The following is a 57671-nucleotide window of genomic DNA, read 5'->3' on the forward strand; positions in this document are numbered from 1 at the left end:
TCCTCTATACCTCCGGCTCGACCGGGAAGCCGAAGGGGATCAAGCATACGACCGCCGGGTACAACCTGTTCGCGAAGAAGACGACCGAGTGGGTCTTCGACCTTCGCGAAGAAGATATGTACTGGTGCACGGCCGATTGCGGTTGGATCACGGGGCACACCTACGTCGTCTACGGCCCCCTTTCGGCGGGGGCGACGGTGCTGATGTACGAGGGGGCGCCCGACTTCCCCGCGTACGACCGGTTCTGGGACATCGTCGAACGGCACAAGGTCACGATCCTCTACACGGCCCCGACGGCGATTCGCGCCTTCATGAAGTGGGGCGACGAACACGTCGAAAAGCACGACCTGTCGAGCCTGCGGCTGCTCGGTTCCGTCGGCGAAGGGATCAATCCCGAAGCCTGGATGTGGTACCGCGAGAAGATCGGCGGCGGCGACGCCCCGATCGTCGATACGTGGTGGCAGACCGAGACGGGCGGCATCATGATGTCCCCGCTGCCCGGAGCGATCGCGACCAAGCCGGGAAGCTGCACCAAGCCGCTGCCCGGGATCATTCCGAAGATCGTGGATCATTCGGGCGAAGAGGTCGGACCCAACGAAGGGGGCTGGCTCGTGATCGCTCACCCCTGGCCCGGCATGCTCCGCGGCATCTGGAAGGACGACGAACGCTACCGCGAGCAGTACTGGTCCAAGGTTCCCGGCGCCTATCTCTGCGGCGACAACGCCCGGATCGACGACGACGGTTACTACTGGATCATGGGACGCATCGACGACGTGATCAATGTCTCCGGCCACCGCCTGAGCACGATCGAAGTCGAGAGCGCGCTCGTCAGTCATCCGAAGGTGGCCGAGGCCGCCGCGGTCGGTCGCCCGCACGATCTGAAGGGCCAGGCGGTCTCCGTCTTCGTGACCCTTCGCGGCGCCGAGGCGAGCGATCAGCTTCGCGACGAACTGAAGAAGCACGTCCGCGAAAAGATCGGCGCGCTGGCCGTGCCCGACGACGTCCGCTTCACGCAGTCCCTGCCGAAGACCCGCTCCGGCAAGATCATGCGGCGTCTCCTCCGCGACATCGCCGCCGGCAAGGAGACGATCGGCGACACGACGACGCTGGAGGATTACTCGATCCTGGCGAAACTGCGCGGGGACGAGGAATAAGCGACGAGCGTCTTCCTGCTCAGATCAGGCGGTCGGCATCTGACTTCGCATGCGATATAAAGGACGCTGCTTCGCGCTGGACCGCGAGGCGCCCTTCGCCGCTCATGATTCTGCCGCCATGAAGATCACTCGCCTCCGCGTTTACCGCGTCGATCTGCCGCTCGTCGAGGGTCGTTACGCCTGGGCGGACGGCAAGGCGGTCGAGTCGTTCGACAGCACGATCGTCCGGATCGACACCGATGAGGGCCTGACCGGCTGGGGCGAGGTCTGCCCGCTCGGGCCGTCCTACCTGCCGGCGTTCCCTGAAGGAGCTCGCGCGGGCATCGCGCGTCTCGCGCCCGTTCTGCTGGGCGAGGATCCGCGGGAGACGCTGCGGCTCAACCGGATCATGGACTTCGCGATGAAGGGGCACCCCTACGCGAAGTCGGCGATCGACATGGCGCTGTGGGACATCGCCGGCAAGGCGGCTGGCGTGCCGATCGCGACCCTCTTCGGTGGTCGCTACGGCGACTCCTATGCGCTCTACCGCGCCGTCTCGCAGGGAACGCCGGAGGAGATGGCCGAGGCGGTCGAGGGTTATAAGGCAGAGGGTTACACCAAGTTCCAGCTCAAGGTCGGCGGTCACGCGGAGACCGACATCGACCGGACGCTGGCCGTCTCGGAGATCCTGTCGACCGACGACGTGCTGGTCGCCGACGCCAACTGCGGCTGGAACCGGATCGAGGCCATGCGCGTCGTGCAGGGCCTCTCCGGCGTCGCGGTCGCGATCGAGCAGCCCTGCCCCACGTACGAGGAATGCCTCTCCGTTCGCCGGCTGTCGCATCTGCCGATGATCCTGGACGAGGTCATCGACGGGCTCGGTCCGCTGCTTCGCGCTCAGGCCGATCTCGCCTGCGACGCAGTCAATCTGAAGATCAGCAAGCTCGGCGGCCTCACCCGTGCGAAGCAGGCCCGCGACCTGTGCGTCGAACTCGGCCTGGCCATGACGCTCGAGGATAGCTGGGGCGGCGACCTGGTCACCGCCGCCATCTCGCACCTCGCCCACAGTTGCCCGCCCGACCTGCTGTTCAGTTCGACCGACTTCAACAGCTACGTCACGGTCTCCATCTGCCCCGACGCCCCCCGTCGCGAGAAGGGACGCCTCTCGGCGCCGACGGCTCCCGGGTTAGGCGTGACGGTGCAGGAAGAAGCCCTCGGCGAAGTCCTGCTGGACTTCGCCTGCTGAGGCTTCCACGTCCCGATCGAAGGCGCCTCGAATTGAAGCGTCACTCGACCAGATCGAGATCGAGGCGAATCCTCGCGATCGAATCGGCCGCGAGCGTCTGGCCGTTTCTCAGCGTCACCCGGGCACGATAGCCTCTGCCCGGCTCGTCGGGATCCGAAGGCGGGTCGGCCGGCGGATCGGGTTTCGGCTCGGCCCGCCGGTACCCGCGGGAGAGCAGGTTCTCGACGTCCCGCGGCGTCATGCCCGTCAGCGACGAAACGATCGACGGGTTCATGACGTACGGTCCCGGCGTATGAGGGCATCCTGCCGCGTGCAGGCACTCATGCACCGCGACCAGGAAGAGATAATCCTCCTTCCAGTTCCGGACCGTATAGCGCTGCTCCTTGTCGCCGCACGAATCGTTCGCGAGGTGCGACCAGGCCAGGGTCGATCCGCCAAGCCGCTCGAAGCCGACGTACATCCGGGCCGACCCGCGATCTTCGGCGACATGGAACCCGATCTCGGCGAAGCTCCGGATGTGGTCGAGCGCCCGGGAGAAGACCGATCGGAACCGCTCGAACGTCAGGCCCATCGCGCTCGCGAAGGTCGCGTATCGTGCCTGGTCGAGAAAGAACCCGACGTCCGTCAGGCAGGCGTCCGGCCAGCGGGCCTCCATCGTCACGAGCGTCCCGTCCTCCGCGTACAGGCGATCGGGCACGCCGCACGTGCGCTCGAAGAGATGCTGCAGCGTCACCTGGCCCGCTTCGCCGTCGACGGACAGTTCGCGTCCGTACGTGCGAAGCGCCAGCGCGTCGAGATCGTCCTTCCACGTTCGCTGATAGTCGGCGATCGCATCGGAGAGCGAACGGCTCTCCTCGGCCCCGGTCGCGCCGTCGGCCATGGCGGCGAGAGCGCGCGGTTCGTCGCTGCGATATCCGAGCCGATAAAGTTCCTCCGCGAGATACTCTCGCAGATCGCGTTTCGCGGACCGTCGCATCAGTTCGTCTAACCTGGACATCATCGCCTCCAACGGATCACGCCGAGCGGGCCGGTCGTGTAAGAGGATCGCGGCGACGTCGGACAGACGCCGCCCGGACATTCGTTCGCCAGCGGAACGACGTATCGCTGCGCTGGCGACGGACTTATCGAGGTCGCGTGTCCCTCGTGAGCGTCGTCGTGCAGCGTCAGGATCTCGTCGATCGAGAGCGCTTCGAGAGGTTCATGCCGACGGGCCGTCGCCGCGTGCGCCTGACGCAGGTGAGCCATCGCCTCGATCTTCGTCGGCCTCCAGACGTTCGCCGCCGTCGCGACGGACCAGTGGCCAGGATTCGCGTCCGCGGCGGGAGCCAGCGGCGCAGGTGCGACGTTCGCGATCGGGGTCGCTCGCTTCGCGGGAATCGACGTGCGCTGTTCCAGCGCTTCCAGACGATCGACCACGTCGCCGAGGATCCGCACGATCTTGTCCAGGTTCTCATCCGGCGGCACGTTCGGCGATCCGTCGCTCGGCAGAGGCACACGGGGGCCGAAATCGTCGTCATCGGTCGGCGGTGGAGGGGGCAGCTCTTCCGGCGGATTTCTCTTCGGCGGCTCAGGAACTTCGACGGCCTTCACCCGGATCCGATGCCGCAGCGAGTGAATCCGCGGCACGCCGTCGACGCTGGCGAACGCCGTCGCGACGACTGTCAGGCCGCGCTCGCCCTGACAGCGGGCCGAGAACGTGCAGACGCGTCCCGTCACGACCGGAACCAGCCTTCCGTCGACGATCGTTTCGAGCACGATCGGATGCACGCCGAAGCGATCTTCTTCGACAGGAACGAAGCTGACGTCGGACTGGACGCCTTGGGGAAAATCGACTCGCAGTTCGACGTACTCGCCCTCGTCGACCTCGGTCGGACCGTCGATCCGAAAGTCGAGCGACTGGGAATAGGCGACCGAGCAACTCGTCACGCCGACGCCGAAGAACGCCAGAAACACGAAACCTGTTCGAACCATGGGCATCGACCCTCGCGGAAGAAACGGAATTCTCGGGGCGAGGCGACGGCGAATCTGCGGCTTGCCGTCATGCCTCGACCCATATTCCCGGCGCTACCGTCACGTTCGGACCGGGACGGAAGGGTTCCGAGAAATGCCGAGATTCCCCGTCGTTCCTGCGACCTAAACTTCTCGGCAGCAGGTCCGGACACGTCGGAACGACGTCGGTGAAAAGCGCGGCTTCGGAAACGCGATGGCAGGCAAACGTCTCGAAGAACTCGACGTGCTGAGAGGGCTGGCGGCGCTGGCTGTCTGCGGCACGCACTATACGACGATGTGCCAGAGCGTCGGTCTCATGGACTGGACGTTCCACTGGGGCATGTACGGGCCGCCGTTCTTCTTCGTCATCAGCGGCTTCGTAATCCTGATGACGGTCCGCAAACGCCCCCAAGCGCTCGACTTCCTCGTCGCGCGCGCGTCGCGGATCTATCCCGCGTACTGGCTGGCGATCCCGATCGCTTACGTCGCCTTCGCGTACTTTCCGCTGCCGGGCGACTCGGTCACGCTGTCGCAGGCGCTGATCAACCTGACCATGCTGCAGACCTGGCTGAAGGTCGACGACCTCGACGGCGTCTACTGGACGCTGGCGGTCGAACTGAAGTTCTACGCCCTGGCGTTCGCCGTGATCCTGTTTCGGGGCGTGAAGCGATTCGAGCTGATCGCCGCGGCGTGGCTCTGCGTGCTGGCGCTTTACTGGAATCTGACGCTGCTCGGCGTCGACGTCCCGGGCTTCGTCCGGACGCCGCTGAACGTCGACTACGGCGCGCTCTTCGTGGGCGGCGTCTTCTTCTACCTGCTCAAGGCCGACGGCGAGAGCCTGTTCCGCCACTTCTGCATCGCGGCGTCCGTCTGCGTGCAGGGCTTCGCCCAGGGTCTCGAAGCGGCGGCGATGGCCTGCCTGTTCTACGCCATCTTCTACCTGTTCCTGTACGGTCGGCTCGGCTTCCTGGCGATCCGTCCGCTCGTCTGGCTGGGGGCGGTTTCGTACGCCTTCTACCTGCTGCAGTGTCCGATGGGGAACATCGTGATGACCCTGCTGCGACCGTTCAGCGATTCGCCCCTCCTCCTGTCGCTCGCCTCGCTCGCGGCGTCGCTGCTGGCGGCATGGGGAGCGACGGTCCTGGTGGAGCAGCCGGCCCTGCACCTGGTTCGCCGGAAGTACGAAGCCTGGAAGGCGAAGCGGGAGTCCTCCGCCGCGACCGTCGCAACCGCCTGAGCCGGGCGCAACGAAAAACGGCGCCCTCGTATAAGTGCGCCGTTTCGCGAAGGTGAATGCGAGTCGCGGTCGTCAGCCCTTGAAGTGCAGCTCGCAGGAGCCGTTGTCGCACTTCGCCGCGCCGCCCATCCGCTTGCTGATCTCGTAGCGACGCTTGGCGACCTGGCGATAGGCCCAGCGCCAGACGGGCATCATGAACGGGAAGTGCAGGATCGGCGCCGCCCAGTAGAGCTGCGGCAGCCGTCGCGTCAGGTAGCGGATCGCGTCAGCGCCGCCGTGAGCGCGACCCCGTCCGTCGACGACGTACATCTGGTCCATGAGCTGCTCGAACGTCAGCTCCGGGTACCGTTCCAGCGTCAGCGGATCGTGGACCGACAGGTAAGCCAGGCGGTGACCGCCGTCCCAGCGACTGAGCCGCCGGACCTGCTCGCGGCAGAAGCCGCACTTGCCGTCGAAGATTACGACATCCGCGGCGGGACGATCGTGCGGCGTCGGAAGCCCCAGTTCCTTGGCAGCGAATGCCTCAGCTCGGAGGGGTTCCGAGAGAGTCGCGACAGGAGGCATGCTCATTCTCGCGGAAGTCCGGTTCGCCGCTCCTGCGGAGCGACGTGCGAAAACAGCGACCGAATCACAGGATCAGCGCCGTTCCGCACCGTAATAGTATCCGACGTTCGGCCCGAGCGATCACCCTCTTTCGCGAGATACGCCCGCTCTAGCGCCGGATCACGCGGCATCAGCGGAGGAATCCGCTCCGCAGGCCTGGAACGCGCCATCGCATCGCGGTCTCCCGCTCCGTCCCGCAGCGGGCGGTCGCTGGTACGAAATCCTGTAGCTAGGGAGACTTCTTTTCCCGCGCAGGCTCGTTCGTGCGCTAACCAGCCGACGGCGCCAGCGCCGAGACCGCGACGCCGTTGACGACGTTGCGGATACGTTCGCCCAATAACGCCCGGCGACAATTTTCGCTCCCTTTGGTCCGCATTTCGAGCAGTCCCTCCTCGCAATAGAACGCCGAGTGCGGATTCAGGATCAGCCGATCATGCGCGACATGCGCCGGATCGCGCCAGGCGACGAGCAGCGGATCCCCCTCCAGAGGGGGTTCCGTCGCGAGAACGTCCAGAGCGGCGCCTGCCAAGTGGCCGCTCTCCAGCGCCGCGAGCACGGCTCCTGCATCGACGACCGCGCCGCGAGCCGTATTGACCAGGTAGCTTCCCGGGTGCATCAGCCCCAGCAGTCGCGCATCGACCAGACCCTCCGTCTCCGGCGTCGCGGGACAGTGCAGGCTGATCGCGTGCGACTGCGAAAAGAGCTCTTCAAGCGATTCGACCCGCGTGACGCCGAGCGCCTTGTCGACGCCGTCGGGCAGGTAGGGATCGTAGAAGAGGACCTGCATGCCCAGAGGCTTCGCCCGCAGCGCCGTCGCGATGCCGATCCGCCCGAGGCCGACGATCCCCAGCTTCCGCCTGCGGAGCCGCACGAGCGGACGTCCCGTTTCGTAGGTCCACCGCGACCCGTCGAGTCGCATGCGGGAGTTGAAGAAGTTGATCCCCCGCGTCAGCGACAGGAGCATGCCGATCGCGGAGTCCGCCACCTCTTCGGCGCCGTAGTCGGGCACGTTCGCCACGGGAATGCCGCGTCGGGCGGCGGCTTCCCGGTCGACGTTATCGACGCCCACGCCGCAGCGCACGATCAGCCGGCAGCGCTCCAGCCGCGAGATGACCGCTTCGCCCAGCGTGACGAAGTGGTAGAGCATGATCGCGTCGGCTCGCTCGATACGGCCGAAGAGATCTTCCTGGCACATCGCGTCGAGCGCCTCGACGCAGGCGATATCGCCCAGAATGCGACGCTCCTCGACGAGCGGCTCGCGCAGAAAGTCAGCGACCGCGACGTTGAAGAGTTGCGTCACGAAGGAAGACCTTAGAAGGACGATCGGACGAAGCCCTGCGCGTCCGTGTGCCATGGCTGGCTTGTCCAGCCGTGCGAATCCTCGAACGGAGACTCTACACGAGATAGATCCGGGACGACATGATTCCCTTCTCCATGAAACCTGCTTTGCAGTTGACCGCGTCTTCCCTCATCGGCACGGCTGGACAAGCCCGCCATGGCACACCGGCCTGATTGCCATGTCGCTCAGTCACCTGCACGATTCGTCGCTACGCCAGAATGTCCTGGACGACGTGGCCGAAGACGTCGGTCAGGCGGAAGTCGCGGCCCTGCACGCGATAGGTCAGGCGTTCATGGTCGACGCCGAGCAGGTGCAGCATCGTGGCGTGCAGGTCGTGGACATGCACCACGTTCTCGACGGCGCTGTAGCCGAGTTCGTCGGTCGCGCCGTAGGTGATGCCCCCCTTGATGCCGCCGCCGGCGAGGAAGCAGGAGAAGCCCTTGATGTGGTGGTCGCGGCCTGACCCCTGGCCCATCGGCGTGCGACCGAATTCGCCGCACCAGACGACCAGCGTCTCGTCGAGCATCCCCCGCTGCTTGAGATCCTTGATCAGCGCGGCGGTTCCGCGATCGACCTCCGCGGCGGTGACCTCCATGTTCTGCTTGATGCCGCCGTGATGGTCCCAGTCGCGATGGTAGAGCTGAATGAACCGCGTACCGCGTTCCGCCAGCCGGCGCGCGAGGAGACAGTTCGACGCGAACGATCCGTCGCCCGGCTTCGCGCCGTAGGCGTCGAGCGTCTCCTGCGTCTCGCCTGACAGGTCCATCAGTTCGGGCACGCTCGCCTGCATGCGGAACGCCAGTTCGTACTGTGCGACCCGGGCGGCGATCTCCGGATCCTGATGCTCGGCGTCGAGCATGCGGTTGAGCGAGTTGACCGCGTCGATGACGTCCCGCTGTTCGCCCTCGTCGATGCCGGGCGGACGGGTGACGTACATCACCGGGTCGCCCGTGCCGCGGAACTGCACCCCCTGGTACTTGCTGGGGAGGAAGCCGGAGTGCCACTGGCGGGAGGCGATCGGCTGCATCTGCCCCCCCTTGCCGGTGGAGACCATGACCACGAACCCGGGCAGATCCTGCGTCTCGGCGCCGAGGCCGTAGGTGATCCACGACCCCATCGACGGTCGCCCGCCGACGGAGGAGCCGGTGTTCATGAACGAGTGGGCCGGGTCGTGGTTGATCGCCTCGGTCTTGAGCGAGTTGACGATGCAGAGCTCGTCGGCGACCGTCCCGATCTCAGGAAACAGTTCGCAGAGCCGGTTGCCCGACTGGCCATGCTGCTTGAAAGCGAACTGCGGCCCGTAGCACTTCAGTTCCTGTCCCTGAAGCTGGGCGATCGGCATGCCAGCGGTATACGACTCCGGCATCTTCTGGCCATGCATCTCCAGCAGCTTGGGCTTCCAGTCGAGCGTCTCCAGGTGACTCGGCCCGCCTGCCATGCAGAGCCAGATCACGCGCTTGATCCGGGGCGGAACGTGGTACGCCGCCAGTTCGCCCAGCGGCTTCTTCTCCGGCGAAGCGCCCGATTCGTTCGCGTGCAGCGCAGAAAGGCCGAGCCCCTGCGGACCCAGCAGCGAGGCGAACGCCGCGAGACCCAGCCCCAGCGAGCCCTGCCGCAGAAACGTTCGACGAGCGACGTTGAGGGGAAGCGTGTTCATGGCAATAGTTCCGAATAGCTGATGCTCGAAACGCGTTACGAGGGGACGCCGTTCGTCAGTCGGACTTGACGTCTCCCGATCTGAGTCTCGATTGACGTGAGCGTGGCGGCGATATTGAAGAGGACGATCAGCGACTCAAGAAGGACGCGAACCCACAATACCGTCGCGACCACGCCTATCGCGGCAGTGACACCTTTCAACACCGCCCATACTCTCGGTTCTGCTTCGTCCGAAAGCCAGCGGGAAACGGTTGAGGTCCGCGACGACTTTCTCGGTACCTCGAATCTCAGCGTGTCGGACACCGCGGAAGGGGGTTCGGGCGCAATAGCGGCAGCGGTGGATACGGCGATTCCAACGAGCCACAGCGTCGCGAGAGCCAAACAGAGGATCCACATCGCGCGGACGATGTAGGGCGTCAAGTACTTCTTGAACTGCCAATCGAAGATGTCGAGCAGTCCGGTCGCTGGCTCGAATGAACGCGTCGCCGCTCGCGCGTAAGCACGCCGAACGGAAGAGGTTGCCGGTCGAAGGCGAGCGTGCCGAGTCGATGCAGCGCCGCTGCGGAGACGGGGCGAGGGCGGAGACACAGGTCGAGGAGCCGATCTCGGCGTGGCGTCGAACGGCTTCATCGTCTCCGACTCGGGCAGCTGCGGCGGCGGCGGCGCATTCGCCGCCGTCCCGCTCGCTCCGCTTGCTCCGCTTGCACGTTCGTGCGGACTGTCGACTCGCACCTTGCACCGCGGGCAGATCGCGGGAGCGGTCAGCGGCAACCTCGCCACCGGGACTCGGCAGGTCTTGCAATACAAAACGGCAGCACGCATCGAGACGCATCCAGCGCGGGTTTCGGGTGAAAAGCGGGCGGGCTCTCATCGTACTGCACAGGCGATTAGATGAAACGCGGAATTCCGAGGACGATGCGTCAGATGATGATCAATACCGCGTCAACGTCTCGTGCAGGTTCAACACCACGCGCGCGACTTCGCTCCAGGCGGCGAGTTCCGCCGGATCGAAGTCCGCGGGACGCTGGAACTGACCGACCTTGAGATACTCTTCCGCCGACGCCGGCGCGGCAGCGAAGCGAGCCTTCGACTTGGCGAGAAGCTGCGTCAGAACCTCGCGTTCGGCGTCGGTCGGCTGGCGCTGCAACGTCCGTTTGAACGTCACGTCGAGCCGATCGGCGTCGTCGACCGCGGACTGCATCGCCGTGGCCGCGAGAGCTCGCGACGCCTCGACGTAGGTCGGGTCGTTCAGCAGCGTCAGCGCCTGCTGGGGCGTGTTCGACCGGACGCGACGTGCGGCGCACTCCTCGCGCGGCGGAGCGTCGAAGGCGACCATCGCCGGATGGAGGAACGTGCGGCACCAGTAGGTGTACATGCTCCGGCGATAGAGATCGGCGCCCGTCGAGTTCTCCCACTCCCGCTGCGGAAAATTGAGATAGGCCCAGTACCCTCGCGGCTGATACGGCTTCACGCTCTCCCCGCCGACCTGCCGAACGAGGAGGCCGCTGGCGAAGAGCGCCTGATCGCGCACGAATTCCGCGTCGAGACGGTAACGACTCTGCCGCGCAAAGGCGTCGTTGTTCGGATCCTGCTCCAGCAGTTCCGCCGTCGGCGTCGAGGAGCGGCGATAGGCCTCGCTCAGAACCAGCTTGCGAATCAGCGGCTTGATCCGGCGGTCCCCGGCGCGGAACTCCTGAACGAGCCAGTCGAGCAGTTCTTCGTCGAGCGGCGGCGTCCCCTGCGATCCGAAGTCCTCGCTCGATTCGACGAGCCCCTTGCCGAAGAGCAGTTCCCAGACCCGGTTCGCCGCGACCCGATCGACCAGCGGATTCGCCTCGTCGGCGAGCCAGTCGGCCAGATCCAGCCGCGTCGGGCGCACGTCCGGCTGCGGAGTTTCGAAGCTGGTCAGAAACTCCGGCGGCGCGGGAACGACGACCTCGCCGGTCTCGTTCAGCCAGTCGCCGCGGGGCAATACGCGGACGGTCCGCGGACTGATCGACTTCGTGACCAGCACCTTCGGATAGCCGGCGACGTGATTCTTCAGCGTCGCTTCGAGTTGCTGAATCTGCTGATGGACGTCCTTCAGCGAATCCGCCGTCGTGACGAAGTGACGCCAGACCTTCTCGCGTTGTTCGTCGGTCCGCTGGTCGTGCGGCAGCCGGGCGATGGTTTCGACCTCCGACATCGTCGCAAGCGACGCGACGTCGAACTTGCCGTCGTGCTGGGCGACGAACAGGTTCAAGGCGCCGATCGCGTGACTGCTGCCGTAGTCGAAGATCAGGCGCACGCGGACGTCCTGCGCGTCCGCAGGAACCGGCTCCTTCAGCGTGAGAACCATCACGTGATTCTCGCCCGTCTTGGGCAGGATGGCCCAGCCCGTGCCGCGATTGCCGTCGATGGTTCCGCCGACGTCGAAGCCGTTCTGCGAATGGGTCGCCGTGGCGGCGGAGAAGGGTTGCCCCTTGCCGTCGACGAGCAGTTCGACCTCGTTCAAGACGAAGTTGCCGTTCTGTGCTCGGCCGGGACCCTTGGCCGGAAGGTCGGCGTGAGAGTCGACGTTCATGCGAAGCAGATTGAACGACGCCGCTTCGGGCTTCAGGCGAATCTCGTAAACGTCCTTTTCCGGACTCTTGCCCGATGCGCGAATGCCGTCGGCGGAGGCTTTCAGTTCGGCGCCCCCTTCGCTGACAGCCGACTCGACGCCAGGCTGCCGCCAGAAGGAAGTCCCTTCCGCAAGCTGCTTCTGCCAGGCGTCGTACGCGGCGAGTTTCTCCGGCGTCTTGGCGTCGCGCTGCTGCGTCAGCTCGGCGACCTGCTCGCGCAGGCGCTGTTCTTCGGCGACCTGCGCGTCGGTCGGCATGGCGGTCGGCGCCTGATCGCCGACCGGGGTCTCTTCGACGTCGGCGAAGAAGGCCGCCATTTCGTAGAACTGCTTCGCGCTGAAGGGGTCGTACTTATGGTCGTGGCACTCGCAGCAGCCCATCGTCGAGCCGAGCCAGACCGAGCTGACGTTGCGGACGCGGTCGGCCTGGTACTTGGCGATGTACTCCTTCGCCTGGGCCCCCCCCTCCTGCGTGGTCAGGTTCAGGCGGTTGTAGCCCGAGGCGATCCGCTGGTCCCGCGTGGCGCCGGGCAACAGATCCCCGGCAAGCTGCCAGCGCGTGAATTCGTCGTAAGGCAGATCCTGCTCGAAGGCCTGGATCACCCAGTCGCGATAGAGCGAGTGCTCGCGATGGTTGTCGCCGTGGATACCGTTGGTATCGGCGTAGCGAACCAGGTCGAGCCAGCGCTGGGCCATCCGCTCGGCGTACTCCGGCGAAGCGAGGTACCGGTCGACGATCGCCTCGAACTTCGCCAGGCTCGGGTCGGCCTCGAACGCCTGCACCTCTTCGGCGGTCGGGGGCAGACCGAGCAAGTCGAAGGAAAGCCGGCGGAGCAGCGTTCTGGGATCGGCAGGATCGACCGGCGTGACGCCCCGCTCGGCGTGGATCTTCTTGAGAAACGCGTCGACCGGATGGGGCGCCTCGGCGGCGAACTCTGCCGGGACCTGCGGCTCGGCGATCGGACGGTAGGCCCAATGCTCTTCGTAGGGCGCGCCGGCGGCGATCCAGCGGACGAGGATGTCCCGCTCCTCCGGCGTGAGCGCCGGCTTATGCGACGCGGGCGGGGGCATCCGCAGATCGGCGTCGTCCGTGGAGATCCTCTCGATCAGCGGGCTCGCGTCGGGATCGCCCGGCACGATGGCGGATTCCTTGGCCCAGATCTCGCCGTCGAGTCGGAGTTCGGCCTGACGCTGCCCCGCGTCGGGTCCGTGGCAGGCGAAGCAGCGGTCCGACAGGATCGGCTTCACTTCGCGAGTGAAATCGGGAGTTGCCGCCCGATCAGGGGAGGCCGTCTCGGCTCCCTTCGCGGCGAAAGGGCCGAAAGCCGCGACCGACAGCACGATCGCCGCGCTCGCGAACGTTCGCGAAGCGACGGGGGAGAAAGCGAGCGCGAGGAGAAAGCGACTCACGCGGGAACTCCGGAAGAGGAGACGATCAGGCGGCGGGCGGGGCGGACGAGGCGAGGAGCAGGACCGTTCATGGTACGGCAGGAGCGCCCGCCGATCAATTTTCGTTTGCCCCGACCCGCCTCGAATGTCGTCCTTCCCCGGTTAAGCGCCGGATGTCGGGTTCTAGGGGCGCCGGGGCTTCCGTTAAAGTGAAGCGACGCTGCCTACGGAGGAGAGAATGCGAGGACGGATCATCGCGCACGCCATGGCGTGCGCCATCGTCGGCTGTTCGCTGACGCTGGCGACGAGCCTGCGCGCACAACCGCTTCAGCCACTTTACCAGCCCCCCGGTCAGCCGCCGGCTGCGCAGGAGCCGACCGGCTCGGCAGCCATCGGAACCATCAATCCGCTGCGCGCGGAGGCGTCCACCCTTCCGGCCGGCGGGATGCCGTCGGAGGGCGTCGGCCAGGCGAACGGTGCGAACGGCACGCCCGGAACTGCGCCGCCTGCGGGCGGACAACCTGCCGCCCCCGCCGGCGAGGGGGGAGCCGATCCGGCCGCACCGGCAGTGCGGGCCATCCCGTCGCTCACGCCGCTCGACGTGCAGCAGCGTCGCGAGGAAGTCTCGAAGCTCGAAGGACTCGACGCGGCGCTGAAAACGCGCGCCGACGAGTTCTTCGCCCAGGCGGCGAAAGACGTCGAAGCCGCGACCCAGGATGCGGGACTGGCGGCCAGCTACGACCAGGAAGTCGCCTCCGTCGCGGCGAAACGAACGGCCCTGCAGAGCGAGGCGGAGACCCTCTCGACGGCTCCTTCCGGCCCGAACGTGCCGCCGGAGGCGAGCCAGGGCGACCTGGAAGCGCTTCTCGAAAAGGCGAAGCAGGATCTCGCGGCGTCGAACGCGAAGCTGGCCGAACTCCAGACCGAGCCGACGCGACGCGCGACCCGCCGCACCGAGATTCCGAAGGAGCAGGCGGAAACCACGACGAAGCTTGAACAGGCGAGGGCGAAACTCGCCGCCTATAGCGGCGAAGGCGAAGCGCCGGAGATCGCCGCGGCCCAGCGGATGTCTCTGCAGGCGCACGTACAGCGACTCGAAGCTGCGCTGAACCGGCTCGGGCGAGAGACGGCGTTCTATTCCTCCACGTCGGATCTGCTCCCGCTGCAGCAGGATGTGGCGCTCAAACGCTCCGCGAACGCGGAGAAGCAGGTCAAGGCCCTGAGCGAGATGCTGACCCAGCGGATGCACAAGGAAGTGCGCCAGCTGGCGGACAAAGCGGAGGAGAGCTCGCTCACGCTGCCCGCGGAATTGCAGCCGATCGTCGAACGGTTGAAAGCCCGGGCCGACCGGAGCGCCGAGCTCGTCAACCGGATCGACGCGGTCCGCGCGCTGCAGGACGAAATCGAAGCGAACACCGAACAGTGGCGCCGCGATTTTCAGCGAGTGAAGGAGAAGCTCAGCCTCGTCGGCATGTCGCAGGGCATGGGCATTCTGCTGCAGCGGAATCGACGGCGGATGGACGTCGAGACGTCGCAGTTCATCCAGCCGGCGGGAGACGAGCCGGACGCCATCGAGGCCGTCATTCAGGAGACCGCGCCGGCGACGAACGCCGACGGGAAGGCGTCGAATGTCGCCGTCGTCGGAAATCCGGGGCCGGAGGTCCTCGACGATTCGTCCGAGATCCTGCGGAACCTCTCGCAGTCGATCCTCGACGCGCGGCTGGAACTGATGAACCTGGAGGACGAACGGTCGGCGCTGCGCGACCCGCGAGCGCGTGCGGCGGAGCTGGTCGACCGCATCCACAACGCCCGGCAAGGCGATCTGGGGATGCCGGAGGATGCGCTGCTGGCGAAGACCGAGGAACTGCTCGTCCAGGATCGGGACCAGCTCAATCTGCTCATCAAGTACCAGGCGAATTACTTCGAGGAGCTGATCGATCTCGACACGCTCGAACGTTCCAACCAGCAATTGCTGGCCGAGTACCGCGCGTTCATCGACGAGCGGATCCTCTGGACGCCGAGCGCGACGCCCGGCACGCTGATCGATCCCCGCGGCTACCTGAGCGCGATCGCGTGGCTGGGGGATCCGGACGAATGGCGGACCGCCTATGACCTGTGGATCCGGGAAGCCTCCGAAGGCCCCTGGCTGGAACTGATCTTCCTGGCCACCCTCATCCCGTTTCTTCTCTACCAGCGGCGTCTGCGACGTTACCTGGCTGGCTGGGCGGAGACGGCGGTCCGGCCCACCTGCCAGACGATTCGCCCGACGCTGCTCGCGATCCTCGTGACCGGCCTGCTGGCGCTCCCGTGGGCGTGGTTCCCGCTGTTCGCGGCGATCCGGTTAGTGACGCTGCCCCTGCAGAGCGAACTCACTTACGCGCTCGGTCGGGCGTTTCTGGTCCTCGCGTGGTGGTCGTTCTATATCCAGTTTTTGCGGCACCTGCTGAGGACGAAGGGTCTGGCCGACTCGCACTTCTTCTGGAGCGGTCCTTCGCGAAAGCGCCTGCGAAGTTACGTCCTGGCGTTCTACCCGATGACGGCGCCGCTGGCGTTCCTGATCGTGCTGCTGCACGTCAAGAACGACGAGGCGATCCAGAACGGTCCGGGACGCGCGCTGGCGATCGTGTTGCTCGCGATCCTGGCGGCGAACGCCTACCTGATCTTTCGACCGAGCGGTCCCTGGGCGAACCGGTCCCCCGCCGTCACGGGCGGGATCTGGGAATACCGCATGCGCTGGCTGATCTGGGCGATCACGACGCTGTCGCCGATCGCGCTGGCGATTCTCTCGATCGTCGGCTACCACTACACCGCGATGCGGCTGTCATCGGGCTTCATCCAGTCGTCGATTCTGTTCACCGGCCTGCTGCTGCTTCGGGCCACGATCGCCCGCTGGATGCTCCTGCATCGACGCAGGCTGGCCTTCCAGCAGGCGCGGGCCCGACTGCAGAATGCCGGCGCCGACGGAGAGACCGAATCGAGAACGCTCGATCAGCTCGGCGTATCGCCTGCCGAACGCCAGACGCTCGATCTCAACCAGCTCAGCGAACAGGGCCGCCGGCTCGTCAGCCTGCTGATCGTCCTGTTGGCCTGTGCGGGACTGGTCGTGATCTGGCAGGACGTGCTCCCGGCGTTCAACCTGCTCGACCGGGCGGTGCTGTTCGAGGACGAATCGGGCATCGCGGCGCGCGACATCACGCTGCTCTCCGTCGCGCTCGCGCTGGGCGCGATCGTGCTCACGACGGCTGCAACCCGAAACGTGCCGGGCCTGCTGGAACTTTTCCTGCTTCCGCGATTGCCCCTGGATGCCGGAGCGCGCTACGCGGTCATCACGATCGCACGCTACCTGATCCTGCTGGTCGGCATCGTCAGCACGGCCCGGTTCGTGGGCATCGAGTGGTCGCAGTACCAGTGGCTCATCGGCGCCGCGGCGGTCGGTCTCGGCTTCGGCTTGCAGGAGATCCTCGCCAACTTCGTCTCGGGGCTGATTCTGCTGTTCGAGCGTCCGATCCGAGTCGGCGACGTCGTGACCGTCGAAGGGGTCACCGGCGTCGTCTCCAAGATCCGCATGCGGGCGACGACCGTCGTGAACTGGGACAACCAGGAATACATCGTTCCCAACAAGGACTTCGTGACCGGCAAGCTGCTGAACTGGACGCTCACGAATTCTCGCAACCGCATCACGATCACCGTCGGCATCTCCTACGACGACGATCCCGACCTCGCTCGGCAGGTGCTGCTGGAAACAGCGCGGGAGATGGAATTCGTGATGAAGGATCCCGGCCCCTCGGCCACGATGGAAGGGTTCGACGACAGTTCGCTGCGACTCGTCCTGCGGTGTCATCTCGATTCGCTCGAACACCGCATGGATACGACGCACGAGCTGCATGCCGCGATCAACCGCAAGTTCCGGGAAGCGAAGCTCTCGATCCCGTTCCCGCAGCGGGACCTTAATTTCCGAACTCCGATGACCGTTCTCTCCAGCGAGAACGGACAGGCTTCGGCCCTGAGCGGGGGGCGTAAACCCCCCGAGTCCCAACCGTAGCGCTCGAAGCTCGGGGGGTTCACACCCCCCGCTCAGAACGCCGGACGACGAACTTCGCGAGAAAAAATCCCCGCAGCTTCCGGATTCGTTAAAGTCCGCCGACGAATCCGCCTTGACCCTTGCGAGCGGCGTCCGGTATTGACCTTTCGACGGTCGCTCCTCCTGGGAGAAGACCGCGCAGAAAGGCCCGGCCGCGTCGATCGACCGGGCTCCGCAGACTACAGGCGCAGGGGCGCGTCGCTTGAACGTCGGAAGCCGAATCGGAACGCTCGTCCTCGCGACGCTGGTCGCGTGGGCGGCATCGTCGACCGGCGCCGGCACGGCGCTCGCGCAGGTTCGCGTCCAGCCGACGGCGCCGGGCTTCGTCGGGGGCGTGCCTGCAGCGTCGATTCCCCCCTCGCTGAACACGACGATCCCGCAGGGAAGCTACGGCGCTCCTGCCGCGACGCTCGGCACGCCCGGGTTCGACCCCTACGGATCGGGCTACGCCGCGCCGGGCAGCTTCGCGACGCCGCCTCCGATCGGAGCCACGCCCGGCAGCACGATTCCCGGCGGCGGAACGATCTTCGGCAATCCCAACGCCTTCCAGACGCCGGGCCCCGCCCCCGGTACGGGAGCGTTCATCGACTCCGGCTTTCCGACGAGTCCGCCGGTGCTTTTCCCCACTCCGTCAGGCGGCACGGACGGCGCCGTCGGCTGGGGACCGTCCGGCATGTTCCCCTACCCCGCGCAGGGCCCGTACCTGAAGGTCTTTCAGGACGCGCGAATCACCTACGAATGGCTCGGCGGCGGCAGCGGGGCGACCGACTTCGACGTGCAGAACATCGAGGTCGCTACCACGATCAACTTCCCGAACTTCCTGTGGACGACCGAACCGCTGCAAGTGACGCCCGGCTTCATCTTCATGTTCTTCGACGGCCCCGACTCCTCCACGGGCGCTGATATGCCGGCCCGCGCGTACGCCTCCTACGTCGATTTCGGATACCAGACGAACCCCAACTACCAGGTCGGTATCGACGTCAACTTTCGCATGGGCCTGTACTCCGACTTCAACACGGTCACGACCGACTCCATCCGCACGATGGGGACCGGCACGTTCTGGCTGCGGGCGACGCCTAACCTGACCCTGGTCGGCGGCGTGACCTATCTCGACCGCGTCGACATCAAGATCCTGCCCGTCGCGGGCGTGATCTGGCGCCCGAACCAGTTCACGAACCTGGAACTGGTGTTCCCGTATCCGCGACTGTCGGTCTACGCCGCGACGATCGGCAACACCGACGTCTGGTGGACGGCAGGCGCCGAATACGGCGGAACGTCGCTCACCGTCGAACGGGTCAGCGGCCTGTCGGAGCGCGTCGACTACAACGACTACCGCATCTTCGGCGGCATCCAGTGGTACAACCGCGCGACCACGCTCAAGGGCTTCGTCGAAGCGGGCTGGGCCTTCGATCGCCAACTCGTCTACGCCAAGTCCAACGACGACATCAGCGTCACCGATACCTACATGCTTCGCGCGGGCATCGCGTATTGACCCCGCTCTCGCGACGCGACGACGCATCCCCGGGAACGCCCGACGACGACATCATGAAGACGCGCCTCACGCATTCCGACGCGACGCCTGCGAGAAGGATCCTTCTCGCCGCGCTCGGGGCGTGCGCGCTCGCGACGGTCGCGCTTTCCGCGAAGAACCTTTCCGCTCAACAGCCCCGCGCGCCGATGCCGGCGATCGACGCGACCGGCATGATGAACGCGGGAGGCTCCGTCTTCGTGCGGCAGGCGAGCATGCTCGACGGCGGCCCGCGAGACGAACTGGCCCGGCATCCGGACGACCGGGGCGTGCGCACCGCCGCGCTGCCGCAGGAAGGAACTCGCGTCGCGCAGTTCACCGACCGCGAGCCGTTCCTGCTGCCGCCCGGCGACGGCAACCCCGTCGACCGCCCCGTCCGCGTCCCGGCGACGCTGACCTCCGACCCGAATTCGCGCGACTTCTTCACCGCGGGACCGGACGAATTCGTCTCCGGCATCTCGCCCTACAAGCGGGGCTTCTTTCAGAAGGTTCAGGGTTCGTACGCCTACATCCCGTCCGCGAACGAGAATCAGCCGGGCGAGTTGAACCTGCAGGAGGCGAATATCAACGCGACGTTCGCGCTTCCCGCGCCGTCGGCGGAGAGCCCGCTGCTGATCACGCCGTCGTTCGATACGTACTTCCTGGACGGGCCCGATTCGCCCGACCTTCCGGCGCGGCTGTACGGGGCGTCGGTTCAGGCGATGTGGGTGCCGCGGATCAACGACCGCCTGCAACTGATCTTCGCGTTTCAGCCCGGCGCCTACGGCGATTACGAAAGTTCCGACGAGGATCTATGGCGCTACGAAGCGCAGGCGCTCTTCAAGTGGGAACCGTTCCGCGACCGATTGCAGGTCGTCGGCGGCGTGCTGTATCTCGATCGGTACGATCTCGATTTCCTGCCCGCGGGCGGTCTGATCTGGACGCCGACCGACAACTGGCAGTTCGACCTGCTGTTCCCGGTGCCGAAGGCGTCCTGGCGGGTCTACGCCACTCCGCAGAGCGAATGGTGGGTCTTCGCCGCGGGCGAGTTCAGCAACGAGACGTTCGCGTTCGAGCGAACCGATCTCACCCTGGACCAACTGGCGATCCGGGACTGGCGGGCGTTCGCCGGCGTGGAGATGAAGCGCGACGGCGGATCGGGCCTGCGGCTGGAAGCTGGTTACGTTTTCAACCGCAGCGTCGACTTCCGCTCGATGGCGCCCTCGCTGGAACTGGAAGACACGTACATGCTGCGTGCGGTCGTGGCGTACTGAGCCGTTTTTTTTGCAGGGCATGCGCTTCTACCAGCCATTCACGATTCGCACGGCAGTTCCTGTAGGGTGGGTCATTGACCCACCGCGAACGGCGGTGGTCCCAAAAGCTCCTTCGGAACTTGCCGCCCGCTGAACCCGTTGCGCGATCAGGCGTCGCAGAATTGCTGAGGTATCTGCCGCTTCAAGCGAATATACACAAGCGACAACGGATGCCTATCCAGCGAGGCGAGCGTGAGCGAACGGAAGATAACGACGACACGGTGCTCGAAAGTCGGGCATCCCGAGTTCATCCTCGCGTTCGATTCCGCGATCCCCGAACCAGATATCGATTGGCTCGTCTCCTTCTTGGAAAGCTCGGTCCAAGCCGGCTCACAATACAAGAAAGGGCAAACGCTCTCCCTTGGTTCGATGCTGCTCCAAGTCGAGGAGATGGATGATCTCCTCACCCTGCAGGAGCCCGACCTGCGGGCGATACCGATCGAGTGGACGACGGGCGTCACCAGCTCATTGCAACTCTTGCGGTTGCACAAAGACGTCGCAGAGAGCGTCGGTCTTGGGAACGAACTTGATCCGCCTTCGATTCGATCCAGCCTTCTGATCGGCGTCGATCTGGCGCCCGCTTGCGAAACTCTGTTTCTCGAAAGGGTCCAGCCGGTCGAATATGACTCGGGCTGGTTCGTCGGGCGAGCGGATACATCGCTCGACTATCAAGACAGCGCCAACCTCGAATGCATTTCCGTCTACCAGTCAATCGTGAACTGGCCGCGCATCGCCGGATTCCTGGCGCTACCTGTCGGATGTCGAGTTGACGCCATTGCGTCGTCGATGACCATCTCTCGCTACGGCCACGCGCTGGAAGTTCGTACCGGGAGCTTTCTCGAAGCCCTGTCCCGGAAGGCGAATCGCTAGCGCCTGTCGAATCCCCAACCTGGATCTCAGAACCGATCCACCGCGTCGAGCCAGCGTTCGGTCAGTGCGCGATCCTCTTCCTCGAGCAGGATCGGGAACTTCAGCTTCTGCAGCGCTTCGAAGTTCTTCTGCATCCCGTCGACCAGCGCCTCGTCGCCAGATCCTGTCGCGGAGCGGAGCAGCAGGATGGAGAGCCGGTTCACGGGATCGGTCTCCAGCCGGGGCGTGCGGGGCGGAGCGACGGCGTCGACGACGACCAGCCCCCGCGGCAGATCGCGATGGGCGGCCGTGAACAGGAAGGCCATCGCGCCGCCCGGTCCCTGTCCGAACAGGGCGATGCGCGAACGGTCGATCGAGTAGTTCTGCACGGCCTGATCGACCAGCTTTCGGAGCACCTCGACCTCGTTCGGTTTCCACTCCTTCTCGTCCTGCGACTGCGGGAAGAGGACGACGAAGTCGCGTTCCCGTGCGAAGGCGCCCCATGCCTGCTGGGCGGCGTTCGCGTCGACGGCGCCCGGAGGTCCGAAGACCACCAGCAACCCGTGCGGAATCGCCGGGTCGTAATCCTCTGGCACGATCGCCCCGCAGACGTGCGGATCCTCGGGCAGCTTGGCGTCCACCCACCCGCGGGAGATGCCGTCCTGCGGAGCGTTCGCCGAACGATTCAGCGGGGCCAGCTCTTCCGCCGCCGATGCATTCAGTTCCGCCAGAACGATCTTCGCGGTCGGATTCGCGGCGCCCCGTGCATAGCCGATTTCGATCTCCGCGCCCGGCTGCAGCGGCAAGAGCGCGGCGTAGAGATCGGCGAGCGAAGCGACCGCCGTCTCGCCGATGCGCGTGATGCGGTCGCCCGCCTTCAGGCCGGCCTGTTCCGCAGGCGATTCGGCGAAGACGTGACGCAGCGTCACCCCTTCGGCATCGTCAGTCGTCGGCCCCTGTTTATCAGGCAACGCGCCGATCGACGCGAAGGCGTAGGGCTCGATCGCGTCGACCAGCGGAACGTCGAAGGCCAGGCGTTGCCCCTCCCGTTCGACGACGACGTTCACGGACTGACCCGCGTAGAGCGCGCCGAGGACATGCTTCAGTTGGGCCTGGCGGACGATCGGTTGACCCGCGGCCTCGACGACACGATCCCCGGCTTTGATGCCGGCACGCGCCGCGGGACCGCCCGGCGGCACGGCGGCAAGTTCCACCGCGGTCGAGTAGATGTCCTGCCCCTTGATCGCGATCCCCATCACGCCGGGCTTCAGGTTCTCGCCCGTCTTGAGCCGATCGAGCTGCGCGAAGACGTCCTCCAGCGGCACGGCGAAACCGATGCCGGAGTCGTACCAGTCGCTGCCCGCCAGCGGCTCCGCCCCCTCCGGCGACAGCGGAACGAGGATTCCCAAAACCTGTCCCCGAACGTCGACGAGCGGTCCGCCGTAGTTGACGGGGGAGATCTTCGCGTCGGTCTGGATCGCCCGGCCCCAGATGCGGTTCGAGGCGCTGAGCACGCCGACGGAAATGTTCGGCAGATCGCCTTCGTAGGCACGCCCCAGCGCGATCGTCCACTGTCCGGGCCGCATCTCCGATCGCGGCACAGCGGCCGGAATCGGCAGCGGGGAGTCGGTCTCCACCTTGAGCAGCGTGAGCATCCGCGCTTCGTCGCGAGCGACGATCTTCGCCGGCGCCCTGCGTCCGTCGGGCAGCGTGGCCAGAATGGCCTGCGGCTCGCTCAGAAAGTTGTACGTGGCCGAGATGACGAACCCGTCCGGCGAAACGATCGTCCCGGTGAAAGGGCCGATCGGGAGGAGCGTCTCCCCGATCCGGTCGAGTCCGCCGACCGTGTCGATGCGGACCGTGAAGGGCGCGGCCGCGCGGGCCGCGTCCTTGAACGCCCGCTGTTCGGCTTCGCCGATCTGCTGTCCCCGCGCGACGGAGTCGCACGCGGCGAAAGGCAAGGCGAAGGCACAGGCGCCGAAGAGAAGGGCGAAGCAGGCGAAAGCGCAGCGCATGCGGCAAGTCCGGCGGTTCGTCACAGGAAGGCTCATTCGTCGAAGTCCAGCTTCGCTTCGACGAGTTCTTCGTCGCGCTGCAGCGTCAGTTCCAGTCCGTCGGCCTTGTCCGTCTGGGCGATCTCCAGCAGGAACTGCTCGACCGACGGCACGATCTGACCGTTGACGAACAGCACCAGATCGTCGGGCCGGACGCCCGCTTTCGCGGCGGGCGAATCGAACCGGACGAAGCCCACGAAGGGGGGCGTCTTGTCAAGCACGTCGGTGATCAGGCTCAGCCCCGTCGACTCCAGCGTGACCGGGTCGACCGGCGCGGTCGCGGTTTCCAGATCGTCGCGAGGCGCCAGTTTCCCCTGACGAACGGCGTCGATCGAGGCGAGAAGTTCTTCCATCGGCAGAGCGTAGTTGAGCCAGGCGTTCGTCCGCGAATCGCGAAGCTCCTTGCCGATCAGTCCGACCAGACGTCCCTGATGATCGGTCACCGCCCCGCCGAACGCGCCGGGGTTGTTCGTCATCGCGTCGAGGATATAGGCCGGTCCGCGGTAGGTCGTCTTGAACGCTCCGCGACGCGCGGTCAGGGGGGACTTCGCGGCGACCACGCCGTGCAGCACGGAGGCCTTTTCTTCCCCGTACGCGATCTCGAACAGGTTGCTGAACGCCAGCACGCGGTCGCCCGCTTCCAGGCTGGCGGTCGCGTCGAGGTTGAAGTGCGGCAGGTCTTGGGCGTCGATCTTCAGCACAGCCAGGTCGAGCCGCGGATCGTGACCGACGAGCGTCGCGTCGAAGCGCCGCCCGTCATCGAGCGTCACGCCGACGGGCTCGGTGTCGAGCACGTAGCTGAAGACGGTCAGGACATGCCCCTCGCCCGAGATCAGGAAGCCGCTCTGATAGGGTTCCAGCCCCGCGAAGCCCCCTGCCCCGTAGATCTTCACGATCTTCGGCTGCACCTCGTTCACGACGTCCGCCAGGGACTGGGCCTGAGCCGTCGATGCCAAGGACGTTAACGCCGAAAACACGAGACAACACTGGCAGAGCCAGCGCCGCCCGAAGGAGCGGGAGATCATCGAACGGGTCGTCATGACGCCTCCCTGCCTGAGAACGTGAACGAGCCGATGCGGAACTGGCCGAAGACCTGGTCGCCGTGGCGAACTTCCAGAAGCGTCGGCAGCAGCCGCCCCGCCGCTTCCTGAGGCTGTGCGAAGAGCAGCGTGCAGGGATCGACGCCGGCGTCGGGATAAACCTCGGCGGCGATCAACTGCCCCGATTCGGGATGAAAGTAGAACCACGCTTCCAGCACGTCGTACGTCCCGACCAGCACGTCGGCGACGACGGTTCCCGACGGGTCAGGCGCCGTCCCTTCATAGCGCAGGTCGCCGAACTTCGCCGGCCCCTCGGTCGCCAGCCGCCGCGTCATCGCCAGCGCGAGACCGAGCCCGCCCGATCCTTCCGGACCGAGTTGCGCTTCGAGCGGCTGGGTCAGGTCGATCTTCGTCTCGCCGGCAGGCAGGGTCAGAGCGACCGCCTGATCGTCGAGAGTCATACGGAAATCGCCCTGCCCTTCCATCTGGCCGGTCAGCGTCCAGATCGCTCCGTCCGCACCTTGCGGGAACTGCCGCGCGAGGGCTTCCGCCAGCCGCGCCTGGTGCATGCGGTTGAAGTAGTAGTTGGCGTATCCGAAGCGGTCCTCGTAGGTCGCGATCACCTCGGGCGGCGGCGCGACGCCGTGAACGTGCATGTCGTCGTCCGGATCGTGACCCGGCTTGTCCGGTTCGCCCTGGGGCAGCTTTCCTTCGGGAGGCGCTTCCGCAGGAGCGCCCTGAACCTTGGCGAGCAGTTCCGTCGGATCGTGCACCCCGGCCAGCTTCACGCGAACGTCGAATCGCGTGCCGTCGCGACGATACGACAGCGGAGCGCTCCAGCCGCGCGGGTAGATCCCCAGGACGTTCTTAAGCGCATTGGGCGAAGTGATCGAGCGTCCGCCGAAGGAGACGATTTCGTCGCCGTAACGCAGGCCGCGGCGAAAGGCGTCGGAGGATTCCAGGATGTTCGTCACCACGACGCGACCGTCGTCGGAGGCGCTCACGGTGGCGCCGAGCGTCGCGTGATCGAGGATCCGCCCGCTCATCAGGCCGCCCATGAACTTCTCGATCTGGTTCATCGAGATGGCGTAGCCGACGCCGACGTTGACGCGTCCCCGCTTCTCGAACGAGCCGCGCCCGTTCACGCCGATCAGACGCCCCTGCGCGTCGAACAGCGGACCGCCCGAGTTGCCCGGATTGATCGCGGCGTCGGTCTGGATGCAGTCGGCGTACTCCAGCAGCGTCCCTGCCGGGTACTGATAACGATGCGTGCCCGAGACGATGCCGTAGCTGAGCGTCGGCTGCAGGTCGGTGGCCAGCAGGAACGGATTGCCGATCGCGAAGCACCAGTCGCCCACGCGGACCTGATCGCTGTCGGCCCGCTCGGCCGGGACGAAGTCGTCGCGACCGAACAGTTTGATCATCGCCACGTCGCCGACCGGATCGAGTCCCACGATCACGGCGTCATAGATGCGACCGTCCGAGAGTCCGCACTTCATGAACTCGCCGCACGGCTTGACGACGTGGAAGTTCGTCAGCGCGTAGCCGTCGGCCGTGACGAGGACTCCGGAACCGCCGCCCTTGCCGCTCGGCTCGAAGACCATCACCGTGCTCTGCATCGCCTTGGCGACGGCGGCGACGCGAGCCTCTTCCGCGGCAAGCGCGACCTGCAGATCCTCCGACGGAGCCTGAGCCGACGCGGGAGGGAGCACGCTCGCGACGGACGCGAACGAAAGCGCCGCCCCGACGATCGCAAGGAAAAACCGTGCCGGACGGGCGAATCGATCCATCGTCATTCCAGAACTCGAAGATCGCCGAGGGCGAGATGATCGCCGGCGTCGCTCTTGTCGCCGTAGTCGATCGTGAATTTGAGCCGCCTGGCGCCCGTCACGTCCAGATCCAGCCGCAGCGGCTCCGTATCCTGCCCGGTGAACGTCCCGTCGAAGAGGACCGCGTCGTCGTCTTCCACGGTCAGGCGCACGTTCGAAAACCGGTTGCGGGCGGAATCGTCGACGCCCACGGTCGCCTGCAGGCGGCGGTAACGCGCGGGGAGGCGATAGAGGATCTCGGTCCGGCTGCGGGCGACGATCCCCTTGGAGAACGACTCGCCGAACAGACGAATCTCCGGCGAAGCGATCGACCGATCGGTCCGCGGACGAAAGCGAGCCGCTTCGTTCTGATGCAGCGCGGCCAGGCCGCTCGCGCCGGCGGTATCCGTCAGGAAGTAGGGAACGTAATTCGTCGACTCGGGCTTGAGGTCGCTCAGGTAGAGAATCTTGCCGCCGGAAAAGTCGAAGCCGGCCGCGTCGGCGAGCGGCATCTCGAATTCGGCGCCCGAGACGAGCTTCACCGACAGGCGGTTCCCGTCCGATTTCGCCGCCTGCAGCGCGAGCTTATTGCCGGAGACGGTCTCCAGCATGCAAAGCGTCTTGGGCAGTTCGCGTCCCGCCGGCTGATACCACGAGAGGCCTGCGATCCGGTCGCGTTTCACGTCGACCGTTCGCTCCGAAAACGTGAAGCTCACGGCGTCGGGCTTCACGTCGCCTAGCACCCCCTCGAAGTAATCGAGCGAGACGACGTCGCGTTCGTTCCCTTGCTCGTCGGCCACCTTCGCCGTCTTCCGCACGACGACCAAATCGCCTGCCCGTTCGCCGGCGAGGATTTCGCCCCAGCGGGTTTCCAGGTCAGGCGGCAGATCGCTCAGGAAGCGGACCGAGGCGATCGAACGGACCAGCGTCTGCATCTGGGCGCCGCCGGCCAGACGGAGTTCGGCCTGACCGCCGCTGGCGACGAACTCCCTCGCCTGAATCCGGGAACCGTCGATCAACTCCACCGCGATCAGCGCGTCGCCTGTCGACGTCGGCACGATCGACCGGCGGCGAACGGAGAGGGCCTGATCGAAGGAAAGAACCTGCTCCCCGTCCGGCGATGCGATCCGGAAGCCCCGTTCGTCGATCGCCTGGAGCTTGCCGACGACGGCCGGACCAGCGAGCGGACGAGCCTCGACTTCCCCCCGCGATGCGGCGGAAGAAGCGTCGCCGGGCGCGGCGAGAGCGAGCAAGGCGGCGAGGAGGGGAGCGATCATGCGGATTACGCTTCTTGTAGGGCAGGCGCCTCGCCTGCCGCTCGTAGCGGCTCGAACTGTTCCGTCAGGCGGGGCGCCCGCCCTACCAGCCTATCGTACGTCAGCGTTCGTCGCGGGCGAGCTTGCGAAAGTACTCCTCGATCACCTCGCGATAATGCGCAGGCAGATCGCGGGAAAGATCCTGCAGCGCGTCTTCGCGCTCCTTCTCGGGCAGATTCCCCCAGGCGCCGGAGGGGTCGAGCGCCTTCGGATCGACGTCGCCCGGGCCGCTGCCGCCGCCGGGCATGCTGTCCTGCATCGGCGAACTCGGGTTCGCGCCGCCTTGAGACCCGGCCTGTTGCTGCTGCTGTTGTTGTTCGAGTTCCTCGATCATCTTATCGAGCTTGTCGACGATCTCGCCTTCTTCGTCGCGAACGCGTTTGCCGGCGCGTCCCCGATCGAGCCGCCCCTGGACGTTGCGCATGATCCGGGCGATCTCGTCGAGCGAATCGGGCTCCAGCGGCGCGAGGTCCGCCTGCATCAGCTTCGCGACCGTGCGGTAGCGTCCCGAGATGGACGATTCGTTCTCGAGCAGCGTCTCCAGCGAAGCCAGACACTCCTCCTTCGCGATGAGCCGGTGCTGCGCGACCGCCCGGTGGAAGAAGAGCGACGCCGGGTCGACGACGTCCGGCGCCTGGAGCCCTTCCAGTGCGACCAGGCCTTCCTCGAACAGGCGGTTCTGCACCAGCCAGACGCCGAAGTAAAGCCGCAGATTGTCCCGGACGGACGGCCGGGGATCGTCGAGCGCGGCGAACTGCGGCACGGCGGCGAAGTCGTAGGGGCGAGCGCAGACGTCGACGACCTCCTGCGCTTCGGGAAGGAACGCGGCGAACGAAGCGACCGTCCGGTAAAGCAACTGCGCCGAATCGGTTTCCGGTTCGGCCCACATGGCGTCGAGTTTCGCGACCGTCGCTTCGTCCAGCGGGCCGGTCGTACTGACATGTTCGTCGACGACCGCCTGCACCGCGGCGCGCGCTTCGTCGCTAGTCGGCGCCCGCCACGTCGCCTGCTTCGCAAGCGAATCGGCCCCGAAGGCGGGGACGGCGACGATCGATAACGCGGCGACGAAGATCGACGGGAGCGAACGCGAGCGGTTCATCGGATGTTCCTCGAATCGCCGATACGAGTCGGCGCGACCGTCGTTACTGATTGAGCCCCATCACGATATCGCGCGTGATTTCCTGAATCTGTCGCTCGCGGGCGGAGAGCTTCTTGAGCGCGTCGAGCAGTTCGTCGTCCGTCGCCTGACCGACCGCGTCGTCGGCGTCGTCGAGCAGCCGGGCGTACCGGTCGGTCCGCTGGTTCACCCGCACTTGCAGGTTCCGGATCATCTTCAGTTCGGCGATCTTGTCGACCAGCGGCTGATCCCCCTGCTCGCCCGGCTGACCCGGAGGCGGAGGGGGCTGCTTGCCCTCTTCGGCGTCTTTGATCGCCTGCCGAACCGCGTCGATCATGTCTTCCAGCGCCGCGATCACGTCTTCCTCGACGGCGATCGTGATCTTGTCGGCTTTGGCCGCGGCGAGACGCTCGGCGATCTGCGTCATGTCCTCCCGCATCTGCTCGACCGATTCCGGGAACGCGATCGACGACCCTTCTTCGCGGAGCAGATTGAGCGTCTGGTCGGCTTCGACGACGATCTTCCGCTGATCGAAGGCCATGCGGCCCGTCTGAATCTCGACCTCGGGTCCGCGCTGCGCGGCAGGAATGCGATCGACGCGGCGAGTGTCTTCGTAGACCTTGATCTGCATCTCGAGCATCTTCACGAAACGCGTTTCGAGCATGGCCAGCGTCCGCTCGACCTCTTCTTCGCGAAGCTGGCGAAGGATCTCTTCGAGGTCGGCCTTGGCCTGACGAAGTTCGGCCTCGGCCTCTTCCTGGTCGACGATCGCCTGTTCGCGTTTCGCCTTCTCCAGCTTCAGCTTGGCCTCGCGCATCTTCTGCTCGGCCGCCTTGAGCCGCTTGCGAGCCGGGTTCTGATCCTGCGGTTCCTGTCCCGGAGGCGGCGGAGAAGATTCGCTCTCCGACCCTTCGCCCTCGCCCCCCTCCGAAGGTTGCCCCTGCGACGGCTTGCCTTCCGAAGGCTTGCCCTCCGACGGCTTCCCTTCCGAAGGCATTCCCTCGCTCGGCATGCCTTCGCTCGGCATCGATTCGCTGGGCATCCCCTCCGACGGCATCCCCTCGCTGGGCTTGTCGGACGCTTCGGCAGGCATCCCTTCGGCTTCGCCCGGCTTCGGCTGTTCGCCCGACGGGGGAGTCTCTCGCGGCTTCGTCTCTTCGCCCGGCTTGGCGCCTTCGCCCGGTTTCGAGCCTTCTTCGCCCGGCTTGGAACCCTCGCCCGGTTTCGAGCCCTCTCCTGGCATGCCTTCCTTGGGTTCGCCTTCGCTCGGCATACCCTCGGACGGCATCCCCTCGCCGGGCTTCGAGCCTTCGGACGGCATACCTTCCTGAGGCATCCCCTCGGATGGTTCCCCTTCCGAAGGCATCCCTTCGCTGGGCTCGCCTTCCGTGGGCATCGCGTCGCCCGGCGTGCCTTCCTTGGGGTCGCCTTCGCCCGCGCCCTCCTCCTTCGGCTCGCCTGCCTCGCCTTCGGATCCTTCGGCTTCGGATGCTTTCTCTTCCTGACCTTCGTCGGCGGCGATCTTGTCGTCGAGCGCGCCGGTTCGCTCGGCCGCGCCTTCCTGCAACTGGGCCAGCCGTTCGGCCTCGACGCCACCCTGGGTCTGGCCCTTGATGCCGGACTGGATGCGGATGAGCCGTTCGAGTTCCTTGATATATTCCTTGACCCGATCCTGTTCCGACTTCAGCCGGTCGGGCCGGTTCTCGGACAGGAGCAGTTCCAGCAGCGACTCGAGATCCTTCGACGTCGCGGTCTGACCGTCTTGCGCCCGGCGAAGCTCGCCCGCCTGAAGCCACTCGGAGATCCGCCGCATCTGGCCGAGCGTGACCTTGTCGCGAGATTGCAGCACGGCCTGTTGCAGTAGCGCCGCGCGACGGGGGTTCGACTGGCCTTCGATCTCGGCCAGCCGCATCATCAGATCTTCGAGTCGTTCGTACTTGTCCGCGATGCGACCCTGAGCGACGGCCAGCGGGGGCTGATCGCCGGCAGGAGCGACTTCGCCTCCCGGCGCATTCGGAGCGGCGGGCGTTTCCGGCGCGGCTGCTCCAGCAGCTGAATCGTCCACGATCAAATCGGCAGGCAGCTCCGCGCCGGGCGCCGGCTGTTCCTGAGCGATCACGCGGCCCGGCAAGCAAAGAGCGCCCGCGAACAGCGCAAACGCCAGCGCGGTCGCGTGCAGCAGCGAGTCGGATCGAACAGACGCCATGCCGGACTCCTGCGGTTCGTCGGAACCGTTTCCCAGGTTCGTGAAGCGACGGCTATCGGTGCGCCAGAACGAGCGGAAAGTTCATGCCGCCGGCAGAGTTCCGTCATCAGCCTGACGCGGACAGAGCAGGCTTCGCATCGTCGAAATCGGCGATTCCCGATCCGTGGCACGCCTGCCGCCGCCCCTTCTCAGCCTTCCGTAAGACGGCAATTTCGTCCGGAAGGTTCCGGAGAAGACCGCGGACGGGCGACCCGCCAGTCCACTATAGCCGACCGTTTAGGCGCCGATCGCCTGAAAAGCCGGCGACAGGCAGCAGGGACCGATCGGACGTTCACCCCCCCCGCAGCAGCAGCCCGCTAATCCAGCAGCGAGTCGAAGGCCTCGTTCTCGCGTTCCTTCTGCGTCCGTTCGAGCACGCTCTTCTGGTCGTCCAGGATCGAGCGGACGATGTCGAGCAGTTCGTTGTACGTCTCGAACTTGATCAGCTTCTGCAGGACGGCGTCGAGTTCCAGAATCGTCCGATCGAGTTCGGCGATGGCGAAATCCGTCTGCGGCACGCCCCGCTCGGCGTCGTCGAGCGCCTTGTCGAGATCGGTCAGCGACTGCTCGAAGGCGGGGAAGAGGTCGTTCCCGACGCGCTCCAGCGGAACGGCGATCTCGTTTTCCAGCCGGGCCTTGCGGTCCTCCGAATCGATGCGGTTGTTGACGATCTGTTCGCGAATCTGGCGAAAGGCGTAGGCCGTTCCCAGCGTTTCGCCAGCCGACTTCTGCGACTGGAGCACGGCCTGCTGCACGCGGAGATGCCGCAGCGTCCGGATCCGCTCCTCCGACGTCTCGCCCAGTTCGGCTTCCGCGTCGCCCGGCTCGGCGCCCGTATCGGCGGTCGCTCCCTCGGCGCCTTCCGGAACGTCGGCCGTGACATCGAGCGTCCCGTCGTCGCCAGGCTCGGAAGCGGCAGCGTCTCCCGGTTCGGCGCCAGCGCTCGAACCCCCCAGGCCGTCGAACTTCACCCGCACGAGCGACTCGCGGGTGAGCGTCAGTTCCTCGATCGTCTGTTCGAGCAGTCGGCGGTAGGAGGCCTCCTCGACCTCCAGCCGCCGCAACAGTTCCTCCGCCGTGACGACGTCCAGTTCGTGTCGATCGCCCAGGCCGACATGGGCCGGATCGCCGTTCAGATCGAAGCGATCCTCGGCCTTCACGATCAGCGACAGTCGGTCGCCGGGCGCCAGGCGCAGCGTCCCCTCGGTCCGTCCGCGGAGGTCGCGGAAGTCCAGGGCGTCCGTCACTTCGGCGCCCTTCAGCGGCAGCGGATAGGTCTGGGCGTCGGCTTCGCCGACCTGCACTTCGTACCACGCCTTCGCGACGCCGTAGTCGTCGGCGATCGTGCCGGCTACGGGAAAGTTCACGTCGGGCGTGACCGCGGAGCCGATCCCCTGCCGCTGCACCAGAATCTGCGGCGCCTCGTCGACGACCGCGCCGACGAAGAAGCGCTCCGCCGCGTCGCTGGTCACCTGGTCGGCGTCCTCCAGCACGATCTCCATGTCGAGATCAGTCGCGAGCGTGCCGAGATCGACCGTGAAGGAGTTTCCGTCCACGTTCAGCGTTCGCGTCTCCCCCTCGGCGCCGACGCGGAGGAAGATCCGCTGGAGCGGCTTGTTCGCCGTCCCGAGGAAACGAATCTGCGTCCCTTCAGGAAGCTGCATGCCGGGGGAGTAACGCTGCGTTCGCGGCAGTCGAATCGAGTTCGCCCGGTCGACCATATATTCCGGGAAGACGCAGGCGAACTGGGCCTCGACGATGGCGGGCGCCTCGACGACCTCGACCGTTCGCTCGGCCAGCCGATGGTCGAAGCCGATCACGGCGAAGCTGAACGTGCTGAGGATGCCCTTGAACGGTTCCAGGTCGTACGAATAGCTCTGCCAGCCGTCGCTGGGGGAGCCGACCTTCCGCATGTAGACGCGTCCGCCCGAGCCGTCCTCGGTCCAGTAACGAATGGCGCAGCGATCGGGCACTACGGGCTTGTTCGCGTCCGCTCTGACCAGCAGGCGGAGGCTCTGCCCCTTGGCGATCTTCACCCGGTCGTCGACGAAGGGCACGACGCCCTCGATCGGCGCGACGAGTTGCGACGCCGCCTGGGCCGCGCTTTCGTTCCCGTCGCGGACCGGCTCGACGCCGACGATTTCGACGTGCGCGCTGCGGGGCCAGTCCTGCGAGCTGAGCAGGAAGATCCGCTGCGCCCCCAGCAACGCGGCGCTCGGAAAGAGAATCGCGAACACGACGAAGACCGTGACGAGCGCGAAGGCGACGAGGCCCTTCCAGATCAGCGGCTTCCTGGCGAGCGTCTTGCCGACCGGCGCATCGTGCAAGGCCGCGACCGCCTGTTCGCGGGTCCGGTCGAGCAGGTCTTCGCGGTACTGCACTTCCCGCGCGCGATCGGGATCGAGCTCGACCGAAGTGATCAGGCTGTCGTGGAAGCCGCCGAATTTCCGTTCGAGCAGCACGGCCATGCTGACGTCGGAAAGCTTCGCGAACGCCCTGCGGAGCACGTAGCGGACGAAGAAGTAGATCGCGCCGAGAATCAGGATCGCCAGGAGCGCCGCGCGGGCGACGCGAGGCATCTCCGTCGCGCCCGCCAGCACGGGGAGATAGTCCAGCGCCAGCGCGGCGAAGAAGGCGGCGACGACCCAGATCGCGACGCGCAGCAATCCGTCGATCCAGACGTACGCCCGGATCCGGCTGCGCAGCGCGGCCAGCGTACGCCGGATTTCAGGAGGAACGGGATGCGCCTCAGCGGTCGCCATGTCTGCTTTCTATCGGATCGGACGCGAAGGTCCGCACATCGGTTCGTCGCGTCGTTCTTCTGGTCGTGTCGCTCTTTCGTAGGGTGGGTCATTGACCCACCGTGGATCGAGCTTGCCGTTTTCGAGAACGCCGGAAGGTAGCGGCGCCGCGATCGTCGTTCGTCGTCGTAGAACGTGCTCGATAAGGGTGGGTCAATGACCCACCCTACGAAGGGTAAACGCTAAGCCAGCCGGTGGAGCCGGCGAATGGTCCATTCGAAACAGAGTGCCGTGCAGATCAGGAACAACAGCCACCCCGCGTACGTCTGCTGGAAGTCGCGATCGGGCAGCCCCTGCAGGAAAGTCTCCTGATCCTGCGGAAGCAACGCCGCGGCGAGCGTCGAGGTGGAAGTCGTCTTATCGGATACGTTCGTCGTCGCCGTCGCTGCAGCCGGCGCGGTCGCCGATTCGAGACCGACGTAGTACGCTCCGCCCGACGCCTCGGCCAGTTCGCCCAGCAGCGCGTCGTTTCGCAGCGGTCGCTCGATTTCGAGATCGGGCACGCGAACCTTGACGTCCTGCATCAGGACTTCGTCGGCCAGCGCGCCGGGCGGCTGCACCGCGATCAGATAATCGCCGTCCAGCGTCGCCGCGAACTGCCCCGTGAACATGCCCTCGCGCGCGGCGCCCTGCGACTTCCGCAGCGTCAGCGGCATCGAGCTGCCGTCGGGCAACCTGAGGGTCGCCTGCACTTCGGCGTCGGGCAACGGGCGGCGCTGTTCGTCGGCCAGGATGCCGGTGACGACGATGGTATCTCCCAGCAGCGCCCGTTCCTTGTCGACCAGCAGGAGTCCCCGCTTCGATCCGCGCAGCAGCCGTCCTTGCGAAGCCCAGCGGATAAGCTTGGTGTAGTACCGGTCGAAGTACTGTTCCCCTTCGGCCCGCATGCGCCACATTTCGCCGGAGGCCTGGAAGAAGACCCGCCCCGATCCGTAGAACTGGCTCGCCATGTAGATCGGCAGTTCGCCGTCGATCTCGGTCTCCGGATCGGAGAACCGGGCGTAGACCTGCGCGCCGCGCTTCGGATCCTTGACCGCGTAGTAGCCGTAGACCCCCTCGAAGCCGGCCCAGGTGGCTTCGTTCTCGACCGACGAATCGGCCATCCAGAGGAACTGGGCCTCGCGGCCTTCGCGAGTGAACTCCATCGGGAAGGGCTTCTCGCCGCCGAAGCGACCGATGCGGATCGTCGCGGCGCCCCGCTCGAAGAACGAAACCGGATAGAGATCCTTGACGACGTCCATCGCGTCGCCGCGACCGCGGCGGGTCCACTGCGGCGTATAGACGGGCCCGGCCACGACGATCAGGCCGCCCGCTTCTTCGGCGACCCACTTTTCGAGCATCTGCAACTGCTCGGCGGTCAACTGCGACCAGTCGGGATCGAAGGCGACGATGCAGTCGTACTCGAACAGTTCCTCTTCGGTCTTCGGAAATTCGAACAGCAGTTCGTCGGACTCCTGCGACATGCCGGGCTGACCGCTCTGCAACAGCACGTCGACCTGCGTATCCTCGTCGCGGAAGAGCAGGTTCCGCAGAAACTGGTACTCCCGCATCGGTCCGCCCGCGAGCAGCAGCACGTAGTTGCTGCGCTCGACGACCTCGACGTTCGCGGCGCGGAAGTCGTCCTTCGAATCGACGTCCTGCTCGGGCGCTTCGACGCTGACGCGGTAGACGTACTTCCCCGGTTCGGGCGGTTCGAGTTCGAAGCGAACGGCCGTCTCCTGACCTTCCGGGGCGACCGAGACGTTCTGTTCGTCGATGAGCGTTTCGGCCTGCTCGCCTGCCTCGGCAGGTCGCGAATAGAGTCGCACGGCCAGCGATTTTCCGTCCATGCCGAAGCCGCGGATGACCGCCCGCGCGGCGAAGTCGTCGCCGGGATAGACCCGCTCGGGAATCTCCAGATCGTCGACGCGGACGTTGATCGGCCGCTTCGTGGAACCCATGCCGACGGCGAAGATCGGAATCTTGGCGTTCTTCGCCGCGGCCAGCGACAGCGTCGGATCGATGCCCGTGTTCTGACCGCCGTCGGTGACCAGGACGATGCCGGCGACGGGGCCGCCCCGCTCGCGCGAGACCAGATACCGCAGCGCGTCGCCGATGCGCGTCTTGGCGCCGCGGGGATAAAGCTCCTTCTCCCAGTCGAGCGCCGCGAGTTGGTCCGCGTCGGAGACGGCGCCCGAGCCTTCGTCGGCCCCGCCGTCGCTCGTCGCGTCCGCGTTCTCTGCCGGATCGTCCGCGTCGGCGACCGGCGACTCGAGGACGCCGAACGATTCCAGCGGACCGCGCAGGCCGAGCCGATCGAGCAGCGGGTACTCCGGCGTCATCAGGTGGGCGACCATGAAGCAGGCGAGCGCGAGGATCGTCAGCGGCGCTCCCGCGGCCAGCGCCCAGGAAGCGATGCCCCCGCCCGCGGCGTACCGCAGGACGATCGCGCCGACGATCGCGAGGATCGCCACGACGAGGCCCGCTCCGCCGAGGATGGCGAAGAACCGCGCGTGATCCTTCTGCTGACCCATCACGCGTTGCCAGGCGGCGTCCGATTCTTCGGCGACGGCGACCTTCGGCAGCGTGGCGATCTCGAGGGGCTGCGACGCTTCGTCGAAGCGGTAGGCGACGACGTCGTGCTTCTGCCTGAGTTCGCTGACCAGATCGCCCTGCGCCAGCTCGAACACGACCTTCTGCATGCGGCTGGGACCGGTCGAGCCCGAAGCTTCATCGTCGCGGAGGCCCATCGAGAGCGACGTATCGAGGACCAGCAGCGCGCGGGAGTTCTTGACCAGCTTCTGTTCGATGCGGCGCTCCAGGTTCAGAAAGAACATGAGCAGCCCCGCGAACGCCAGGATCCGCAGCGACAACAGCGCGACGCTCGTCCCCGCAGGCAGCTCCCGACTGTCGCGAACGTAGAGGTAGACCACCCACGCGACGAGCAGAACCGAACCCGCCAGGAGCAGCAGAATCCGCCACCACTCCCCCAGGTCCACGAAAGGCAGAAACCGGTAGGTCGGCGGCAGGTCGACCTGCGCCAGCAGACCGTGGGCGAAGTCGAGCGAGACTCCCTGGCGAGCGGGGGACGTGAGTCCCCCGAGGCGGTCGGAGAAGCTATGCACGGCTGAACCGTCCGAAACGACGGATGACATCGCGGAGAGATTCGTCATCGAACGGCTCCGCGGGCGGGGTGATAACTGGCTGAATAGGCGAGCGCCTGCTCCGCGAGCAGCAGCAGGATCAGCCCGAGCAGAATCCACTGGCTCCAGTGCGACGCAGGTCGTTCCGCGGTCTCGGCCACGACCTCGTCCCAGGCGATCGCGCGAGGAGCGTTCCCGGCCAGCGGCGTCGCCAGCGCAGGCGCTCCGGCGAGTGCGGTCGCTCCTTCGTCAGGATCGACGTTGACGGCGAAGCGCCGGACGCTGACGGCGCCCGTCTTGGAGGTGAGCCAGACTTCGTAGACGCCGGCGCGACTCGTCTCCTGCGTCAGTTCGCCCTGATCGTCGGTCCCGACCGTCACGGTGCGATAGGTCTCCGCCTGGGGATCGGGAACGCCCGCTCGCGGCAGCGCGATGCGGATCTTCTCGTCCTCCGTCGGAAGAACGATTTCCGCCTCCGGCAGATAGACCGTCGCGTCGTACGTCGTCGCGAACGGATAGCCGACGGTGAACGGCTCGACGCGACGTCGACCCGAGGCGAGATACGACTGCGTCATCAGCGCGGTGACGACGAAGCTCGGATCGCGGGCCCAGTTGTTCCAGTCCGGCGCGACGGTGGTGAGGAAGGCCAAGACGCGACCCTCGCCGTAACGCTTCTCCACGACCAGCGGGCTGCCGTCGCGAAGGCGCGCGGCGATCACCGTGGAAGAACCTTCCTCGGGACGCCAGCCCTCGATCGGACGAAGGAACGTCTTCACCTGGACGAGACCGACGAGACCGCTCCGTTCGCCCGAAAAGGGCTCGAACACCGGATGATCGAGCGGCTGCACGTCGGAGGGTTCGTTTTCGTCCGCGCGGCCGAGCGTCCCCTGCCCCGCGACAGGAAGGGGGAAGAGTCCCTCGCCGCCGTCATAGAACGTCGAGGCGTACCAGCCGACGTCGGTATGCGGACCGACGAAGATGGCCAGCCCTCCGCCGCCGGCGACGAACGCCTTGACGTTCTCCAGCGCCTTCTCTTCCAGCCGCGGCACGTCGAGCAGGAACAGCGTGTGGTAGCCGGCAAGCTCCTCCGCCGGGACGTCGCGCAGGTACGTCAGCGGCTTGGCGTCGGGCTGAATGCCGGTACGCGCCCGGCCCGACGTGACGCCCAGGCCGAAGTTGGGCTGAAACAGCGCCTGCAGGAAGTAGGCGTCTTCGCGTTCCGATCCGCCGTCCACGAGCAGCGCCCGTTCGCCTTCCGGCACGTCGATCGACGCGAAGCGGACATTGTCGGCAGGGATCACGTCCTCGGGCAAGCTGACCTCCACGACGTGCCGCCCCGGCAGCGGGAAGTAAGCCTGAATCCGCAGGGAAGCCGTCTCGCCCGGACGGATTTCCGCGATCCGCTCGGCAGGGAGCGATTCGACTTCGGGAGCGAGGGTCTCGATCGCGCCCGGCGTCTCCTGCGAAGGATCGAAGAACTTGGTCCGCATCTTCACCTGCACGTCCCGCGCGGGTTCCGCCCCGTAATTGCGGACGCGAACCTGCACGAAGAACGGCACGCCGGCGGCGACCGTGTTGCGCTCGGGGACCAGGCTGACGATGCCGAGGTTGCCTCGGTCCTCTGCCGCGCACTTCACGAACTGAAACTCGGTGCGATCGCGCGGCAGATCGGCCACGGTCTCCGCGAGTTCGACCGGCGATCCCCAGTCCTTCTCGCGAAAGTCGGAGAAGACGTAGACGACGTGCCGGTCTTCCGGATTGACGCTCACCAGTTGCCGCAGCGCTCGGAGACCGGCGATCGGACCGGGCGCCAGTTCGCTGCTGCGAAGTTCGTTCAGCGTCGACGCCACCATCGACGCCTGCTGCCGCGCGGGTTCGAAGGCGAAGTCGACCGCCTCGAGCGCGGCCGTCGGATCCTCTTCTTCGAGCGGAATGGTCGGCGGAGCGGGAACGTTCGCCGAAGCCCCTGCATCGGGCGCTTCCCCTTCGGGAGCCGCGGCGGAGGCATCCGCTGTATCGGAAGGCGACTTCAGGCGGGCCGCTTCCTGCCGCAGCGCGAGGTCCGCGGCGGAGAGCCGGATCAGCGTCACATCGTGGCGTCCTTCCAGGCGACCGGCCCGCTGCGCGATGCGCACTGCGGCCTCCTTCGCCCGTTCGAACGCGACGCCGCCGCCTCCCTCGTCCGCCATCGAGTAGCTGTCGTCGACGAGCAGGTAGTGGTGCGTCGGCGCCCCCGCGAGGAAGGCCATCAGGCGGTTCGTGCAGCCGACGCCGGCCAGCATGAGGACGATGAGCAGGATCGCCGCCATCCGGGCGAGAAGCAGCAGGAACTGCTTGAGCCAGATGTAGTTGCGGTTGCGCTTGTTGGACTTCATCAGGAAGTCCATCGCCGCCCACTTCACCCGCTTGTGCCGCAACATGTTGATCAGGTGGATCAACGGCGGAAGCAGGATCAGCGCCGCTCCGAAGAACGCGAGCGCCGGGAAGAGAAAGGTGGGCAGCATGAAAGGCGGCGGCGAGTTTGGCGAAAGCTAGAAACGCTCGAAGTCTTCGTAGAGTGGGTCATTGACCCACCTTTTCTTGAGCGTGCGTACCGAAGGGACAGGTGGGTCAATGACCCACCCTACAGAGTCCGTTAATCACCTCGTCAATTCTTCCCATGCATCCCGAGCCGGGCGCTCAGGTACGCGGCCAGGATCGCGTCGAGCGGGTCGCTCGTGCGGACCTGGCGGTAGTCGATCATGCTCTTCGCGCAGCCCCGGCGGACCTCCAGGAGGAACTCTTCCATCGCCTTGAGATACCCCTCCCGCAACGCTCTCGGATTGCAGGTGAGCGAGTCGGGCGTTTCGAGCCCCTCGAACTTCGTCGGGCCGTTGAACGGAAAGTCGAGCTCGTCGTCGTCGAGGACATGCAGGACCATCACGTCGTGCCCGCGCTGCCTCAGCAGCCGCAGGCCCCGAAGCGTCTGGGCCGGGTCGCCGAACAGGTCCGACAGGAGGATCATCAACCCGCGACGGGCCGTCTGTTCCGTCACCGTGCGAAGAATCGGATAGAGGTCCGTCTTGTCGCTCGGTTTGTTGCGGTCGAAGGCGTCGACGATCGACAGGATGTGGTTGTGTTTGCTCCGGCCCGGGACGGTGACGCGGACCTTCTCGTCGAACAGGATGCAGCCGACGGAGTCCTGCTGCCGAAGCGCGAGATACGCCAGGCAGGCCGCGGCCGTGCAGGCGTACTCGTACTTGTTCATCCGCTCGGCGCCGGTCGATCCGCTGGCGTCGCCCGCGCCGCCGCCGTACTGCATGCTGCCCGAGCCGTCGAGCAGGATCGTGCAGCGGAGGTTCGTATCCTCTTCGTACTGCTTGACGTAGAGCCGGTCCTGCCGGGCCCAGACTTTCCAGTCGATGTGCCGCAGGTCGTCGCCCTGGACGTACTCGCGATGCTGAGCGAATTCGATCGACTGTCCGAAGTACGGACTGCGGTGCATCCCGGAGAGAAAGCCCTCCACCACGTGGCGGGCGCGCAGCTCCATCCGGGAGATCCGCTTGATCGCCTCAGGATGCAAAAATCGCTTGGAATCGGGCATCGCGCGTCAGTTCGTCTTCGCGGGCGGGAGTTTCGCGGATCAGGCGATCGACCACATCGTCGGTCGTGATGCCGTCGCTCTCGGCGGCGAAGTTGACCACGATGCGGTGACGCAGCACGGGCTTGGCGAGCGCCTGAATGTCCTCGACCGAAACGTGCGTGCGACCGTACAGCAGGGCCCGGGCCTTCCCGCCCAGGATCAGGTACTGCACGCTTCGCGGACCTGCGCCCCAGGAGACCATATCGCGGACGAACTCCGGCACGCCGGCGCCCTTCACGCGTGTCTGACGCACGAGCGCGAGGGCGTAGCGAATCACGTGATCGCCGACCGGCACCTGACGCACGATCTTCTGCAGTTCGATGATCTCTTCGGCCGTCAGCGCCGCGCGGATGTTATCGGTCTGCAACGCCGTCGTCCGGCGGGCGATCTCGAACTCTTCGACGAACGACGGGTAATCGACGTAGACCTTGAACATGAACCGGTCCTGCTGCGCCTCGGGCAGCGGGTAGGTTCCTTCCTGTTCGATCGGGTTTTGCGTCGCCAGGACGAAGAACGGGTCGGCCAGTTGATGCCGCACGCGCCCGACGGTGACGGTCCGCTCCTGCATGGCTTCCAGGAGCGCAGCCTGCGTCTTGGGCGGCGTGCGGTTGATTTCGTCGGCCAGGACGATGTTCGAGAAGAGCGGCCCCTCGAGAAAGCGCCGTTCCCGGGCGCCGGTCGAGCGGTTCTCCTCCATGATCTCGACGCCGGTGATGTCCGCCGGCATCAGGTCGGGCGTGAACTGGATGCGACTGAAGTTCAGGTTCAGCGACCGCGCCAGGGTGCTGATCATCAGCGTCTTGGCGAGTCCCGGCACCCCTTCGAGCAGGCAGTGACCGCGACTGAAAAGCGAGATGAGGAGCTCCTCGATCACCTGCTCCTGTCCGACGATCACCTGCGAAAGCTGCTCGCGGATGACCTTGCGAGCGTCGCTTAATTTACGGACGGCGTCCTCGGCGATGGCCGGGTCGGACGAGGATTGCTCCACGATGCAGCTCCGCTAGGTGGAGCGTCGAACCCGGCTTCGCCAGGCGACGCGTAACGATCGTCGATCACGAAGCGATTCGACGGCAATCAGTAACGAGCGTGTCGCCCCCAGCCTACCTTCTCGCCGCCGGGGGCGCCGACCTCGACCGCATGAATCAGGGCGTCCGCCGCTCGATGACGGTACGTACGCAGAACGAGCCGCGTCGAAACTTGGTGTCGCGGCGCGAGCGACGGGTTCTAAGGAAGCTCTGCAGGAGAGGGGAAATCCGTAAGCCGTCGACTGGCCGACCTCGCCGGACGATCACGCCCCTTTAAAGGAAACCTTATGGGAGCTTAATCGACCACGCCTGCGACGTCGTCCCAGGCCCTTCGTACGCAAAGTATTTCACGCTTTTCGAAGGGCCACTCGATTTCTCGCGTTTACTTCCGACGGAGGAGCGATAGGATCGATCGCCTAGATGTTTCTCCGGTACGCGGGGAGGAAAGCGAGCCGAGCCATGACCTACGTTTGGGCCACCATCGACGACAGCGGAGCCATCGACGAACGGACCGTCAGGACTTCGCGAGATCAGGCGATCGCCGCGTTCCTCACCGACCATCGCACGGACGAACCGATCCATGCCGCGTGGTCGAACTGGGAGAAACGAGGCCATCGCTGCGAGCGCTTCCGCCTGGTCGCCGCTCCCCAGCCGGCACAGCCGCCGCGGATCACGCACGGCCTGCAGAACCTGCCCGCATCGCACGCAAATCGGGCTCTGGGCAGCGACGCCGTCAAGTCGACGTAAAACGATCGCAGGTTCCTGAGCGGGGGATGTGAATCCCCCGAGCCTGAACCACTCGCAGCGCCAGGAACCTCGGGGGACTTTCGTCCCCCGCTCAGAATTAGATCGTTAGAGACTCGAAAGTCTACCGCCGCGCCGCCTCGTGCTTGAGGGGCGTCCAGTCGCCGTTGCCCTGGCTGCTGGCGACGCACTGCTGGATGAAGTACATCCCCTCGACGCCGTCGTGGACGTTGGGATACAGCGTGTCGACGGTCTCGAACTTCTTGCCCGTCGCGCGATCGGTCATCGCGTCGTAGGCTGCGCGGTAGACGTTCGCGAAGGCTTCGAAGAACGCCTCCGGATGACCCGTCGGCAGCCGCGTGCTCATCTGAGCCATGCTGCCGAGATAACCCGACCCGCGGGTGTAGATGCGATGGGCTTCCCCGTTCTGGCGGAAGATCATCTGGTTCGGATCTTCCTGACGCCACTGCAGGGCGCCCTTCGTGCCGTCGATCTCGATCGACAGATCGTTCTCGCGACCGTGGCTGATCTGGGAGGCGATCACCGTCATCGCGGCGCCGTTCTCCATGCGAATCAGGGCGTTGCCGTAGTCGTCCAGCTTGCGACCTTCGACGAACGTCTTCAGGCAGCAGCTCACCTCGTTCGGGAGCAAGCCGGTCATGTACCGCCCCAGGTTGTAGGCGTGCGTGGCGATGTCGCCCCAGCAGCCGGCCGCGCCGCTCTTGCTCGGATCGGTGCGCCAGGAAGCCTGCTTCTGGTCGGAGTCTTCCAGCTTCGTTCGCAGCCAGCCCTGGATGTAGTTCGAGCGGATCGCGTTGATCTCGCCCAGTTCGCCAGCCAGGATCATCTCCCGCGCCTGGCGAACCAGCGGATAGCCCGTGTAGTTATGCGAGACGGCGAAGACGACGCCCGTCTTCTGCACGATCTTTCGCAGCTCTTCCGCCTGGGCCAGGTCGAACGTCATGGGCTTGTCGCAGATGACGTTGAAGCCGGCATTCGCCGCCTTGGCCGCGATGTCGAAGTGCGTGTGATTCGGCGTCGCGACGGAGACGAAGTCGATCCGCTGCGACTCGGGCAGCTTCGATTCCTTCTCGATCAGATCGTCGATCGACCCGTACGCCCGATCCTGCGGGATGTCGTAATCGGGCGCCGAGGCCTTGGACCGCTCCGGGTTCGACGAGAGCGCCCCGGCGACCAGCGCGGCCCGGTTATCGAGAACGGCGGCGGTGCAGTGGACGCGTCCGATGAAGGACCCCTGCCCTCCGCCGACCAGAGCCATCCGCAGCTTGCGGTTGAGATCGCCGTTCGTCGTCATCGGTCGCCTTTCGGGGGAGAAGTCGGCTCGGCCAGCGCAGCGGGCGCGGTCAGCTACTTACGAAAGGCGCTTTTTACCGACTCCCGCGGCGACGTTCCATCAGGGGAACGCCGAGGCAACGCGGGAAGAGCGATCGAACCGAGCGTCGGTTCCGGAGCCAGCGGCGCGCGGCGACGCCTGCACGTGCCGGGCGCCCGAGAAAGCGGGGCGCCAGGCAGAGCGTCCCGACAGGCAGCTCAGCGACGGTCGCTTACTTGCGGTGACGGATCTTGGCCCGCATGCGACGCTTCTTGCTGCCGACCTTGCGGCGACCCTTGCCCGTCTTCTTCGTTCCCACGTTTGCCGACTCTCTAAAAACGCGTGCTGAATGGATTGCCTGACCGATTCGCTTCCCGCCCGGCTTCGACGGGAACCCGCCAATATAACGGACTCCGGCGAATCGGCCAATCGCATCGGGAAGGAGATTCTGCGACCGCATTCGTCCGCGCGAAGGCGAATTAGACGACGAGCCGGGCGACCGGCAGCGTCTGTTCGCAGGCCGCCACGATCGCGGAAACCTCGCCGGCCACGACGCCGGGAGAATCGAGCGCCGCCTGCATCGCGTCGAATCCGGGGCACTCTGCCGGAATTCCGAAGCCGCAACTGCGGTAATATTCGTCGAGGAAGTCGCGAACCGCCGACGCGGAAAGATCGCGTTCGCCCTCGACCGTCTCCGCCCCGCCGGTCGGAAGCGACAGGAGCATCAGGTCGGTTCCGAACGGCTGTCCCGCCTCGAGGGCGGGCTGAACGTACGGAACCGGAACGAGTTGCGCTCCGAGCGAGGCGAATGCCCGCACCCGACCGAGCGTCTCCATCGGCTCGCGATCCGCGGCGATGCGGCCCGGTACGTGAATCTCGACGAACGCTGCTCGCACGGCGCCCTGCTGCCGCCGAACGTGTGCGGCGGCAGCGGCGTACATTCGCCGCAGCAGCCCCTGCCGGCGAAAATCAGGCGACGTGCCGACGTACGCCAGCAGCGTCGTCCGGCTCTCGCGGTAGAACTCCAGCAGCAGGTAACCCGCGAGCCGCCGCCGATTCGGCTCCCGCAGGTTCTCCCCGGCGACGAACAGCGTCACCAGAGGTTCGGGCGGACCGGGCGGGTCCGCCCCCAGGCGCCGCTCGATCGTGGACAGAGCCTGCCGCTCTTCCTCGGCTAGAACGCTCGGCAGGTAGAGCTGCTCGTACACCTCGGCCAGCAGCGACGCGTCGTTCAGGTCGCGAAACTCGGCCAATTCCAGCGGTCGTTCCGTCTTCATCGCAGTTTCGATCCCAAGAGACGTTCGTCGTTCCCGCCGATGGCGTTTCGAATCCGTCGGAGGCCTCTGTTCCTCACGTTCGTCGCCGGGCGGGGGCGAACCTGACGCGGAAATCGCCTGCATCATCGTTTCGATCGTCGCCGCCAGCGCGTGCGACGAAGAAAGTCCCGGGCTCCGGAGGTCGGAAGCCGGCTTCCTCCCCCCTCGATCGAGCTACGTTTTCGATACGCCCCTGGGGCGCCTTATCCCGGAAGCTCTTTCCGCGCCTTCGACGAGCGGGGAGCTCTCCCTCTCTTTTCTCGTATTCTGCCGCCTCCGCTGCCCCGGATCGTATCCCGGGAACGCGCGGGCAGGGAATGAGCAGGCACCGCTCCATGTCGCACCGCAGCGCGGCGATTCACGGCAGCCCCGTCCGGACCGCTCCTTTCTCGTCGACGAACGAGATCGACGAAGACGTGCGAGGTCGACTGCGCGAGGTCGTCGATCTTGCTGTACGCGCGGCGGATTCCCGCCCCGGGATCGAACGTCGCGCGGTCGAGCGGATCGCCTACCCGCACACGATGTCCCTGACGCCGGTCAATCCGCGCACGCACGAACCGGTCGGCGAGACGCGAACCGTGCTGGGGAAGCATCTCTCCTGCGAAGGGTTTGGCTTCGCCTCGTTCGAGCCGTTTCACTTCCGCTTCGCGATCGTCTCCCTGGAAGTCGACGACGATCGTTACGTCGGCATTCTGGGCGAGGCGCTCTGGTGCAAGTTCAGCCGACACGGCTGGTACGAAACGGGCGGGCGATTTCACGCGCCCGTGCGGTCGCCGCTGAACGTCGAGGAGTCGTAACGAGCGCCGAATCCACGAAAGCGAAGGGATCGAACGGATACGCGAAGCCCTCGAGCGATCATCGGCGGCCTCCGCGACGGCGGCTCGCACGAGATTTCCGCACCCTGAATTGCCGAGGCTCGCACGTCAGATCCCACGCCTTCCGCCGATCGAGCCAGCGAATGGCGAGCCACTGATGCACTGCGATCGGGATCGCCACCAGCCCGGCGACCAAGGCGAAGCGCTGGACGGTACCAGTTGCGAAGCAGCTAATGAGCAGAGCAATGGGGCAACTGATCGTCGTGATCCACGCGTTCCAGAGAGCCGAGTTCCGACTTCGCACGAACCCGTGCCGAGTCATAATCCCGATCCAGACCCACCAGGGCACGCTCGCCGGCTTGGGGCGTCGTCTCGAGATCGTGATGCGCATGGGGGCATTCTAGTTTCGCTCGCCAGTCGAGACGCAGCCCCGCATTCGCCGTGAGTCTCTCGCGCTCGGCGCGGCGCGAACGGCGATCCGACACGGAGGGCTCGCACCCTCCGCTCGCCTTTCCCTCCTTCTATCGCCGCGTTATCGACAGGAGCCCGACGACCCGCATGCGCCGAAACCCCGTCTCTGCCGAACGATGGGTGAACGGCGAGGCCGACTCTGGACGAATGCAGAGAGACCGCTAGGTTAACGATCCGACGTGCGGGATGAACGTCAGTTCCCGTCGTCGTCGTCGAACCGCCCTGCTCTCGTCCCCGCTGGAGTCTCCCCGCCCGATGATCGCGGATGGAACCCGAACCGATTCCGAACTCGAAAACTCCTCGATTCCCTTCGTCGGTCGCTGGAACCGGCTGGTCAGTCTGACCAATTGGGAGAAGGGAAAGATCATCCACGAGTGGCGGACCGCGCTCGTCGATGAAGGCGTGCCGGCCTCCGAGTATTCCGACGAGGCCTGGAGCCGCCGGATCGGCAATCTGACGGGCCAGCATGTCGGACGCCTCCGCCGGGTCTACGAGCAGTTCGGCGACTCGTTCGGCAACTACTACGGCCTGTTCTGGAGCCACTTCCAGGCGGCTCTCGACTGGGAAGACGCCGGCGAGTGGCTCAGCAAGGCCGCCGAAGACCGCCTCTCCGTCTCGCAGATGCGGAAGACCCGCGTCGAGACCCTCTTCCCGGAACAGGCGGAGGAACTCGAAGCCGAGGCCGAACTTCCGGCAGAGGACGAAGACGAAGACGCGATCGTCGCCGACGACCTGTCGCCGGAGGCGCTGAAGGGCGAGTTCGCGGACATCAGCTTCGAGGAAGAGGAAGCCAAGGAGCGCCCCCTTCGCAACGATTCGGACGAGGAGTCGATCTCGACCCTGCGCGGCAGCTCGGAAGAAGGGGACGAAGAGCAGCCCGCGGCCTCGCGGTTCGAGTCCGCCGCCGAAGCGAAGCTTTCGCCCCAGTCGCGGCTGAAGCGGTTGCCCGAGGATATGCTCGACGCGTTCGAGCAGTTCAAGATCTCGATCCTGCGGCACAAGATGCTGTCATGGGAAGAGGTTCCCCGGGACGATGTCCTGTCGGTGATCGACACGCTGAAGGAGCTGGTCCTGGCCGGCGCCCCGGTCCACGAGTCGATCGAAGAAGCGCCGTTCTGAAGTTAGCCGCTTCGAAGAGAACGATCCTCCGGCTGCGGGAACATGTCCACGCTACGCGGAATCCTCATCCTCTCGGCGACGGTCACGGGCAACCTGCTCGTCGCTTACGCCGTGCGCCGCGGGCTGCTCGCCCTCGGCGCGGACGAGTTCGTCGCCGGCGCCGTCGCGACGACGGTCTGGAGCGTCGTCGCGCTCTCGATGCTGACCTCCATCGCCATGCGATTGAACCGGCGCATTTCGCGCCGGGAGACCCCCTCCCCTGCCGCTTCGAGCCGGGCTTAAGCCGAGGCGGGGACGGTACCCTCAGCGGGCCTTCCGTCGTCGCGAAGTTCGTGCGCTAAGTTGTTGCGCACCGACCGGGCGCGACAGTAAAGATGCGTTGGACATTCGCCACGCGCTATCGGCGCCTGATCGGGCGCGAGCGGCTGACGCGTTCAACGCGGGGGAGGCGTCGCCATGCGATTCGTGAGCGTCGTTCTGCTGGTCGTCTTTCCGGTTTCGCTGCCGGCCCAAGAACTCGTTCGCTGGTCGTTCGAGCGCAGCGACCAGCCGACAGGTCCGGGCGAGATCGTCACCTCGCTTCGCGATCTCCCGGAGGCTGAGGCGTTCAGCGACGACGTACCGGGGCCGTTCGTCTACGACCCGCTTTCCCAGCAGTCGCGTCCGAACCAGGCGAGCGCAGCGTTTGCGGGCGGCGCCGACAAGAGCCTCCCCGTCGTCAGCGAAATCGATCTCGCCAAGGCGGGCTTCGAAGGAGGCAGCTTCACCCTCGAAGCGTTCGTCAAACCGGCGCCCGGCGCCCGGGGCGACGCGTGGATCGCAGGCAAGTCGCGGACGACGGACGCCGGTTCGGAAGCCTCCCTGCAATGGCATTTCCTGAACAACTCCAACCAGACATGGCACGGAGCCCAGATCGCCTGGCCCGAAGCCGGTGCGAAGCGGTGGCATGCCGGGCATTATTCGTCCTCCACGCGGCTTAGCGACGAACACCCGAACTGGCGGCACGTGGCGCTGGTTTACGATGCGGAGAAAGGCAAGGCGACCTGCTGGGTCGACTACCACCTCAGTTCAGACGTCGCCGTCGAGAAGCCGCTGAAGTTCGACGACGGGCCGTTCTCCATCGGCGGACAGTCCGACCGCTGGGGCCTCTCGGGCCAGATCGACGAAGTGCGGCTCGTTCGCGGAGCCCTTTCGCCGGCGGAGTTTCAGCGCGCCCGGCGCAACGCGATCGCGGGCGTCTCCTACCGCTCCGACCAGACGCTCGTCCCGCTCGACGCGGGATGCCTGGACGTGAAGGCGCATTTCGGCGCCGTCGGCGACGGCGCGACCGACGACACGGACGCCTTCAACGCGGCATTCGCTCATCTGGCGAGCCGGGTGCCGCTGGCGTATAGCACGCTGATCGTTCCGCCCGGGACGTACGTCGTGAGCGACATGCTTTACTGCTCGCGGTTCATCGACGTCAAAGGCGCGGGCCCTGATCAGACGACGCTGCGCCTGCGCGATGCCGCGCCGAACTATCAGGATCCCGCGAAGCCGCGTCCCGTTCTGCGTATGAGCAGCACGTCCGGCGATCCCGGCTCGCACGCCTGGGTCAACGGCAGCAGCATCTCGATCTACCTCGACGGCGTGACGATCGACACCGGCAAGAACAACCCGGGAGCGAAGGGACTGGAGTACCACTCCAACAATCTCGGACGCCTGGAGAACGTCGTCATCCGCAGCGGCGACGGATCGGGGCCGATCGGTCTGGACCTGACCCATCACGACGTCGGCCCCGCCCTCGTCAAACGCGTGACGGTCGAGGGCTTCGACCTCGGCGCGGCGATCAACTACCAGGAATACTCGATGACGTTCGAGGAGTTGACGCTCTCGAAGCAGCGCGTGGCCGGCATCCGCAACCAGGGGAACATTCTAGCGATCCGCAAGCTCGTCTCCGACAACGCGGTTCCGGCCATCGTCTCCGTCGGCGCGAACTCGATGGTGACGCTGCTCGATTCCAAGCTGACGGGCGGCGACGGGGACGTCGCGGCGATCGAAGCCGAAGGAGGGCTCTACGCTCTGCGACTCGAGACGTCGGGATACGGCGCGGCCATCGCGAAGCGGAAACTCGTGAAGCAGGATCCCGTCGAGTGGCAGGTCGAAACGCTCAAGGGACCGTCGATCGAGGAGTTCGTCGGCGACTCCGTCACGCGCGGCTTCGGCGAGGGATCCGGCGCGCTGCGACTGCCGATCGAAGAGACGCCCGAAGCGCCCGTTCGACCCGTGGAGGAATGGACGAACGTCGCCGATTTTCTCGATCGCAAGGTGGGGGACGACTGAGGCCCCGTCGTGCAGGCGGCGATCGACAGCGGCGCCAGGACCATCTACTGCCCGGCGAATCTGAAGGTGCAATTCGAAACGCCGGTTCGGCTCCGCGGAAAGGTCGAACGCCTGATCGGGTTCGGGCACGGATGGGCCTGGAAGCCCGAAGTCTGGCAGAATCAGGGCCAGCGCGAGCAGACCGACCTCGATAGCCGACCGCCCGCGCTGCTGATCTTCGACGACCCAGACCCGAACCGCGTCGTGTGGATCGATCGCCTGGAGGTGCAGTCGATCGAACACGCGTCGCCCGGGACGCTCGTGCTGCGGAGTTCGTCGCCGGGTCACTACCGGACTGGCGCAGCCGGGGGGCGACTATTCGCCGAAGACGTCGGCGGCGCCGACTGGCATTTCGACCATCCGCAACAGGTCTGGGTCCGGCAATGGAATCCCGAAAGCCACGCCGCAGGTCCCTGCATCCATAGTCGCGGCGCGACGATCTGGGCGCTCGGCTTCAAGACCGAGTACGAGAGCCGGAAGCTGCTGGCCGAGGCGGGCGCATCGACCGAGATCCTCGGCGCGTTTCTCTATCCGATCGGGGAGATCCCGGAAGATCGACCGCTGTTTGAGAACCGCGACAGCCGGATGGCCCTCGTCTACGGCACGAGCGTCTACGCCGCCAACCACAAGGTCCACATCCGCGACGTTCGCGGTCAGGAGACGAAGGAGATCGGCAATGATTCCCTTCGCTGGGCCGGCAGCCGGGCGAGAATGGATCTGTTCGTCACGGACTGAGCGAGAGAGCGACGCCCAGCGCCGCGAACGCCGCGCCGATCAAGGCGACCGCGACCGTCACCCGACGGTTGATCGGCCGGGGATGAGGCCCGAGTCCGAAGTCGGGCCCCGTGCCGTTCCAGAGCGCCAGACCGAGCGGCATGGCGACGGCGCCGAACAGGATCAGCGACCAGAGCGGCGCGCCGTGGTTGAGCAGCGTGCCGCAGTCGCCGATCCGCTGCAGCGATCCGAACGCCAGGGATCCGCCGTTCGCGATCAGGCAGAACCCGGCGAAGAACCGCAGGACGAACGCGCCCGGCATCCGAGCCAGCATCGCGACGATCCAGAGGACGACCGGCGCCGCGACGCCGAAGATCGGCCCCATCCACGTGACGAACAGCGGATGACGATTCTCGCTGACGTCCGTCCGGGAGATCGAGAGCGGATGGAGGACCACCCGCTCCACCCGGGCGCCGGTGGTCCGCGCTCCCAGCACGTGCCCTGCCTCATGCACGGCCTGCATGCCGAGCCAACTGGCGGCGAGCGTCGCGAGGATCAGGAACATGGAATCGGCTCGCTTCACCCCCCTTCCTCCTCCTGACCGAGGATCTCTCGCAGCATGCTTTCCCGGCGGGTGAGGAACGCCCGCGTCACCTGGAAATGCTCGGTCTGTTCGTACTCGATCGGCGTAATGCCGTCGGCGTCGAAGCGGAGGATCTTCGCGCCCGGATAGCCGAGCAGGATCGGCGAGTGGGTCGCGATGATGAACTGCGACTGCCACTGCACGAGTCGGTGAATCAGGGCCAGAAACGCGAGTTGCCGCTGCGGAGAGAGCGCCGACTCCGGCTCGTCCAGAATATAGAACCCGCCCCCGCCGAAGCGTTCGAGCACGAGTTCCAGAAACGCCTCGCCGTGCGATCGCTCGTGCAGCGAGCGACTGCCGTAGTGAGCCACGACGCTCAGGCGGTCGATCTCGGTCGCGACGTTGAAGAAGCTCTCCGCCCGGAAGAAGAAGCCGTCGGCGTACTTCAGCGGCTTGGATCCATGCGTCAGGCGGATGCAGCGGCACAGCAGCGAGTGGGACTCTCGCGTATTGAAGCGAAAGTTCCGGGTGCCCCCTTCGGGATTGAACCCCCACGCGACGGCGATCGCCTCCAGCAGGGTCGATTTGCCCGACCCGTTCTCTCCCACGAACATCGTGACCGGCGAATCGATCGATAGCGACCGGAAGGACCGGAGCGCCGGAATGGTGAAGGGGTAGACATCGAACGACGGGACCCGCTCCTCGAGCAGTTCGACGCCGCGAACGTAAAGCTGATGCGGGTCCGTCATGATCAGAGCCTTCGGACGCCATGCTCCGCCAGCGCCGAAGCTCGTGCAGGTCATCCTGCCTTGCGACTACGGCCGAAGTGCAGGCGTCGAGAAGGTCAGTGGTACCGGCGCACAAGCGAGACGTGCTCACGAGACCCAGAAAACGCCGGCCTCGACCTCGATCCATCCTCCATCCTGAAGGCGCATAACCGCGGTGTGGCCGCCGGCGCCGAGCGGAGAAATGTACTGCTCTACTCTAACCTCGACCTCCAGGCCCTCGAACCAGCGGAGAATCTCGCAGCTATAGACCCAGGAAGATTCTCCCGTCTCAGGATCTTCGACGCCGCGGAACCTGTTCGGCGCTGTCATTTCGCCTGGCTCGGGAAACCGAGCCATCGAGGCGGGCCGAATCTTGTACGGCAGGTCCTTCAATCGTTCGAGAAACTCCAGGGACGGATCGACAATCTTGCCTTCGTCATCCGTTCCGAAGGCAACGAACGCCGTCCCTTTGACGCCCGACGAAAGCTGCTCGCGAAGCACGGTCTCCCGAATGTCGTCGCCGTACTGCGCGGTTAAACGCGCCGCTTCGGCCGCCGGCAGCGCCTCTTCTTCCGGTCGCGGATCCGCGAAGAGCTTGAACTCGAGAGCCGGCTCTTCGAATTGGACCTCCGGTTCCGGTACCGGCAGCTCTGTCGTCCGCACAGGACTCGGCACGGTAACCTCGGCAACCGCCGGCTCCGCAAGCTTTCGCTCACAACTGGTCGAACCGACCGCTATGGCGATCGTGCATGCCGCTGTCAGACGAACGAAGAGTGAATTCATAGACAAGTTCCGATAGGGCCCCGCTATCTTTCTACTCTGCCGCCGAACGCCGATCGAGGCATCGCCGGCGCGCGATGCCGGTTCATTTCTCAGCTTCGCCGCCGGGAAAATCGGAAACCGGCGTTGTCATACTGGTAGAAACGCCTCGAACACGGAGTCGCGAGTCGATCGAACGGAGCGCCGGGCGATCGTATCGGCCCCACCCTGCTTCGACACGCCTCGTCTCCCCTTCTCTCAGTCCGATGCGGCAAGAGCGGCTCGCCGAGATTTTGCAGCGACACGCGCGGGCGCTGACGCTCCTCGCCGCGACCCGCTGCGCCGCCGCGGAAGACTGCGTGCAGGAAGCGTTTCTGGAACTCCTGCGTCAGAAACGGGAACCCGACGACCCCGTCGCCTGGCTCTACCGCGTCGTTCGCAACAAGGCGATCAACGCCGGCAAGAGCGACTCGGCCAGGCGCCGCCGGGAATCGTTCTGGTCCGAATCGAAACCTGTCTGGTTCGAACCGACGGAGAGCGACTCGCCTTCCGCGGACGACCTGCAGCAGGCGCTCGCCAGTCTCGATCCCGACGATCGCGAGATCGTCGTGGCGAGGATCTGGGGAAAGCTCACGCTCGAAGAGACGGGCGAACTCGTCTCGCTCAGCGTCAGCGCCGTTCACCGGCGCTACGCCGCCGCCCTCACGAAACTCCGGGCCTACCTGGAGGCACATGATGTCGAACGAACGACCCGGCTCCGCTGACGACGGAGACCTCTCCGCTCAAGAGCGACCTTTTTCAGCTCGCGATCGACGCGTCGAACGAATCGCAGCCGAAGCGCTCGACTCTGCGTTCGCCGCGAGACTCGCGGGCGCCTCGCCGCGTTCCGGCGTCGACGCGACGGTCCTGCACTACGAAGCGGGTCGCGCCGCTGCGGTCGCGGAGTTTCGCCGCGAACGATCGTTCTACCGAGGCATCGCCTGCGCTTCGGCCGCGTGCCTGACGCTCACGCTCGGGTTGTGGGGATGGCAGGTCACGCACGTCCCGCACGCTTCTCCCGACGCCGGGGCCGTCGCCGTGCGATCGTCGGAGGCGAACGTTCCCGCGACGGTCGATACGCAAGCGACTGCCGACGACGTGCAACCTGTGCCAGCCCCGAACGACGACCTGGCGAAGCCCGCGACCGTCGCGAAGCGTCGCCTCTCCGAGCCGATCGATTTCGATCGACTCGCGAACTTCGACCGCGGCGGATCGATGCGGTGGCGAGACGTTTACGGCCCGTCGCCTCGATCGATCGGCGTGACGGGAGAACCCGTTTCGACGTCGGCGCCCTCGACGCCCGCAGCGAACGCCCCGGCTCCCTGGTCGGCGTTCCCCTCGCCCTCCCGCATGCAGGCCCTGATCCAGGAAGGGATCTGAAATGAATCGCACGTTTTTCTTCGCAGTCATCGTCTCGCTTGCCGCGACGTTTAGCCTTCCGACGTTTTCGTTCGCGCAGGCCGAAGCGCTTTGGAGCCCGTCGGCCCCGGAGAACGCACCGCCGACCGACGCACCCGACCGCGTCCCGATGACGTTTAGCGCCGCCGGGGAACCCGTCCCGGCGCTGAAGTATCGCCTGCTGCCGACGACGCAGGAGCGGACGCCCGGCAACGCGGCGACGAATTACTATCGCGCGTTGCTGCATCTGAAGGCGATCCCGCTGGACTACTTCAAGCAGTATGTCGACGCCGAGAAGCGCTGGACCGAGGAACCTCTCCACGAAGTCTCGGCTGACGAGATCAAGAAGTACCTCGAAGCGTTCGACAACGTCTTCGCCGAAACGAAGACCGCGGTCTATCGCGAAAAGTGCGAGTGGAACCTCGGACTGGAACAACTCCAGGGGCCGGAGACGATCGCGTTCCTGCTGCACGACTTTCAGGAGATGCGGGAACTCGCGCGACTGCTCGATCTGCGGTTTCGCGTCGAGCTGTACGAGAACCGCCTCGACGACGCCTGGGAGACCCTGCGGCAGATGACGCAGCTCGGTCGCGACGCCGCCCAGCCGCCGCTCCTGATCAACGGACTGATCGGGATCGCGATCGAATCGATGATGCTCAGGCGACTCGAAGACTTCGTCAGTCACCCTGATTCGCCGAACGTCTACTGGGCGCTGGCGACGCTTCCCGATCCGCTGATCGACCTGGCGCCGGCGGTCGAGTTCGAAGCGACGATCGGCCCGCGGATGTTCCCGATGCTCGAAGAGGCCGATCGACCGCGCACGCCGGAGCAATGGCAAGAGGACCTTCAGGAGGCCTGGCAATCGCTGCGGTATATGGGCGACTACACAATGGGCGATGGAGGAGACGACGGACAGCCATCGCTCGCCGAAGGCGCGGCGGCGCTCGGCTTCGCCATGACGCGATACCCGATCGCCAAACGCCTGCTGATCGAAAGCGGTCGCGATCCCGAGGACGTCGACGTGCTTCCGGTCGGCCAGGCGATGCTGCTGGCCGAGAAGATCGCGTACCGGCGGATCTATGACGAGATGCTCAAGACCTACTACCTGCCGCTGCATGTTCGCGTCGAGCGAGGCTCCGAGTTTCAGGACCGACTCGATTCGCTGATGAAGGACGAGCCGATCCCGATCGCGCAGCTTCTGTTGCCGGCGATCGGAGCCGTCTCGCAGGCCCAGATTCGCCTGGCCTATCGCATCCGGGGCATCCACGCGATCGAGGCGATCCGCGACTTCGCCGCCGAGGAGGGCCGCCTTCCGCGTCGACTGCAGGAGGTCCGCAGGCTCCCGATGCCGGTCGATCCCAACACGCTCGAAAACTTCGGTTACGAAACGACGGGACAGACCGCGACGCTCCGCGTGATCGTCCCGGGAGGCCCGCAACGCGGCAGCAGCAAGATCTACGAATTGAACCTGCGGCCCGAAACGAACTGACGGCCATGGCGGGTGTGCTATGGCTGGCTCGGCTCAAGGCTGTCAAGTACGAGGCTTGCGAGATCTCGTGTGCCATGGCTGGCTTGTCCAGCCGTGCCTGGCAGCGAGGGCCGACACTGCCTTGAATCGAGCGCTCGACACGAACATGCATTTCGATAACCGACGGCATTCTTCGGGAAGCGACTGCCTGAATGGAAAGACGGGCGTTGGCGCCCTGCACGGCTGGACAAGCCAGCCGTGGCACACGGAAGACTCCTATAACGCATCGCAAGACGATTTCTCTCGCTACGAAAGCGGCTCGCAATGAGTAGAAACTCCCTCTCTCGGCTTCTACGCGCCACGGCGGCGACGGCGCTGAGCCTGGCGGCGATCGGCGGAACTCTCGCTTCGGCTGATCGGGCGCTCGCTCAGAACGATCCTGCGGCAGCCGCCGTTCAGCCCGCTCGATCGGGCTGGTCGGACGAACGAATCGCGGAGCTCATCGGTCGCCACGGCTCGGCCTCGACGTTCGCGGCGCTGGCGATCGACGTCGCGGCGCTCGATCCCCAGGCGGTCGGGACGGCGGTGCGGCGCGTGGCGACGCTCACGGCGGAAGAAGACCGTCAGTTGGACGAAGGCCTGCGGCTGATCGAAGGCAAGCTGAAGAAAGTCGGCATTCAGGAAATCGTCTTTCTCGGGAGCGTTCATCCCGAAAGGCAGACCGCGCTGGTGGCGATCGTCCGACTGAAGGACCGAGCCGACGCGGAAGCCGCGACGAAGTTCCTCCGCGAAGCCGACTTCCGCGACCTGGACGACGCGGCGTTCGACGGCGACGCGCTCGTCCTGCGCTCCTCGAAGGATCGCGGCGCCCCCCCTGCCCCGCTAAAGGATGCGGAGCCGATTCGTCAGGCGTTCGCCGTCGGGGGGACCGCTCCCGTTCGAGCCGCGCTGTTTCTGTCGCCCGACCTTCGTCGCGTGGTCGGCGAACTGGCCTTCGCGCTCGGCGACGAGCAGGCAGTCCGGGGAGCGAAGCTGGCGGCGAAGGAGTTGCAGTTCGCGACGCTCGCGTTGAATCCGAACGAAGAGATGACCGTCGATCTGAGCATGCGATTCGCTACGCCTGACGGAGCCGCTCAAGGCGCCGAACTCGCGAAGGCGGGGATCGCGCGGTTGCGGAAGGACTTCCCCGAACGAGAGACGCTCCCCTTCTCCGACGAAACGCTCGATCGGATCGCTGAGTGGCTGACGCCGGAGGTCGACGCCGACTCCAACGACCTCGTCCTGCGTCGCTCGCTGAAGGACGAAGCGACTCTGGCGCTCTTTCGCGACATGATCGCGCCGGCGATCCTGGCCGCCCGCGAACAGGCGGACCGCATGACGAACTCGAACAAGTTCAAGCAGGTCGCCCTCGCGTTCCACAACTTTTACGACACGTTCCGCATGTTCCCGCTCGCCGGGAACCAGAAGCGGGACGGCAAGGCGGCCGGCCTGAGCTGGCGGGTCCACCTGTTGCCGTTCCTGGAGCAGGGGCCGCTCTATCAGAAGTTCGAACTTGACGAGCCGTGGGACAGCCCGACCAACAAGGCGCTGATCGCCGAGATGCCGGACATCTACAAAATCGACGCGTCCGTGCCGAACGGCAAGACGACCATGCTGCTCCCGATGGGCGAAGGGTACGGTTTCTCCGGCGAGAAACCGCTGGAGTTTCAGCAGATCACCGACGGTACGTCGAACACGATCATGTTCCTGCAGGCGGCCCCGAGCGAAGCGGTTACCTGGACCAAGCCGGAGGATCTGGAAGTCGATCTGGCCGAGTTCGCCCAACAGGTCGGCGTCGCGGGCGAAGAGGTATTCCTCGCCGCGCGCTTCGACGGCAGCGTCATGGCCATGCCAAAGCAGGCCCCGGCGGACGTCATCCAGGCGGTCCTCACGCGGGCGGGCGGCGAAGTCGTCGACGAAGCTCAGCTTCGCCCAGGACGTCCCGCGCCCGATCCGGCGAAGGGAGCCTCGAACGAAACGAAGCTCAAACTGCTCGCCCTCGCCTTCCACAACTTCCACGACACGTTCCGCCTGCTGCCCCTCGCCGGAAATCAGAAGCGGGATGGCAAAGCGACCGGCCTGAGCTGGCGCGTTCACCTGCTCCCCTTCATCGAGGGCGGCCAGGCGCTCTACCAGCGCTTCAAGCTCGACGAACCTTGGGACAGCGAACACAACAAGGCGCTGATCGCCCAGATGCCGGAGGTCTACAAGCTCGATCCCAAGGCCGCGGAAGGGAAGACCGTCGCGCTCCTGCCGATGGGCGAAGGGTTCGGCTTCTCCGGCGAAGCGCCTGGTCAGTTTCGCGACTTCACGGACGGTCTCTCCAACACGATCCTCGTCGTGCAGGCGTCGCCGAACGAAGCCGTCACGTGGACGAAGCCCGAGGATCTGGAGGTCGATCTCTCCGAGTTCGCCGACCAGCTCGGCGCCGAGGGCGAACCGACGTTTCTCGCGCTGATGTTCGACGGTCGCGTGCTGCGGCTCGAAGAATCGATCGACGAAGCGAAGTTGCAGGCGGCCCTTACCCGGGCCGGCGGCGAACCGGTCACGCTTCCCTAACGCCGTCAGTCCCTCTGGGCGATCGGGGGACGTGAGTCCCCCGAGTCCGTCGATCGAGCGGAGCGTCGATCGAGAGGCATCCAGCGCGGCGG

The 57671-nt window shown here is 66.0% G+C and carries 40 protein-coding genes (1 of these 40 running past the window's edge); 17 read left to right on the plus strand and 23 right to left on the minus strand.

Annotated elements, in window-relative coordinates; all coding sequences use genetic code 11:
- Together acs and SH602x_RS23075 are read left to right on the plus strand one after the other, a co-directional pair.
- Positions 1 to 1154 carry the 3' portion of an acetate--CoA ligase gene (gene acs, locus SH602x_RS23070; RefSeq protein ID WP_479474513.1) on the plus strand. Its footprint begins 805 nt before the window's first position, so only the last 1154 of its 1959 coding nucleotides appear in the window; its start codon lies beyond the left edge, outside the window; its stop codon occupies positions 1152 to 1154.
- A 118-nt stretch (positions 1155 to 1272) separates the two neighbouring features.
- Positions 1273 to 2379 (plus strand): cis-3-hydroxy-L-proline dehydratase, encoded by a 1107-nt coding sequence (locus SH602x_RS23075; RefSeq protein ID WP_479474514.1) that lies wholly within the window; start codon positions 1273 to 1275, stop codon positions 2377 to 2379.
- A 40-nt stretch (positions 2380 to 2419) separates the two neighbouring features.
- Here SH602x_RS23075 and SH602x_RS23080 read toward each other — a convergent pair whose 3' ends face one another.
- On the minus strand, positions 2420 to 3355 hold the full coding sequence (locus SH602x_RS23080) for a zinc metalloprotease (RefSeq protein WP_479474515.1): 936 nt from the start codon (positions 3353 to 3355) through the stop codon (positions 2420 to 2422).
- A 20-nt stretch (positions 3356 to 3375) separates the two neighbouring features.
- Complete coding sequence (locus SH602x_RS23085; protein ID WP_479474516.1) at positions 3376 to 4356, minus strand: hypothetical protein; 981 nt, start codon at positions 4354 to 4356, stop codon at positions 3376 to 3378.
- Between the two features lie 226 nt (positions 4357 to 4582).
- Here SH602x_RS23085 and SH602x_RS23090 point away from each other — a divergent pair, with 226 nt between their 5' ends.
- The gene (locus tag SH602x_RS23090) at positions 4583 to 5605 is read left to right on the plus strand and encodes an acyltransferase family protein (RefSeq protein WP_479474517.1); all 1023 of its coding nucleotides are present in this window, start codon (positions 4583 to 4585) and stop codon (positions 5603 to 5605) included.
- A gap of 72 nt (positions 5606 to 5677) precedes the next feature.
- Here the strand turns inward: SH602x_RS23090 and SH602x_RS23095 are convergent, their stop codons facing one another.
- The 5 genes from SH602x_RS23095 to SH602x_RS23115 form a co-directional block, all read right to left on the minus strand.
- A complete protein-coding gene (locus SH602x_RS23095) occupies positions 5678 to 6175 on the minus strand; it encodes a thiol-disulfide oxidoreductase DCC family protein (RefSeq protein ID WP_479474518.1) in 498 nt (165 codons plus the stop codon).
- A 301-nt stretch (positions 6176 to 6476) separates the two neighbouring features.
- Entirely contained in the window at positions 6477 to 7508 is a 1032-nt protein-coding gene (locus SH602x_RS23100; protein ID WP_479474519.1) for a C-terminal binding protein, read from the minus strand.
- A 247-nt stretch (positions 7509 to 7755) separates the two neighbouring features.
- A complete protein-coding gene (locus tag SH602x_RS23105) occupies positions 7756 to 9204 on the minus strand; it encodes a DUF1501 domain-containing protein (RefSeq protein ID WP_479474520.1) in 1449 nt (482 codons plus the stop codon).
- A 35-nt stretch (positions 9205 to 9239) separates the two neighbouring features.
- Positions 9240 to 10025 (minus strand): DUF4282 domain-containing protein, encoded by a 786-nt coding sequence (locus tag SH602x_RS23110; protein WP_479474521.1) that lies wholly within the window; start codon positions 10023 to 10025, stop codon positions 9240 to 9242.
- A 109-nt stretch (positions 10026 to 10134) separates the two neighbouring features.
- Entirely contained in the window at positions 10135 to 13215 is a 3081-nt protein-coding gene (locus SH602x_RS23115) for a DUF1553 domain-containing protein (protein ID WP_479474522.1), read from the minus strand.
- Positions 13216 to 13432: 217 nt separating this feature from the next.
- Here SH602x_RS23115 and SH602x_RS23120 point away from each other — a divergent pair, with 217 nt between their 5' ends.
- From SH602x_RS23120 to SH602x_RS23135, 4 genes are all read left to right on the plus strand, one after another.
- Positions 13433 to 17236 carry a mechanosensitive ion channel domain-containing protein gene (locus SH602x_RS23120; RefSeq protein WP_479474523.1) on the plus strand — a complete coding sequence of 1268 codons (3804 nt, stop codon included), beginning with the start codon at positions 13433 to 13435 and terminating at the stop codon, positions 17234 to 17236.
- A gap of 241 nt (positions 17237 to 17477) precedes the next feature.
- A complete protein-coding gene (locus tag SH602x_RS23125) occupies positions 17478 to 18767 on the plus strand; it encodes a hypothetical protein (RefSeq protein WP_479474524.1) in 1290 nt (429 codons plus the stop codon).
- A 53-nt stretch (positions 18768 to 18820) separates the two neighbouring features.
- Positions 18821 to 20056, plus strand: a complete 1236-nt coding sequence (locus SH602x_RS23130) for a hypothetical protein (protein ID WP_479474525.1) — start codon at positions 18821 to 18823, stop codon at positions 20054 to 20056.
- 231 nt (positions 20057 to 20287) lie between these two features.
- Entirely contained in the window at positions 20288 to 20965 is a 678-nt protein-coding gene (locus SH602x_RS23135; protein WP_479474526.1) for an immunity protein Imm33 domain-containing protein, read from the plus strand.
- A 26-nt stretch (positions 20966 to 20991) separates the two neighbouring features.
- On the opposite strand, the gene SH602x_RS23140 is transcribed toward SH602x_RS23135, so the two are convergent.
- The 11 genes from SH602x_RS23140 to SH602x_RS23190 form a co-directional block, all read right to left on the minus strand.
- Positions 20992 to 22959: a PDZ domain-containing protein gene (locus SH602x_RS23140; protein ID WP_479474527.1), complete on the minus strand. Its 1968-nt coding sequence runs from the start codon at positions 22957 to 22959 to the stop codon at positions 20992 to 20994.
- Positions 22960 to 22991: 32 nt separating this feature from the next.
- A complete protein-coding gene (locus SH602x_RS23145; RefSeq protein ID WP_479474528.1) occupies positions 22992 to 24038 on the minus strand; it encodes a S1C family serine protease in 1047 nt (348 codons plus the stop codon).
- Positions 24035 to 25828: a S1C family serine protease gene (locus SH602x_RS23150; protein ID WP_479474529.1), complete on the minus strand. Its 1794-nt coding sequence runs from the start codon at positions 25826 to 25828 to the stop codon at positions 24035 to 24037. The genes SH602x_RS23145 and SH602x_RS23150 overlap by 4 nt, the downstream gene beginning before the upstream one ends.
- Positions 25829 to 25830: 2 nt before the next feature.
- On the minus strand, positions 25831 to 27123 hold the full coding sequence (locus SH602x_RS23155) for an NPCBM/NEW2 domain-containing protein (protein ID WP_479474530.1): 1293 nt from the start codon (positions 27121 to 27123) through the stop codon (positions 25831 to 25833).
- 100 nt (positions 27124 to 27223) lie between these two features.
- Entirely contained in the window at positions 27224 to 28261 is a 1038-nt protein-coding gene (locus tag SH602x_RS23160; protein WP_479474531.1) for a hypothetical protein, read from the minus strand.
- A gap of 43 nt (positions 28262 to 28304) precedes the next feature.
- Entirely contained in the window at positions 28305 to 30485 is a 2181-nt protein-coding gene (locus SH602x_RS23165; RefSeq protein WP_479474532.1) for an ICP22 family protein, read from the minus strand.
- A gap of 356 nt (positions 30486 to 30841) precedes the next feature.
- Complete coding sequence (locus SH602x_RS23170) at positions 30842 to 33286, minus strand: hypothetical protein (protein ID WP_479474533.1); 2445 nt, start codon at positions 33284 to 33286, stop codon at positions 30842 to 30844.
- A gap of 221 nt (positions 33287 to 33507) precedes the next feature.
- Positions 33508 to 36477, minus strand: coding sequence for a hypothetical protein (locus SH602x_RS23175; protein ID WP_479474534.1), 2970 nt, complete (start codon positions 36475 to 36477; stop codon positions 33508 to 33510).
- Positions 36474 to 38951 (minus strand): BatA domain-containing protein, encoded by a 2478-nt coding sequence (locus SH602x_RS23180; protein ID WP_479474535.1) that lies wholly within the window; start codon positions 38949 to 38951, stop codon positions 36474 to 36476. The genes SH602x_RS23175 and SH602x_RS23180 overlap by 4 nt, the downstream gene beginning before the upstream one ends.
- Positions 38952 to 39094: 143 nt before the next feature.
- Positions 39095 to 40030 (minus strand): DUF58 domain-containing protein, encoded by a 936-nt coding sequence (locus SH602x_RS23185; RefSeq protein ID WP_479470748.1) that lies wholly within the window; start codon positions 40028 to 40030, stop codon positions 39095 to 39097.
- Entirely contained in the window at positions 39999 to 41057 is a 1059-nt protein-coding gene (locus SH602x_RS23190) for an AAA family ATPase (RefSeq protein WP_479470747.1), read from the minus strand. The genes SH602x_RS23185 and SH602x_RS23190 overlap by 32 nt, the downstream gene beginning before the upstream one ends.
- A gap of 496 nt (positions 41058 to 41553) precedes the next feature.
- Between SH602x_RS23190 and SH602x_RS23195 the strand changes: the two genes are divergently transcribed.
- Positions 41554 to 41841, plus strand: coding sequence for a hypothetical protein (locus SH602x_RS23195; protein ID WP_479474536.1), 288 nt, complete (start codon positions 41554 to 41556; stop codon positions 41839 to 41841).
- A gap of 121 nt (positions 41842 to 41962) precedes the next feature.
- On the opposite strand, the gene SH602x_RS23200 is transcribed toward SH602x_RS23195, so the two are convergent.
- Together SH602x_RS23200 and SH602x_RS23205 are read right to left on the minus strand one after the other, a co-directional pair.
- On the minus strand, positions 41963 to 43153 hold the full coding sequence (locus SH602x_RS23200; protein ID WP_479470745.1) for a Gfo/Idh/MocA family protein: 1191 nt from the start codon (positions 43151 to 43153) through the stop codon (positions 41963 to 41965).
- A gap of 497 nt (positions 43154 to 43650) precedes the next feature.
- Complete coding sequence (locus SH602x_RS23205) at positions 43651 to 44448, minus strand: GNAT family N-acetyltransferase (protein ID WP_479474537.1); 798 nt, start codon at positions 44446 to 44448, stop codon at positions 43651 to 43653.
- 374 nt (positions 44449 to 44822) lie between these two features.
- Here SH602x_RS23205 and SH602x_RS23210 point away from each other — a divergent pair, with 374 nt between their 5' ends.
- The 5 genes from SH602x_RS23210 to SH602x_RS23230 all read left to right on the plus strand — a co-directional run bounded on the left by SH602x_RS23210 (position 44823) and on the right by SH602x_RS23230 (position 49988).
- Positions 44823 to 45284 carry a hypothetical protein gene (locus SH602x_RS23210; RefSeq protein WP_479474538.1) on the plus strand — a complete coding sequence of 154 codons (462 nt, stop codon included), beginning with the start codon at positions 44823 to 44825 and terminating at the stop codon, positions 45282 to 45284.
- A 675-nt stretch (positions 45285 to 45959) separates the two neighbouring features.
- A complete protein-coding gene (locus SH602x_RS23215; protein WP_479474539.1) occupies positions 45960 to 46892 on the plus strand; it encodes a hypothetical protein in 933 nt (310 codons plus the stop codon).
- Between the two features lie 42 nt (positions 46893 to 46934).
- Positions 46935 to 47174: a hypothetical protein gene (locus SH602x_RS23220; protein WP_479474540.1), complete on the plus strand. Its 240-nt coding sequence runs from the start codon at positions 46935 to 46937 to the stop codon at positions 47172 to 47174.
- A gap of 174 nt (positions 47175 to 47348) precedes the next feature.
- A complete protein-coding gene (locus SH602x_RS23225; RefSeq protein WP_479474541.1) occupies positions 47349 to 49214 on the plus strand; it encodes a glycosyl hydrolase family 28-related protein in 1866 nt (621 codons plus the stop codon).
- 9 nt (positions 49215 to 49223) lie between these two features.
- The gene (locus tag SH602x_RS23230) at positions 49224 to 49988 is read left to right on the plus strand and encodes a hypothetical protein (RefSeq protein ID WP_479474542.1); all 765 of its coding nucleotides are present in this window, start codon (positions 49224 to 49226) and stop codon (positions 49986 to 49988) included.
- Here SH602x_RS23230 and SH602x_RS23235 read toward each other — a convergent pair.
- From SH602x_RS23235 to SH602x_RS23245, 3 genes are all read right to left on the minus strand, one after another.
- Positions 49978 to 50550: a hypothetical protein gene (locus SH602x_RS23235; RefSeq protein WP_479474543.1), complete on the minus strand. Its 573-nt coding sequence runs from the start codon at positions 50548 to 50550 to the stop codon at positions 49978 to 49980. The genes SH602x_RS23230 and SH602x_RS23235 overlap by 11 nt on opposite strands.
- A complete protein-coding gene (locus SH602x_RS23240) occupies positions 50547 to 51299 on the minus strand; it encodes an AAA family ATPase (protein WP_479474544.1) in 753 nt (250 codons plus the stop codon). Before SH602x_RS23240 ends, SH602x_RS23235 begins: the two co-directional genes overlap by 4 nt.
- A 126-nt stretch (positions 51300 to 51425) precedes the next feature.
- Positions 51426 to 52100, minus strand: coding sequence for a hypothetical protein (locus tag SH602x_RS23245; RefSeq protein ID WP_479474545.1), 675 nt, complete (start codon positions 52098 to 52100; stop codon positions 51426 to 51428).
- 242 nt (positions 52101 to 52342) lie between these two features.
- Between SH602x_RS23245 and SH602x_RS23250 the strand changes: the two genes are divergently transcribed.
- The 4 genes from SH602x_RS23250 to SH602x_RS23265 all read left to right on the plus strand — a co-directional run bounded on the left by SH602x_RS23250 (position 52343) and on the right by SH602x_RS23265 (position 57579).
- Positions 52343 to 52840 carry an RNA polymerase sigma factor gene (locus SH602x_RS23250; RefSeq protein WP_479474546.1) on the plus strand — a complete coding sequence of 166 codons (498 nt, stop codon included), beginning with the start codon at positions 52343 to 52345 and terminating at the stop codon, positions 52838 to 52840.
- On the plus strand, positions 52812 to 53495 hold the full coding sequence (locus SH602x_RS23255) for a hypothetical protein (RefSeq protein ID WP_479474547.1): 684 nt from the start codon (positions 52812 to 52814) through the stop codon (positions 53493 to 53495). The genes SH602x_RS23250 and SH602x_RS23255 overlap by 29 nt, the downstream gene beginning before the upstream one ends.
- A 1-nt stretch (position 53496) precedes the next feature.
- Positions 53497 to 55002 (plus strand): hypothetical protein, encoded by a 1506-nt coding sequence (locus SH602x_RS23260; protein ID WP_479474548.1) that lies wholly within the window; start codon positions 53497 to 53499, stop codon positions 55000 to 55002.
- A 303-nt stretch (positions 55003 to 55305) separates the two neighbouring features.
- The gene (locus tag SH602x_RS23265) at positions 55306 to 57579 is read left to right on the plus strand and encodes a DUF1559 family PulG-like putative transporter (RefSeq protein WP_479474549.1); all 2274 of its coding nucleotides are present in this window, start codon (positions 55306 to 55308) and stop codon (positions 57577 to 57579) included.
- Positions 57580 to 57671: the final 92 nt, after the last annotated feature.

The organism is Lignipirellula cremea, from assembly GCF_056501455.1.

What these genes read in the sequence shown, in the direction of transcription:
- SH602x_RS23075 (WP_479474514.1), top strand. Translation starts at nt 1,273, where the DNA reads ATGAAGATCACTCGCCTCCGCGTTTACCGCGTCGATCTGCCGCTCGTC.
- SH602x_RS23080 (WP_479474515.1), bottom strand. Translation starts at nt 3,355, where the DNA reads ATGCGACGGTCCGCGAAACGCGATCTGCGAGAGTATCTCGCGGAGGAA.
- SH602x_RS23085 (WP_479474516.1), bottom strand. Translation starts at nt 4,356, where the DNA reads ATGCCCATGGTTCGAACAGGTTTCGTGTTTCTGGCGTTCTTCGGCGTC.
- SH602x_RS23090 (WP_479474517.1), top strand. Translation starts at nt 4,583, where the DNA reads ATGGCAGGCAAACGTCTCGAAGAACTCGACGTGCTGAGAGGGCTGGCG.
- SH602x_RS23095 (WP_479474518.1), bottom strand. Translation starts at nt 6,175, where the DNA reads ATGAGCATGCCTCCTGTCGCGACTCTCTCGGAACCCCTCCGAGCTGAG.
- SH602x_RS23105 (WP_479474520.1), bottom strand. Translation starts at nt 9,204, where the DNA reads ATGAACACGCTTCCCCTCAACGTCGCTCGTCGAACGTTTCTGCGGCAG.
- SH602x_RS23110 (WP_479474521.1), bottom strand. Translation starts at nt 10,025, where the DNA reads ATGCGTGCTGCCGTTTTGTATTGCAAGACCTGCCGAGTCCCGGTGGCG.
- SH602x_RS23120 (WP_479474523.1), top strand. Translation starts at nt 13,433, where the DNA reads ATGCGAGGACGGATCATCGCGCACGCCATGGCGTGCGCCATCGTCGGC.
- SH602x_RS23130 (WP_479474525.1), top strand. Translation starts at nt 18,821, where the DNA reads ATGAAGACGCGCCTCACGCATTCCGACGCGACGCCTGCGAGAAGGATC.
- SH602x_RS23140 (WP_479474527.1), bottom strand. Translation starts at nt 22,959, where the DNA reads ATGCGCTGCGCTTTCGCCTGCTTCGCCCTTCTCTTCGGCGCCTGTGCC.
- SH602x_RS23145 (WP_479474528.1), bottom strand. Translation starts at nt 24,038, where the DNA reads ATGACGACCCGTTCGATGATCTCCCGCTCCTTCGGGCGGCGCTGGCTC.
- SH602x_RS23150 (WP_479474529.1), bottom strand. Translation starts at nt 25,828, where the DNA reads ATGGATCGATTCGCCCGTCCGGCACGGTTTTTCCTTGCGATCGTCGGG.
- SH602x_RS23155 (WP_479474530.1), bottom strand. Translation starts at nt 27,123, where the DNA reads ATGATCGCTCCCCTCCTCGCCGCCTTGCTCGCTCTCGCCGCGCCCGGC.
- SH602x_RS23160 (WP_479474531.1), bottom strand. Translation starts at nt 28,261, where the DNA reads ATGAACCGCTCGCGTTCGCTCCCGTCGATCTTCGTCGCCGCGTTATCG.
- SH602x_RS23165 (WP_479474532.1), bottom strand. Translation starts at nt 30,485, where the DNA reads ATGGCGTCTGTTCGATCCGACTCGCTGCTGCACGCGACCGCGCTGGCG.
- SH602x_RS23170 (WP_479474533.1), bottom strand. Translation starts at nt 33,286, where the DNA reads ATGGCGACCGCTGAGGCGCATCCCGTTCCTCCTGAAATCCGGCGTACG.
- SH602x_RS23175 (WP_479474534.1), bottom strand. Translation starts at nt 36,477, where the DNA reads ATGACGAATCTCTCCGCGATGTCATCCGTCGTTTCGGACGGTTCAGCC.
- SH602x_RS23180 (WP_479474535.1), bottom strand. Translation starts at nt 38,951, where the DNA reads ATGCTGCCCACCTTTCTCTTCCCGGCGCTCGCGTTCTTCGGAGCGGCG.
- SH602x_RS23185 (WP_479470748.1), bottom strand. Translation starts at nt 40,030, where the DNA reads ATGCCCGATTCCAAGCGATTTTTGCATCCTGAGGCGATCAAGCGGATC.
- SH602x_RS23195 (WP_479474536.1), top strand. Translation starts at nt 41,554, where the DNA reads ATGACCTACGTTTGGGCCACCATCGACGACAGCGGAGCCATCGACGAA.
- SH602x_RS23200 (WP_479470745.1), bottom strand. Translation starts at nt 43,153, where the DNA reads ATGACGACGAACGGCGATCTCAACCGCAAGCTGCGGATGGCTCTGGTC.
- SH602x_RS23205 (WP_479474537.1), bottom strand. Translation starts at nt 44,448, where the DNA reads ATGAAGACGGAACGACCGCTGGAATTGGCCGAGTTTCGCGACCTGAAC.
- SH602x_RS23210 (WP_479474538.1), top strand. Translation starts at nt 44,823, where the DNA reads ATGTCGCACCGCAGCGCGGCGATTCACGGCAGCCCCGTCCGGACCGCT.
- SH602x_RS23215 (WP_479474539.1), top strand. Translation starts at nt 45,960, where the DNA reads ATGAACGTCAGTTCCCGTCGTCGTCGTCGAACCGCCCTGCTCTCGTCC.
- SH602x_RS23220 (WP_479474540.1), top strand. Translation starts at nt 46,935, where the DNA reads ATGTCCACGCTACGCGGAATCCTCATCCTCTCGGCGACGGTCACGGGC.
- SH602x_RS23225 (WP_479474541.1), top strand. Translation starts at nt 47,349, where the DNA reads ATGCGATTCGTGAGCGTCGTTCTGCTGGTCGTCTTTCCGGTTTCGCTG.
- SH602x_RS23240 (WP_479474544.1), bottom strand. Translation starts at nt 51,299, where the DNA reads ATGACGGACCCGCATCAGCTTTACGTTCGCGGCGTCGAACTGCTCGAG.
- SH602x_RS23245 (WP_479474545.1), bottom strand. Translation starts at nt 52,100, where the DNA reads ATGAATTCACTCTTCGTTCGTCTGACAGCGGCATGCACGATCGCCATA.
- SH602x_RS23250 (WP_479474546.1), top strand. Translation starts at nt 52,343, where the DNA reads ATGCGGCAAGAGCGGCTCGCCGAGATTTTGCAGCGACACGCGCGGGCG.
- SH602x_RS23255 (WP_479474547.1), top strand. Translation starts at nt 52,812, where the DNA reads ATGTCGAACGAACGACCCGGCTCCGCTGACGACGGAGACCTCTCCGCT.
- SH602x_RS23260 (WP_479474548.1), top strand. Translation starts at nt 53,497, where the DNA reads ATGAATCGCACGTTTTTCTTCGCAGTCATCGTCTCGCTTGCCGCGACG.
- SH602x_RS23265 (WP_479474549.1), top strand. Translation starts at nt 55,306, where the DNA reads ATGAGTAGAAACTCCCTCTCTCGGCTTCTACGCGCCACGGCGGCGACG.